We start from the raw sequence: 57,671 nt of genomic DNA, 5'->3' as shown, positions 1-57,671 counted from the left end.
AGACCGGCAGTGCCGCGACCGGCTCGCTCGGCACTGTCGGAGGGATAGCTTCCGCCGGCTGCAACGGCGAGAGAGCGACGCTCGACGCAGGCATACCCGGGTCGGCGAACGGGTCCCAGTCCATGGGAATCGCCGGCTGCTGGGAGGGTTCGGTGGAGATTGGGGGCTCAGGAAGCACGGGCTCCGGTGGCCGGAAATCATGACGGTCGGCCGGTACGTGATCGGGCCGGGGGGCCGGCGGTACCGGCGGCGCGGCGAGGAAATCGAACAGGTCAGGCTTGGTGTCGAGAGAGGAGCGCCCCTGGAAATGCGCGCTGGCCGGCACGTTAGGGGCCGCCGGCTGCGGCGCCGGGGCGATGTCAGGCGTGCCGGCCTGCCGGCTCATGAGGGCGTCGAAGCTGGTGAAGGGGTCGGCCGTCGCCATGCCCGGAGCCATGGCCTCGAACTGCACCAGGATCTCGTACTCGCCCAGGCGCAGCACTTCGCGGTCCTGCAGCGGCTCGCTGTTGCCGCGATGCATGCGCAGCCCGGAATTCACCAGCAGCACTCCATTGGTGCTGGTATCGGTCAGGTAGTAGGTCCCGTCGCGGAACTGGATGGTGCAGTGCTGGCTCGATACCAGACGCTCAGGATCGGGCAGCACCCAGTCGTTTTCCGTGCCCCGCCCAATCCTCAGCTCGCCTTGATCGAGCGTCATCTCCGCACACTGTCCCGGTGTGAGTTTGTGATAACTGGTAATAGTCAAACGCAGCGGCATTAAGGCTCCTTGCACTCCGCCAATGATGGCCATTAAATATCAAGCCAGCGCATCCAGTATAAACTTCGTAAAGGCATCGAGTGTCGTCCATTGAAGCATTGAGCGTTCTGCTTTTTTGGAATCGAACTTATAGCAAAACAAGATAAACACTTCTTTCCCATATGCCCTATCTTCTATCCCCTTGAACTTCTGGCGCCCCATCCGAGGCTTCTTGACAAGTTCGAATGGCGACCAAGAATTAGATCACTCTTACAAGCGGATTCACTGAAAGCGGCTTCGCCTGAACGCAATCCGAGGGACGCGGATTAATTCGTGCCCTTATTAAATTGGCACGCCGGTTTTATTCAGGTTGATATGGAGATCACCCGCTGTGGTGGACTTACCACTGTTGTTCACGGCTGTTAGCGCAGAATCCCCCTGTGGCGACGACCTGGAATACGATGCCTCCTTTCTCGAACTGGAGCGTGCCGCCCAGGGCCTGCCCGAGCGGCAGATGGGCGATGCCGTGCTGGCGGCCGAGCCACCCGAGTGGCGCAAGGTCCGCGACCTGGCCACGGGGTTGTTCGGGCGCAGCAAGGACCTGCGCATCGCCAACTACCTGGTGCAGAGCAGCGTCGCCCTGGATGGCCTGCCCGGCCTGAACCAAGGACTGACACTGATCCGCGAGCTGCTCGAACGCTACTGGGACGGGCTCTACCCCCGTCTGGACAGCGAAGACGACAACGACCCCACCTTCCGCCTCAACGCCCTGCGCGGCCTGATCGCCGATCGCCTGCTGCAATTGCTCCGCGATGCGCCGCTGGTGCGATCGCGCGCCTTCGGCACGGTCAGCCTCAGAGCCGCCCTGAATGCCGCCGGGCTGCAGCGTTTCGCCTCGGAAACCCTGAACCTGGAACAGGTCGCCGGCGCCTTCCAGAACAGCGAAGCCGAAGAACTGGCAAGCACCCGCGCGGCCCTCGCCGAAACCCAGGTTCAGCTGGTGTCCATCGAAAGCGCGGTGAGCGAGCGGGTCGGTGCGGCCGAGGGCATCGATCTCGCGCCGCTCAAGCAGCTGATCCGCCTGGCGTTGCAATTGATCGACGAACACGCACCGCAGGCGGACAGCGCGCCGGCCGGCATGCCCATTGGCGAGGCCGCCGCGAACGATCCGCCCACCCAGGGCGCCTCCAGTGCCGCCAGTCCGCCTGCCGCCCCCCGTGCTGCGGCGGACATCAGCAGCCGAGACGACGTGCTGAAAACCCTCGATCGCATCCTGGCCTATTACGCCCGCCACGAACCCTCCAGCCCGGTGCCCGTCCTGCTGACCCGCGCCAAGACGCTGGTGACCGCCGATTTCGCCGCCATCGTGCGCAACCTGATCCCGGACGGCATTTCGCAATTCGAAAACCTGCGAGGCCCCGGTTCCGAGTAGCGCAGGACGCTGCCGCCCCAGACCCGCTTTCCGACGCCAACCCAGCCGTAGAGGCTTTCAAGGAGGAGCAACATGGCTAGCACCAGCAGTCAGAAGTTCATCGCGCGCAACCGCGCACCCCGCGTCCAGATCGAGTACGACGTGGAACTCTACGGTGCGGAAAAGAAGGTCCAGCTGCCGTTCGTCATGGGGGTGATGGCGGACCTCGCCGGCAAACCGGCCGAACCGCTGCCGGCGGTCGCCGACCGCAAGTTCCTGGAAATCGACGTCGACAATTTCGACTCGCGCCTCAAGGCCATGAAGCCGCGCGTGGCCTTCAACGTACCGAACGCGCTGACCGGTGAAGGCAACCTGAGCCTGGATATCACCTTTGAGAGCATGGACGACTTCAGCCCGGCGGCCATCGCCCGCAAAGTCGATTCACTCAACCAGTTGCTGGAAGCCCGCACCCAGCTGGCCAACCTGCTGACCTACATGGACGGCAAGACCGGCGCCGAGGAAATGATCATGAAAGCGATCAAGGACCCGGCATTGCTGCAGGCGCTCGCCAGCGCGCCGAAGCCGACCGATCCCGAGCCGCAAGCCTGAGGAGCACCTGAATCATGGCCGAACCGATGAGCACCGAAGCGCTGCAGCCCGAAGCCGCAACCGAGCAGACCAGCGAGTTCGCATCCCTGCTGCTGCAGGAATTCAAACCCAAGACCGAACGTGCCCGCGAGGCGGTGGAAACCGCGGTACGCACCTTGGCCGAACAGGCGTTGTCGCGCACCGACCTGATCTCCAACGACGCGATCACCTCCATCGAGTCGATCATCGCCGCGATCGACGCCAAGCTGACCGCGCAGGTCAACCTGATCCTGCACCACGCGGACTTCCAGCAGCTGGAAAGCGCATGGCGCGGCCTGCACTACCTGGTGAACAACACCGAGACCGACGAGCAGCTGAAGATCCGCGTGATGAGCATCACCAAGGGCGAGCTGCACAAGACGCTGAAGAAATTCAAGGGGACCGCCTGGGACCAGAGCCCGGTCTTCAAGAAGATGTACGAGGAGGAGTACGGCCAGTTCGGCGGCGAGCCCTACGGCTGCCTGGTGGGCGACTACTACTTCGACCAGTCTCCGCCGGACGTGGAGCTGCTCGGCGAAATGTCGAAGGTCTGCGCGGCCATGCATGCGCCCTTCATCGCGGCGGCTTCGCCCACCGTGATGGGCATGGGTTCCTGGCAGGAACTGTCCAACCCGCGAGACCTGACCAAGATCTTCACCACCCCGGAATACGCGGCCTGGCGCTCCCTGCGCGAGTCGGAAGACTCCCGCTACATCGGCCTGACCATGCCGCGCTTCCTCGCCCGCCTGCCCTACGGTGCCAAGACCGACCCGGTGGACGCCTTCGCCTTCGAGGAAGAAACCACCGGCGCCGACAGCTCCAGGTACGCCTGGGCCAACTCGGCCTTCGCGATGGCGGTCAACATCAACCGCTCCTTCAAGCTCTATGGCTGGTGCTCGCGGATTCGCGGCGTGGAATCCGGCGGCGAAGTGCCTAACCTGCCGACCCACACCTTCCCCACCGACGACGGTGGCGTGGACATGAAGTGCCCCACCGAGATCGCCATTTCCGACCGCCGCGAAGCGGAGCTGGCGAAGAACGGCTTCATGCCGCTGCTGCACAAGAAGAACACCGACCTTGCCGCCTTCATCGGCGCCCAGTCGCTGCAGAAGCCGGCCGAGTACGACGACCCGGACGCCACCGCCAACGCCAACCTGGCGGCGCGCCTGCCCTACCTGTTCGCCACCTGCCGCTTCGCCCATTACTTGAAGTGCATAGTCCGCGACAAGATCGGCTCCTTCAAGGAGAAGGACGACATGCAGCGCTGGCTGCAGGACTGGATCCTCAACTACGTGGACGGCGACCCGGCGCACTCCACCGAGACCACCAAGGCCCAGCACCCGCTGGCCGCGGCCGAGGTAGTGGTGGAAGAAGTCGAGGGCAACCCCGGCTACTACAACTCGAAGTTCTTCCTGCGCCCGCACTACCAGCTGGAAGGGCTGACGGTGTCGCTGCGCCTGGTATCCAAGCTGCCGTCGGCCAAGGCGGCCTGACGGTTCACGACAAGCGTCCGCCACGGAGGCGGCCGACAGGGAAAGCAGTGGCGCGAGCCACTAAGGAGGCATGATGGCTGTTGATATGTTCATCAAGATCGGGGACGTCAAGGGCGAGGCCAGGGACAAGGCGCACGTCGACGAAATCGATGTCCTGGCCTGGAGCTGGGGCATGGCACAGTCCGGCTCGATGCACATGGGCGGGGGCGGCGGCGCCGGCAAGGTCAACATCAACGATCTGTCCTTCACCAAGTACGTCGACAAGGCGTCGCCCAACCTGATGATGGCCTGCTCCGGCGGCAAGCATTATCCCGAGGCGAAGCTGACGGTTCGCAAGGCAGGCGGCGACAGCCAGGTCGAGTACCTGGTGATCACCCTGAAGGAAGTCCTGGTGTCCTCGCTGAACACCGGCGGCAGTGGCGGCGAGGACCGCCTGACGGAGAACGTCAGCCTCAACTTCGCCCAGGTGCTGGTCGACTACCAACCGCAGAAGGCAGACGGCGCGAAGGACGGCGGGCCGATCAAGTACGGCTGGAACATCCGCGAAAACGTCAAGGTCTGAACCCGCCCTCCCCTGCGGCGACCGCCGCAGGGGACGCGGAACCTTGCCTGCCACGAACGGGAGCTTCGAAATGGCAACGCCGGCATTCATCAACCTCTGGAACAACTACCCGAGCGAGAACCACCCCTGCGACGGAGGCTGGGACAACCAGTGCGCGATCCGCATGAGCATCACCCTGAATGCCGAGCGCACCATTCACGTGGACCGCAACACCTACTCAGAACCCAAGTGCGGCCATGGCCATGCCCGTGGCGCCGAATCCCTCGCCAACTGGCTCTGGCGGCGCCACCTCGGGCGGCCGGCCATCTACACCGACGGTGCCGCGGCCAAGCGCACCCTCAGCGGCAAGACCGGGATCATCTTTTTCAAGGACTGCTTCACCCGCCAGGGCGAGAGCCGCGCAGTGGGCGACCACATCGACCTGTGGAACCGCGGCTTCACCAAGACCTACGACGACCCGGCGAACCTGTCCGCCCAGGTCTGGTTCTGGGAGCTGTCATGAAGCGCCCGCTCAACCTCCTGCTCTGCACCGCCCTGTGCATCGCCCTGCCCGCCTGCGCGCAATCCGGCGCCCCATCCGGCACAGATACCGCTACCCAGGCCAGGATCGGTGAACGGCAATTGGCACTGAAGGAACACGACGGCCGCTGCGCGCTGCTGGAGCCCGGCCAGGCCGGCCTGGACCTGCAACTCAAATGGCCCTGTCAGTTCCACCTCGACCGCGAGGGCGGGCTGCGCACGCGGCAGGTGGGCGAGAACCGCGTGCTGCTGGTGGAGAGCAGCGAAAAAGTGCCCGACAGCCAGGACTGCCGCACCGAAATCCAGGCGGTCCGGACCCACGGCAACGGCCTCGAAGCCTCGAAGGCGGTCAGCCGGGTGGCTGCCTGCCCGCCGTTCCAGTGGGACGAAAAAGTCTTCATCGGGCTATTCGAAACCCGCCCCTGATCTGCCTGGACCCTGCCTGAGCGGTGGCGACACCGACCGGGCGGACAACGAAAGGAAGCTGCGATGAATGCCGATGAACTGCTACGGGCCGGACGCATGGACGAAGCCCTCAACGCGCTCCAGGAGCAGGTGCGCAGCCAGCCGGGCAACGCCGACCTGCGGGTCTTCCTGTTCCAGTTGCTGGCCGTCATGGGGCAATGGTCGCGGGCGCAGAAACAGCTCACGGTGGCCGGCGAACTGGAGGCCAAGGCCCTGGCGATGGTGCAGATCTACCGCGCCGCGCTGGAATGCGAGGCGCTGCGTGCCGAGGTGTTCGTCGGCCGGCTGACCCCGGTGCTGCTCGGCGAGCCGGCGGATTGGGTCGCGCTGCTGGTCCAGGCCCTGCACCTCGACGGCGAAGGCAAGGACGAGGCCGCCGCCCGCCTGCGTGAACAGGCCTTCGAGGCGGCGCCCAGCGTGAGCGGACTGGCGAACGGCGAACCCTTCGCCTGGTTCGCCGATGCTGACCCGCGCCTCGGCCCGGTGCTGGAAGTGATAGTCAACGGCCGCTACGCCTGGCTGCCGATGCAGAACCTGCGCAGCCTCAAGACCGAAACGCCGGAAGACCTGCGCGACCTCGTCTGGCTGCCGGCCGAGCTGACCCTGGTCAACGGCGGCAACACGGTCGCGCTGATCCCCAGCCGCTACCCGGAAACTCCGACGCGGGGCGACGCCGCCGCGTGTCTCGCGCGCAAGACCGACTGGGCCGACGGCGAACGCCCGCTCGGGCAGCGCCTGTTCGCCACCGATAACGGCGACTACCCGTTGTTCGAGCTGCGCAGCCTGCAGTTCGACCCGGTGAGCGATTGAGATGGCCGAACTGACTCCGCAGGAACGCCTGCAGCCGTCCTTGCTGGACCGCCTGACCGACGACGAACCGGGCAATCCGAAGGAAAGCGCCGACCGCCGGATCATGTCGCTGAACCAGCTCAAGGCATCGGTTCTGCGGGACTTGGCCTGGCTGTTCAACACCACCGCCCTGTTCGACCCAGACAGCGGCGCGCAGATCGCGGCCGGCAGCTCGGTGCTCAACTACGGCCTGCCGGCGCTGGCCGGACATACCGCGTCGAGCGTTGACGTGCAGGCGGTGGAAGCGCTTCTCGCCGACACCATCGCCGCCTATGAGCCGCGCATCCTGCGCGGCTCGCTGAAAGTGCGCGCTCAACTGCGCCCCGAGGAAATGGACCACAACGCCCTGAGCTTCGAGATCGAGGGAGATCTCTGGGCCGAGCCGGTGCCCCTGCGCATGCTGCTCACCACCAACCTCGACCTCGAGACCGGCCATGTGCGCGTGGTGCCGGCCGAGCAGCAGCGGAGGCCGCGATGAACCCGCGCCTGCTGGACTACTACAACCAGGAACTGCTGCACATCCGCGAAAGCGCGGCGGAGTTCGCCAGCGAGTACCCGAAGATCGCCGGCCGCCTGAGCCTGGCCGGCATCGACTGCGCCGACCCCTATGTCGAACGCCTGCTGGAAGGCTTCGCTTACCTGACCGCGCGGGTGCAATTGAAGCTGGACGCTGAATACCCGACCTTCACCCATAACCTGCTGGAAATCGCCTACCCGCATTACCTGGCGCCCACCCCGTCCATGGTGGTGGTGCAGCTCCAGGCCGATCCCAACGAGGGCTCGCTGACCGGCGGCTTCACGGTCAAGCGCGACTCGGCGCTGCGCGGGCTGCTCGGCGTTGAGGAGCAGACCGCCTGCGAGTACCGCACCGCCCACCCGGTCACCCTCTGGCCCCTGGAAGTCGCCCGCGCCGAGTATTTCGGCAACCCGGCGGCAACCCTCGGACGCCTGGCCGCCAGCGAGCCGCGCGCCAAGGCGGGCTTGCGCCTGCGGTTGCGTACCGGGGCCGGGCTGCCTTTCAACAGACTTGGCCTGGACAGCCTGCCGTTCTACCTGCATGGCGCCGACGAGCAGCCCTTCCGCCTCTATGAGCAATTGTTCGGCAAGGCCTGCGCGCTGTTCGTGAAGAGTCCGCAGGAGGACTGGGTGGAACGCCTGCCGCTGAACGCCCTGCGGCCCCGCGGACTGGACGACGAGGATGCGCTGCTGCCCGTGGTGCCACGGGCCTTCCAGGGCTACCGGCTACTGCAGGAGTATTTCGCCCTGCCCCAGCGCTACCTGTTCGCGGAAATCTCCGGGCTGGGCCCGGCAGTGCACCGCTGCACCGGCCAGGAACTGGAGCTGATCGTTCTGTTCGAACAGCTGGACCCGACCCTGGAAGGCACGGTGGGCGTCGAGCAGTTCGTGCTCTTCTGCACCCCTGCGGTCAACCTGTTTCCCCGGCGCGCAGACCGCATCCACCTGTCCGAACGGGTGCACGAGCACCATGTGATCGCCGACCGGACCCGACCCCTGGACTTCGAGATCCACTCGCTGCAACAGCTCACCGGCTACGGCAGCGGCCCGGAGCAGCCGTTCCAGCCTTTCTATGCGGTGCGCGACCCGGCCCGCTACGGCCGCGAACAGGCCTACTACATCGTCCGCCGCGAACCGCGCCGGCTGTCCAGCCAGCGTCGGCGCAGCGGGCCGCGCGCCAGCTACGTCGGTAGCGAAACCTTCGTGTCCCTGGTGGACGCCAACCAGGCGCCCTATCGCCATGACCTGCGCCAACTGGGCGTCAAGGCCCTGTGCACCAACCGCGACCTGCCGCTGCTGATGCCGGTGGGCACGGCGAAGAGCGACTTCACCCTGGAAGACAGTGCACCCGTGCTGGCCGTGCGCTGCCTGGCCGGGCCGAGCCGGCCACGCGCCAGCCGCGCCCACGATGCCAGCGCCTGGCGCCTGATCAGCCAGCTGTCGTTGAACTACCTGTCGCTGACCGAGCAGGGCCAGGGCGCGGCGGCCCTGCGCGAACTGCTGCGCCTGTACGGTGACCCTGGCGACCCGGCGGTGCAATTGCAAATCGAGGGCCTGTGCGAGGTGCGCAGCCGGCCCTGCACCCGGCGCCTGCCGATGCCGGGGCCGATCGTTTTCGGCCGCGGCCTGGAAATCAGCCTGGAGTTCGACGAGAACGCCTTTCGCGGCACCGGGGTATTCCTCCTCGGCAGCGTGTTCGAGCGTTTCCTGACCCGCTATGTGTCGATCAACAGTTTTACCGAAACGGTGCTGCGCACCACGGAACGAGGCGAGGTGATGCGATGGCCGGGGAACCCCGGACGCCGTCCGACCCTGTGAATACCCTTGCCGCGATGGCGGCCGAGCCCTGGGACTACGACTTCTTCCAGGCGCTGCGACGCGTCGAGTGCGAGTTGCCGAAGCGCCCGCGCATCGGCCGTTCGCTGCGCCTGGGCGAAGACCCGCTGCGCCTCGGCCAGCGGCCAGACTGCGGCTTCGCTCCCTCGACCCTGGCCGCCGTCCAGGCCGGCGAGGAAGGCCACCCGCCACGCCTCGACCAGTTCTTTTTCGGCCTGACCGGGCCGAACGGGCCGTTGCCCCTGCACCTGACCGAATATGCCCGCGAGCGTCTGCGCCACCACAATGACGGCACCTTCAAGCGCTTCCTCGATGTGTTCAACCATCGCCTGCTCACCCTGTTCTACCGCGCCTGGGCCGAATCGCGGCCGACGGTCAGCCACGACCGGCCGGATGACGACTACTGGGCCGCGCGCCTGGGCGCGCTCTCCGGCCGCGGCATGCAAAGCCTGCTCGGCCAGGGACCGATCGCCGACAGCGCGCGCTACCACTACACCGGCCACCTGGCGGCGCAGACACGCTACCCGGACGGCCTGCGCACTATCCTCGCCAGCTACTTCGAACTGCCGGTAAGCATCGAGGAATACGTCGGCCAGTGGCTGGAACTGCCCGAATGCAGCCGCCTCGGCCACAGCGCCAGCACCCTCGGCGCAGACCTCTGCCTGGGCAGCCACGTCTGGGATCGCCAGCACAAGTTCCTGATCCGCCTGGGTCCGCTGGACCTGTCGCAATACCAGCGCCTGCTGCCCGGCGGCGAACTGTTCGGCGAGCTCGCCGCCTGGGTCGCGGAATACCAGGGCGAGGAACTGGACTGGGACGTGAACCTGGTGCTGCGCCAGGCGGACGTGCCGCGAATGAACCTGGATGGCGGCGACCGGCTCGGCTTCAACACCTGGCTGGGCACACCGGACAAGGACCCCGCGGACCTGCTGCTGGCCCGCCACTACGCGATGGAAAGCCCCTCCACCCCAAGGACCGAGGAGACAGGAAGATGAGCGAAATCAGTCGCGCCGCACTATTCGGCAAGTTGAACGGCCTCGCCTACAGGGCCATCGAATCCGCCACGGTGTTCTGCAAGCTGCGCGGCAATCCCTATGTCGAGTTGGTGCACTGGCTGCACCAGATACTCCAATTGCCGGACTCGGACCTGCATCAACTGATCCGCCAGTTCGATGTGGAGCCGGCCCGCCTGGCCAAGGACATGAGCGATGCGCTCGACCGCCTGCCGCGCGGTTCGACCTCCATCACCGACCTGTCCTCCCATGTCGAGGAAGCGGTCGAGCGCGCCTGGGTCTACGGCAGCCTGATGTTCGGCGAGAGCCAGGTGCGCACCGGCTACCTGATCGTCGGCCTCCTCAAGACACCCAGCCTGCGCCATGCCCTGCTGGCGATCTCCCGTGAGTTCGACAAGGTCAAGGTGGAGACCCTGACCGAGCGTTTCGACGAGTACGTCGGCAACTCGCCGGAAAACGGCCTTGCCCCCACCGATGGTTTCAATACCGCCGCCGCGCCCGGCGAGGCCAGCGGCGCCCTGGCCCCCAGCGCGCTGGGCAAGCAGGAAGCGCTCAAGCGCTTCACCGTCGACCTCACCGAGCAGGCCCGCGGCGGCAAGCTCGACCCCATAGTCGGCCGCGACGAGGAGATCCGCCAACTGGTGGATATCCTCATGCGCCGCCGGCAGAACAACCCCATCCTCACCGGCGAGGCCGGGGTCGGCAAAACGGCGGTGGTGGAAGGCTTCGCCCTGCGCATCGTCGCCGGCGATGTGCCGCCGGCCCTCAAGGACGTCGAGCTGCGCAGCCTGGACGTCGGCCTGCTGCAGGCCGGCGCGAGCATGAAAGGCGAGTTCGAGCAGCGCCTTCGCCAAGTCATCGAAGACGTCCAGAGCTCACCCAGGCCGATCATCCTGTTCATCGACGAAGCCCACACCCTGGTCGGCGCGGGCGGTGCGGCGGGCACCGGGGACGCCGCCAACCTGCTGAAACCGGCGCTGGCCCGCGGCACCCTGCGCACAGTAGCCGCCACCACCTGGGCGGAATACAAGAAGCACATCGAGAAGGACCCGGCGCTGACCCGGCGCTTCCAGGTCGTCCAGGTGGACGAACCCTCCGAGCAGAAGGCCATGCTGATGATGCGCGGCGTCGCCTCGACCATGGAGCAGCACCACAAGGTGCAGATCCTCGACGAGGCGCTGGAGGCGGCGGTCAAGCTGTCCCACCGCTACATCCCGGCGCGCCAGTTGCCGGACAAGTCGGTCAGCCTGCTCGACACCGCCTGCGCGCGGGTCGCCATCAGCCTGCACGCGGTGCCCGCCGAAGTGGACGACAGCCGCCGGCGCATCGAAGCCCTGACCACTGAGTTGGCGATCATCGAGCGCGAACACGCCATCGGTATCGACACCGGCAAACGCCGGGCGGATGCCGAAGCGGCGCGTGCCGCCGAACGCGAACGCCTGGCTGCCCTGGAAGCCCGCTGGAGCGAAGAGAAAACCCTGGTCGACGAACTACTCACCGTGCGCGCCAGACTGCGCGGCGCGGCAGAAAGCCTGGACGACACGGGCCAGGTCAACCCGCAAGCGCCTTCCGACCGTCTCGATGACTCCGAGCGACAGGCCCTGCGCGAACGTCTCGGCCAATTGCAGGGGCAGCTGGGCGCCCTGCAGGGCGAGTCACCGCTGATCCTGCCGAGCGTGGACTACCAGGCCGTGGCCTCGGTGGTGGCGGACTGGACCGGCATTCCCGTCGGGCGCATGGCGCGCAACGAGATCGAGACCGTGCTGAACCTCGGCCAGCAGCTGAAGAAGCGCATCATCGGCCAGGATCACGCCCTGGAGATGATCGCCCGGCGCATCCAGACTTCCCGCGCCGGCCTCGACAACCCGAGCAAGCCGATCGGCGTGTTCCTCCTCGCCGGCACCTCCGGCGTCGGCAAGACGGAAACCGCCCTGGCCCTGGCCGAAGCCTTGTACGGCGGCGACCAGAACGTCATCACCATCAACATGAGCGAGTTCCAGGAAGCGCACACCGTGTCCACCCTCAAGGGCGCGCCGCCCGGCTATGTCGGCTACGGCGAAGGCGGCGTGCTGACCGAGGCGGTTCGGCGCAAGCCCTACAGCGTGGTGCTGCTGGACGAGGTGGAGAAGGCGCACCCGGATGTCCATGAACTCTTCTTCCAGGTATTCGACAAGGGCCTGATGGAAGACGGCGAAGGCCGCCTGATCGACTTCAAGAACACCCTCATCCTGCTCACCACCAACGCCGGCACCGACCTGATTTCCAGCCTGTGCAGCGACCCGGAGCTGATGCCCGATCCCGAGGGCATCGCCAAGGCTCTGCGCGAACCGCTGCTCAAGGTGTTCCCAGCGGCGCTGCTCGGCCGCCTGGTGACCATCCCGTATTACCCGCTCAGCGACGCGATGCTGAAAAGCATCACGGCCCTGCAACTGGAGCGGATCAAGCGCCGCGTCGAGGCCAGCCACAAGGTGCCGTTCGCCTACGACCCGGACGTGGTGGACCTGATCGTCTCGCGCTGCACCGAGACCGAAAGCGGCGGCCGGGTGATCGACGCCATCCTCACCAACACACTGCTGCCCGACCTCAGCCGGGAATTCCTCAGCCGCATGCTGGAGGGCCGGCCGCTGGCCGGGGTGCATATCGGCTGTCGCGACAACGCGCTGCACTATGATTTCGTGCGTGGGGACTTCGAACGTGGGGCTTCGAGGGTGGAGACTCCGAGCCAGGGAATTTCGAACACGGCGCTTTGAGCGAGGCCTGAGTATCGATGGCGATCACACAGAACACGCGCCTGGTACAGGTCAGCAGCCCGCTCGGGGAGAACGTGCTGGTCCTGCAAGGCCTGGGAGGCAGCGAGGAGCTCGGACGGATCTTCCAGTACGAACTGGAGCTGATATCCGAGGACCCGTCGGTCAAGTTCGACCAACTGCTGGGCAAGCCCATGAGCCTGGCGCTGGAGCTGCACGACGGCGGCACGCGCTACTTCCACGGCATCGTCAGCCGCTGCAGCCAGGGCGCCGGCAACGGCCAGTTCGCCGGTTATCAGGTCAGCCTGCGGCCCTGGCTGTGGCTGCTCAGCCGCACCTCCGACTGCCGGATTTTCCAGAACCGCAATGTGCCGGACATCATCAAGCAGGTGTTCCGCGACCTCGGCTTCTCCGACTTCGAAGACTCCCTGAGCCAGACCTACCGCGAGTGGGAATACTGCGTGCAGTACCGCGAGACCAGCTTCGATTTCGTCAGCCGGCTGATGGAGCAGGAAGGCATCTACTACTACTTCCGCCACGAGAAAAACCGTCATGTCCTGGTGCTGGCCGACGCCTACGGCGCGCACTCGACGGTGGGCGACTACGCCAGCGTGCCCTACTACCCGCCCACGGACGAGCAGCGCGAACGCGACCATTTCTTCGACTGGAACCTGGCCCGGGAAGTCCAGCCCGGTTCCCTGGCCCTCAACGACTATGACTTCCAGCGGCCCGGCGCGCGCCTGGAAGTCCGCTCCAGCGTGTCGCGCAGCCATGCCCAGGGCGACTATCCGCTCTACGACTACCCGGGCGAGTACGTGCAGAGCAAGGACGGCGAGCACTACGCCCGCACCCGCATCGAGGCCATCCAGGCCCGGTTCGAACGCGTGCAACTAAGGGGCAAGGCGCGCGGCCTGGGGTCCGGCCACCTGTTCAAGCTGACCAACTACCCGCGCGACGACCAGAATCGCGAATACCTGGTGGTGGGCGCGCGCTACCGCATCACCCAGGAAGGCTACGAGTCGGGCCGCATGGAAGGCATGCTGCAGTACGAGAGCGACCTCGACTGCCTGGACACCGGCCAGACCTTCCGACCGCTGCCGCTGACCCCGCAGCCCATCGTCCAGGGCCCGCAGACCGCCCTGGTGGTCGGCCCCGGCGGCGAAGAAATCTGGACCGACCAGTACGGCCGAGTGAAGGTGCATTTCTACTGGGACCGCCACGACCAGTCCAACGAGAACAGCTCCTGCTGGATGCGCGTGTCCCAGGCCTGGGCCGGCAAGAACTGGGGCTCGGTGCAGATCCCGCGCATCGGCCAGGAAGTCATCGTCAGCTTCCTCGAAGGCGACCCGGACCGGCCGATCATCACCGGCCGGGTCTACAACGCCGAGCAGACCGTGCCCTACGAGCTGCCCGCCAATGCCACCCAGAGCGGCGTGAAGAGCCGTTCCAGCAAGGGCGGCAGCCCGGCCAACTTCAACGAAATCCGCATGGAAGACAAGAAAGGCGCGGAGCAACTGTTCATCCACGCGGAGAAGAACCAGGACATCGAAGTCGAGAACGACGAGACCCACTGGGTCGGCCACGACCGCACCAAGACCATCGACAACGACGAGACCGTCCACGTCAAGCACGACCGCACCGAGACGGTCGACAACAACGAGACCATCACCATAGGCGTGGACCGCACCGAGAAGGTCGGCAACAACGAGACCATCACCATCGGCGTGAACCGCACCGAGAAGGTCGGCAGCGACGAAAAGATCACCATAGGCGCCAACCGCACCGAGGATGTCGGCAGCAACGAGACCATCACCATCGGCGCCGACCGCACGGAAAAGGTCGGCAGCAACGAAACCATCAACATCGGCAGCAATCGCACCGAAGAGGTGGGCAGCAACGAATCCATCACCATCGGCGCCAACCGCACCGAAAAGGTCGGCGACAACGAAAGCGTCAGCATCGGCGGCAACCAGACTACCGAAATCGGCAAGAACGAAACCCACAGCGTGGGCCAGAACCGCGACACCTCGATCAGCCAGAACGACAGCCTGGACGTGGGCAAGAACTTCTCCCTCAGCGCCGCCGACTCCATCACCCTGACCACGGGCTCGGCCAGCATCACCATGAAGAAGGACGGCACCATCGTCATCAGCGGCAAGAACATCACCATCGACGGTTCCGGCGCCATCGATATCAAGGCCAACCGCAACGTCGTCATCAAGGGTCAGAAGATCCTGCAGAACTGAAGCCAAGGAGCGAGCGCCATGACCGTCGAATACCACCTCCCCGCCGCCTCCATCCCGGTACGCCTGGATGGCGTCGTGATCGGCGTGCTGCTCGACGTGCCGAAGATGGACGCCCCGGTGGTGGCTTTCCCCGGTTGCCCCGGCGAAACCGGCATGGCTGCGCGCACCACCACCGCCCTCGGCCGCGAGGACATCGGCGCCCAGGTCGCCCTGATGTTCGAAGCCGGCAACCCGGCCCGCCCGCTGGTGATCGGCCGCATCCAGCGCCTGCCGGAAACCGCTCCGCCAGCCGTCGCGCACCTGGATGGCGAGCGCCTGGAGCTCACCGCCGAACGCGAGATCGTGCTGCGTTGCGGCAAGGCCAGCATCACCCTGACCCGCGAAGGCAAGGTGCTGATCCGTGGCGCCTACCTGTCGAGCCGATCGTCCGGCGCCAACCGCATCAAGGGTGGTTCGGTGCAAATCAACTGAGGCCAGGCGCAGATGGAATTGCTCAACGCCACAGCCCTCGTCGCCGCCTACACCCAGGGACTCGCCCCGGACGGGCGCGAATCCCTGGTGGTGGTCGCCAAGGGAACCTTCGACCTGCCGCTGGACGGCAGCGAGGCGCAGCTCGCCGAACAGCAGCGCCCCTTGCTGATGGCCGACACCTTTTACGGCGAACCCGGCCTCTCGGCCCCGCGCCAGGAAATGGACTTCGCCCCGGTCAAACCCTGCTGCGACGTGCTCGTGCTGGGCAAGGCCCACGCCCCCGGCGGACGGCCGGCCACGCGCATCACCGCCGGCATCCGCGTCGGCCGGGTGAGCAAGGCCTTCGCGGTGGTCGGCCCGCGCCAGTGGCAGCATGCGCTGCTCGGCCTGGGCGCCAGCGCTCCGCAGCCCTTCACCGAACAGGAGATTTCCTACGCCCAGGCCTTCGGCGGCAACCACCCCATGGAAAACGAAGTGGAGATGCGCCACTGCTACCTGGATAACCCCGCCGGATGCGGCTGGTACCCGCGCGCCATCGCCGCCGCCGACATCGTCGGCATGCCGTTGCCCGCCACCGAAGAACTGAGCCAGCCGGTCGAAAGCCCCAGCGGCGACTACCGCCCCATGGCCCTCGGCCCCATCGGCCGCAGCTGGCCGCAACGCGCCGGCTTCGCCGGCACCTACGACGAGGCCTGGCTGGCCGACTGCTTCCCCTTCCTGCCCGCGGACTTCGACAACCGCTACTTCCAGGCCGCCCCCGCCGACCAGCAGACCGAGCCTCTCAAGGGCGGCGAAGACGTGCTGCTGCTCAACCTCACCCCGCAGGAACGCGCCGGCTTCAAGGTGCCGACCCTGCAGGTGCCGGTGACTTTCTTCCTGAAGAAAGGTGGCCACGAAACAGTGCAGGCGCTGATCGACACCCTGGTTATCGACACCGACAACCGAACGGTGGAAGTCACCTGGCGCACCAGCCGCCCGCTCAGGCGCAACCTGTTCGAGATTTCCCAGGTGCTGGTGGGCACCATGTCAACCGCCTGGTGGCGCGCCCGCGCGCTGGGCAAGGACTACTACCCGTCCCTGTCGGCGCTGGTGAAGTCCAGGCGCGAACCGGAGGCAAGCGAATGATGTCCGCCGTCTGCATCCTCGGCTCCGGCATGGTCAGCGCCGTCGGGCTCGACGCGCCGTCGAGTTGCGCCGCCATCCGCTGCGCCCTCGACAACTTCCAGGAAACCCGCTTCCTCGACCGGGGCGGCGAATGGCAGATCGCGGCCACGGTGCCCCTAGAACAACCCTGGCGGGGCCGCAGCAAACTGGTCAGGATGGCCGCCCGCGCCATCGCCGAAGCCCTGCACAGCGTACCGGGCTGCGATCCGGGGAAGACGCCCCTGCTGCTGGGCCTGGCCGAAGCCGAGCGCCCCGGCCGGCTCGAGGGGCTGGACATCGGCCTGCTGCACGACATCGAGCGGGAGCTGGGCCTGCGCTTTCACGACAGCTCCAATGTCATTCCGCGTGGCCGGGTCAGCGGCGCGGTCGCCCTGCTCAATGCGCGGAAATTGATATACGGACAGGGCCATCGCCATGTGCTGATCGCCGGCGTCGACTCCTTCCTCACCGGTCCGACCCTGGCCGCCTACGAAGGACGCGAACGCCTGCTCACCAGCCAGAACTCCAACGGCTTCATCCCCGGAGAAGGCGCCGCCGGCGTGGTGATCGGCGCGCCGGTGGTCAGCGAGGAACCGCAACTGGCCTGCATCGGCCTCGGCTTCGGCATGGAAAAGGCCACCGTGGAAGCCGAAGACCTCCCCCTGCGTGCCGACGGCCTGACCCAGGCCGTCCGCGCCGCCCTGGCCGAAGCCCGCTGCGGGCTGGAGAAGATGGATTATCGGCTGACCGATATCTCCGGCGAGCAGTACTACTTTCGCGAAGCGGCGCTGGCGCTTTCCCGGGTACTTCGTCTCGGCGCTGGGCCGCAGGAAATGTGCAGCCCAGCTGACTGCATCGGCGAGATTGGAGCCGCCATCGGTTGTTCGTTATTGGTACTGGCACTCAATGGGCACGTGCTTATGCCCACACCGATGCCCAGCTTTCTTCTACACACCGGGAACGATGGAGGAGAACGCACAGCCATCGTTCTGAGCTTTCAAACCGTGAGGGCCGCGTCATGAGCAATACCGTCTACGCCAATGGCCGCGAGATTTCCTGCAAAGCCTCTGATGGCCGATCCATCGCGGCATTCCCCGATGTTTGTTTCACCCCTCCCTTGACGCCCGCGACCCCTCCTGGCGTTCCAGTCCCCTATCCCAATACCGCCATGGCCTCAGACACGTCCAGTGGCTCGAAGAGTGTGAAGATCTCCCGAAAGGAAATCATGCTGAAGGACAAGTCATTCTTTAAAACCAGCATGGGTGACGAAGCCGGAAATGCGCCAAAGAAGGGAGTCATCACCAGCAAAATAAAAGGCAAGGCCTACTTCATTAGCTGGTCGATGAACGTAAAAGTCGAAGGAGAGAACGTCGTGCGTCACATGGACCTGACCACGCACAATCATGCGGGAAAAATCCCAGGAAACACCCCTCCATGATTCATACGAGCAGTGTTTCCCCCGGACGGAAAGTCAATTGCACCGAGGTACTCAAACGATATCCGGTGGAGCGTTATGGTGATCAGAAGAGTAAGTCCACCGGCGTATACAAGGGAAAACAGTCTCACCACGTCATACAGAACTCTCACTTTCAAAGCCCTCGTGGCACGACGGTTCCCGGTATCTGCAAGAACTACACTGAAGATGACGCTCCCTGCATCCCATTGTTGGATGGGACCAACACCAAGACGGAGCATGGTCGCGTTTCGAAAATGCAGAAGGCCGATGGAAAACGCTACAGGGCACGTAACAGCAATCCGACCTATGCCGAGGCACGCCAGGATGCGAAGAATCAACTTACTGCCAAGCCTAAGCCTGGACTCAGCGAGCCCGAAGCCGAATGTATCCTCAAGAAGGTGGATGCATCGTTCAGGAAAATGTGCGGCCGACAAATAGCCAAGCAGCAGATTCGTGCACCCGGTAGCAGGAAGGCTTGGAAACCGACACGTACTCGACCGACCCGACGTTCCGCATGAGATCTCACAATGAACGACACTCAGAGCCAATCAACGACCATCATCGGTATTGCAAGTGACACGCCAGATAAATTCTATTATTTGGCCAATCTCTCTCCCGGTGACCATGACCCGGAGGCGATATGGTCCGTAATCGTGGAAGTGCGCGACTGGGCGAACGATGACCAGGATGATAGCTTCGAAGAGGAAACCTGGTTGTGTGCAATAGATGGTGACACACGACGCGGTGTCTACGCCGTCTCAGTGGACGGTGAAATCCTCCACCTCTCAAAAAGAAAATGGATATCTATAGACTTTCCTAACGATACTGCTCTCAATACTCTTCATGTCGCCGACGTCAACAAGGTTTTCCTGGGAGGAGACAATGGCCTTCTGGGGTTGCTGGAGCATGGAAAAGTAAGAACCTTCAACACGCCGCAGCAAGAGTCCATCAATGCAATCCACTGTGCGTCACATACAAAAAGAACTCTTGCCGTTGGAAATACAGGCACTGCGTTCGAATATATAGGGCCGCATTGGCAGGACCTGCTCCCCCCCACCAATGCATGCCTGATGTCGGTGTGCGCCAGCCCCGAGGGGGTATTTTATATCGGCGCGGAGAAAGGATTGATTTTCTGCGTTGAGGACGGGAAATGGCGAGAGATAGATCTCAACGATGACGCCATTGTTTACGGCCTGGCCTATCTCGATGGTGTTCTTTATTGCGCTCTCGGAGAGAAAGGCCTTATCAGTTGCACCATCACCCCTGATGATGTCCACATCAAACCTATCAAAGACTGGGCCGCCTACGAACTTTCACGACAAGGAAATTGCATATTCGGCACCGGCGAGGACTATCTGTTCCGTTATTCCGCCGGTGTCTGGGAGCGCTGGCAAATTGATCTATAAGTTTTTGCCAACATGAACTCAGTCATTCCCACCATCCTGGAACAACACGCTGAAGAGGCCAGTTTTCTCTTCACATTACGCAACTTGGCAACCGCAGAACCTCATCACTCCCTCGACAGTTTGCTGAGACTGGATCTGCGCCTGCGAGGCAACCTTGATGGTCTACGGATAGCGAATGAGGCCGGGCTCGAGGCGCTGTTCAGGCAGTTGCACGCGCATGCCGAAGGCGAAGTGTTCGCCGCGACGGTGCTGGCCTTCGAGATGAACGCGAGCGCGGCGCTGGCCAGGCTGGCCGAGCATGTACGCGGGCAGCCACATGCCGAGCGCTTCATGGCCGCCGCCCTGGGCTGGCTCGATTGGCCACAGGTGGCGCCCCGGATCGACAAGCTGCTCGGCTCACCCGAACCGCTGTTCCATCGCCTTGGCCTGGCCGCCTGTGGCATGCACCGGCGCGATCCGGGTCCCGCCCTGATCGCCGGGCTTTCCCATGCTGACAAGGGCGTGCTGGCACGGACGGCGCGTACCGCCGGCGAGCTGCGGCGGCGCGACCTGATGCCGGCGATTCGTGCGCATCGCCTGCATGCCGACGACAACCTGCGCTTCTGGGCCAACTGGGCGACCGCGCAGATGGGCGATGAGGAAGCATTGGAACCCCTCCGGCAATTCGCCGAGCAACCGGGCGAGCACCGGGGCCGTGCACTCAACGTGCTGCTCTGCTGGCAGAAGCGCGACGCGTCCATGGCCTGGCTGCGCGGCCATGCGCAGGCTGCCGGGCAGCGCCGCCTGGTGATCCAGGGCGCCGGGGTGCTCGGCGACCCGGTGAGCATTCCCTGGCTGATCCAGCAGATGGGCGACCTGCCCCACGCACGAGTGGCCGGCGAGGCGTTCAGCCTGATCACCGGCGCCGACCTGGCCCTGTTGGACCTCGAGTTGGTCGCCATCCCCGACTACGACGCCGGCCCCACGGACGACCCCAGCGACCCCAATGTGGCCATGGACCCGGACCAGGACCTGCCCTGGCCCGATCCACAGTTGGTGCAGGCCTGGTGGCAAGCGAACCAGACGGACTTTAAGGCGGGAGCTGCATACCTCCTCGGCGCGGAGCTGAGCGAACGACGCTGCCTGGAGGTGCTGACCAGTGGGCAGCAGCGGCAACGCATCGCAGCGGCCTGCGCCCTGGCGCGATTTCGCCCAACCGAAGCGCTGTTCCCTACCAGCGCCCCCGCCAACCGCCAACGCGCCCTGCTCGCCGCCAGCCGCTGAGCCCCGGTCATGCCGACACTGTCTGGTGAGCCGAATAGCCCGCCCAATCGGCTCACGCAATGAGCCGAATAAAAGTGCCGGGATTACTCCGCGCCCATCAGTCGCGCCGGTTGGGCCATTTCCACCAGGCGCCGCCGATGAAGACCAGCGGTAGAAACAGGAGAAACAGGCGTTCGGAAAATGCCTGGGCGGCCAGGAAGACCACCAGGGCAACGATCAGCGCCAGCAGGAGCGCCTTGGCATTCGGGCTGCGAATCACGCTCTTCACCTCTTCCGCCTATTCTCCCTGGTCACTCTCACTCCCACCCAGGCGGTCTGCAAGTGGTGGCCGTGCGCGCCACGCGACCAGGGCCGCTGGTGCGGGTGAACCAGGGACCAGGGGTGACGCGCTTGAACTTACGAAAGCTCGTCGAAGCACTCGCCGATGATGGAGAGGCCGCGCTCCAGGTCGGCATCGCTGACGGTCAGCGGTACCAGGATGCGCAGGACGTTGTAGTAGGTGCCACAGGACAGCAGGATCAGGCCCTTCTCGCGCGCCTTGGCAACGATCTTGCCGGTGAGTTCGGCGGCCGGCTTGTTCAGGTCGCCGCCCTCGAACAGTTCCACGGCGACCATGGCGCCGAGGTTGCGCACGTCTACCAGGCTGTTGTGACGCTCGCCGATCTTGCGCAAGCCGGCGGTGAGGATTTCACCCACGGACTTGGCACGATCCAGCAGCTTCTCGCTCTCGAAGACCTCGATCACCGCCAGGGCGGCGGCGCAGGAGATGGGGCTGCCAGCGTAGGTGCCGCCCAGACCACCCGGGGCCACGGCGTCCATGACTTCAGCACGGCCGGAAACGCCCGCCAGCGGGAAGCCACCCGCGATGGACTTCGCGAAGGTGGTGAGGTCGGCAGCGACGCCCATTTGCTCCATGGCGAAGAACGTGCCGGTACGGCCGGCGCCGGTCTGCACTTCGTCAGCGATCAGCAGGATGCCGTGCTGGTCGCAGAGGGCGCGCAGGCGGGCCATGAAATCCTTCGGCGCGACATTGAAGCCGCCCTCGCCCTGGACCGGCTCGAGGATGATCGCGGCGATGTCGCTGGGGGCGGCGTCGTTCTTGAAGATGCGCTCGATGCTGGCCAGGGACTCATCCACCGAAACGCCGTGGATGGCGTTCGGGTACTGGGCGCGGTACACACCGCCCGGCATCAGGCCCATGCCAGCGGAGTACGGCACCACCTTGCCGGTCAGGCTCAGGGTGTACTGGGTGCGGCCGTGGTAGGCACCGGTGAAGGCGATCACGCCGTTACGGCCGGTGGCGGCGCGGGCGATTTTGATGGCGTTTTCCACAGCCTCTGCACCGGTGGTGACCAGCAGGGTCTTCTTCTCGAAGCTGCCCGGTACCAGCTGGTTGATCTTCTCGGCCAGGGTCACGTAGGGCTCGTAACCGAACACGTGGAAGCAGGTATGGGTCAGCTTGGCCAGCTGCTCCTGCACGGCGGCCATCACCTTCGGGTGCAGGTGGCCGGTGTTCAGCACGGCGATGCCACCGGCGAAATCCAGGTACTCACGGCCTTCGACGTCCCACACGGTGGCGTTCTCGGCGCGCTCGGCGAAGACCTGGTGGATCTGGCCGACACCACGGGGAATGGCGGCCATGCGCCGTTGTTGCAGGCTCTGGTTGGTGTTCATACTTACTCCAGTATTGCGATCGCCCACTCGAGAAGCCGCCACAGCGGCGACTTCCCGAGGAGGAAAGGTTGTTGGTCCGCCGTGTTTACACGCCGATGCAGAGGTATTTGATTTCCAGGTAGTCATCGATGCCGTACTTGGAGCCTTCGCGGCCCAGGCCCGATGCCTTGACGCCGCCGAAGGGCGCCACTTCGTTGGAGATGATCCCGGTGTTGATGCCGACGATGCCGTACTCCAGGGCCTCGCCGACGCGGAACACGCGGCCCAGGTCGCGGGCGTAGAAGTAGGCGGCCAGGCCGTATTCGGTGTCGTTGGAGAAGGCGATCACTTCGTCTTCATCCTTGAAGCGGAACAGCGGAGCCAGCGGGCCGAAGGTTTCTTCCTTGGCTACGGCAGCGCTCGATGGGACATCGACCAGGATGGTCGGCTCGAAGAAGGTGCCGCCCAGGCTGTGCGGCTTGCCGCCGGCAACGACACGGGCGCCCTTGGATACGGCGTCCTCGATGTGCTCCTGCACCTTGGCCACGGCCTTGGCGTCGATCAGCGGGCCGGTGGTGATGCCGGCTTCCAGGCCGTTGCCGATCTTCAGGCGGGCCACGGCGGCCTTCAGCTTGTCGACGAAAGCGTCGTACACGCCGTCCTGCACGTAGAGGCGGTTGGCGCAGACGCAGGTCTGGCCATTGTTGCGGTACTTGGAAACCAGCGCGCCTTCCACGGCGGCGTCCAGGTCCGCGTCGTCGAAGACGATGAAGGGCGCGTTGCCGCCCAGCTCCAGGGACACCTTCTTGATGTCCTTGGCGCACTCGGCCATCAGTTGGCGGCCGATCTCGGTGGAGCCGGTGAAGGTCAGCTTGCGCACGATCGGGTTGCTGGTCAGCTCGCCGCCGACTTCGCCGGCGCTGCCGGTGACCACGCTGAGCACGCCTTTCGGGATGCCGGCGCGCTCGGCCAGTTCCGCCAGGGCCAGGGCGGAATACGGGGTCTGCGAGGCGGGCTTGAGTACCATGGTGCAGCCGGCGGCGAGCGCCGGGCCGGCCTTGCGGGTGATCATCGCCGAGGGGAAGTTCCACGGGGTGATGGCGGCGGTGACGCCGATGGGCTGCTTGATCACCATCAGGCGCTTGTCCGGCTGGTGGCCGGGGATCATGTCGCCGTAGACGCGCTTGGCCTCCTCGCCGAACCACTCGAGGAAGGAGGCCGCGTAGGCGATCTCGCCACGGGACTCCACCAGCGGCTTGCCCTGCTCCAGGGTCATCAGGCGGGCCAGGTCTTCCTGGTTCCGCATCATCAGCTCGAACCAGCGGCGCAGCCGGTTGGCACGATCCTTGGCGGTCAGCGCCCGCCAGGCAGGCAGCGCCCGTTCGGCGGCCTCGATGGCACGGCGGGTTTCGGCTGCGCCCATCTTCGGCACGCTGCCGATGATTTCGCCGGTGGCCGGGTTGTTCACCTTGAGGGTCTGGCCGCTGTCGGCATCGACCCAGGCGCCATCGATGTAGGCCTGCTGGCGGAACAGGGTGGAATCGTTGAGTTGCACGCTTGTCATCCTCTGGGGTCTTGGCGGTGACGACGGCTCAGCCGGCGGCCCGCTGGTTGTTATGGGTGGCTGGCTTCAGAAAACTGGTGCCGGATGCGGCCATCTGTTCGCGGACCTTGTCGACGATATGGGCGCCGATGGGGATGGCCGAGGTGGCGGCCGGCGACGGCGCATTGCACACATTCACGCTGCGCGGGGTGTTGACGAAGAGGAAGTCGTCGATGAGCTTGCCTTCGCGAGAAACCGCCTGGGCGCGCACGCCGGCCGGGTATTCGGTGAGGTCGGTCTTGGTGATGCTCGGGCAGTACTTCTGCACTTCCTTGAGGTAGCCGCCCTTGAACAGCGAGTTCTTCATCTCGATCAGGCCCGGGCGCAAGTTCTTCGCCAGCACCTTGAGGATGCCGGGGGACGTCAGGGTCTCGAACAGATCGGAAACGGAGATGTCGGACTTGCGATAACCTTCGCGCTTCATTGCCAGCACAGCGTTGGGGCCGACGGTGACGGTGCCGTCGATCATCCGCGTCAGGTGCACGCCGAGGAAGGGCATGGACGGGTCCGGAATCGGGTAGATCAGGTGGTTGACGATCTGGTTGTGCTGCTTGGGCAGCAAGTAGTACTCGCCACGGAACGGGCAGATGATGAAGTTCGGCTCGATGCCCAGCATGCGCACCACGCGGTCAGCCATCAGGCCCGAACAGGTGATGAGATAGCGGCTGCGGAACTCGTCGGTGCGGGTGCGTACCACCACTTCGTCGGCGCGCTCGTCGAGGCCGGTGACTTCGGCGCTGAAGCGGATCTCGCCACCGGCGGCCTGGAACTCGCGGCCCATGGCGGCGGTGACTTCGGCATAGCTGACGATGCCGCTGGAGGGCACGAAGATGCCGCCCATGCCGGCGATGTTCGGCTCACGCTCGCGCAGCTCGGCAGCGGACAGCCAATGGCGCTCCAGGCCGTTGGCGGCGGTGCGCTCCCAGAGCGCCTTCATGCGCTCCATTTCCAGCTCGTTGGTGGCCACCAGCAGCTTGCCGCACTCGTCATAGCGGATGCCGTGCTTGTTGCAGAAGGCCTTGGTGGCCTTGTTGCCTTCCAGGCAGAAGCGCGCCTTGAGGCTGCCGGGCGTGTAGTAGACGCCGGCGTGGATCACGCCGCTGTTGTGTCCGGTCTGGTGCCGGGCCGGGCCGGATTCCTTCTCCAGGAGGAGAACCTTGGCATCCGGGTAAACCTGCATCAGCTGCATGGCCGTGGACATACCCACGATACCGCCGCCGATGATGATGAAATCGTACACAGCCATTACCTCGCGCGTTCGCGCAGCAACCTTCATGGCGTTGGGCCTCGCTGCGCTCGGCGCCAACCTACGGTCGAACATTTGCATCGGGCGCGACGAAGGGCCGCCCGGGGCAGCCCTCCATCGTGATCCATTGATTATTGACCACGCAGGTAGCGGGGTTTCTCGTAGCTGATGTAGCCGCGCTGGCGCATCAGTTCGCGACGCAGGCCCTCGTGGGGAATGAAGCGGTCGCGGCCGTGCAACCAGAACAGGTTGTTGATCAGCAGGAAGCTGCCTACCGGCACCGGTACCGACAGTTTCTGCGCGCTGCCTTCCAGGGATTCGGACAGGGCGTTCAGCCAAATGCCTTCCTCGAAGTTCTCCGGCTGCACGAACTGGTCGATGTAGCGCATGGTCGGGCGGCCTTCGGCGTCGGTATCGAACACCGGGTGGAACACGTCCTCGCTGACCTTCTTGCTCGGCGGCGCCGTCCAGCGCATGTCGCGACGGGCCAGCGGGTGGCGGAAGAACTCGTCGCACTGCTCCCAGTCGTCCAGGTGCAGGATCAGGGAGTTGCCGCCTTCCATGTTCTTCTCGTCGATTTTCAGCATCAGCACGTAGTCGGTGATCTGGTTCACGAAGGTGCCGTCGTTGTGCAGCTCCATGACACGGTGCGGCTGGCGCAGGTAGCTGTCGGAGTTGTCGGTGTTGACCACCACGAAGCGGGCATAGAACTGGCCGCTCATGGCGTCGTAGTTGGAACGACCGATCAGGTGGGCGCAGGCGGTGGTGAACTTCACCATGTCTTCGGCCTGGCTCACGTCATCCAGACCGATGGGCTTGATCAGCATGCCGCCGGTGGCACGGCTGAGGATGGTGTTCAGCAGTACAGGGCGCAGGCTGCCTTCGCACAGTTCGTCGAGAATCTGGCCCAGGCGGAAGCGCAGGAAGGACTTGTACTCCAGCGCCTGCACCGGCCATTCACCCACCGCCTCGACGAAAGCCTGGACCGTTTCGCGGGCGAACGTCAGTTCGAGCAGGCGCGGCGACTGTTCGGAGGGTGCGACGGTGAACCCCCGGGTCTCCAGCGGCATCGGCATTACAAGGTCCTCGATCTTCGTAAAGGCGTTCATGGCGGTTTCCTGGCAAAGAGGTGGTGAGCAGCGCCTGGACCAGGCGGGTGATCAAAAAATATCGCCACAATCGCAAAATGTCTACATTTTTGAAAAACAAAAATAAAACATTCGTTTGTCTATTGTTTTTCGTCCATCAGACGTTTCGGTATGATCCGTGAAACCCTTTGAGGAACAGCACTTTGGAAGCACTCGCCCCTCGTCAGAACTCGGCTTTCAGCGGGTATGAGTGGCTCAAGCAGGACATCATCCGTGGCGTGTTCAAGCCCGGGGAAAAGCTGCTGATGAGCGCCCTGAAGGAACGCTACGACCTGGGTGTGGGGCCGCTGCGCGAGGCCCTGTCGCAACTGGTCGCGGAAAAGCTGGTGGTGGCCATCAGCCAGAAGGGCTATCGCGTGGCGCCCATGTCCCTGGAAGAGATGAAGGACATCTACGACGCCCGCGCCAACCTGGAGGCGATGATCGTCGGCCTGGCCATCGAGCGCGGCGACGATGCCTGGGAAGCCTCGGTGCTGGCCCAGTCCCACACCTTGGCCAAGGTGATGGAGGTGAAGACCCGCGAGCAGCGCCTGGATGTCTGGGACGAACGCCACAAGGCCTTCCACACCGCCATCGCCGCCGGCTGCGGGTCCAAGCACCTGCTGCAGGCGCGCACTTACCTCTTCGATCAGGCCGAGCGCTACCGCCATCTCTGGCTGACCCAGACGGTGTTCTCCGAGGAAGCCCTCGAACTCAAACGCCAGGAACACGCGGCGCTGGTGGAGGCCATCCTCGCCCGCGATGCGGCGCGGGCCAGCGAGATGATGCGCACCCACCTGATGACCCCGGTGCCGATCATCGCCGAGATCATGCGCGCCGGAGGGATGGGCAGCCCGGCCCGCTGACCGCGACGCCGTGATCTTCCTGTAGGATCGCCCCAGCTTCGGCTCCGCTTTTTCTTGTGGGAGCGATTTCAATTGCGAAGCAGCCCGCAGGGCTGTCCCGATGGACCCAACCGCGCGTTGCAAACGCGAAATCACCTGCGATGCAAAGCCACGGCCCGCCCCTCCAATACACCCAACCGCAAAAACTCATACGCCAAACGCAAATCCAGACCGGCCGGTTTTCCTTACCGTCTTGGAGCCTCTCACTCCAACAACAAGAAGGGTCAAGGTCATGGCTGGTGCACTTTCCAACAAACAATCATCCCCTGAGCAACCGGTACCGGACTCGCAGCGGCTCGGCCGCGGCTCCCTGACCATGGCCTGGTGGGGCATCTGCAGCGCGATGTTCTACCTGGTGGTGGCCGCCGCCCTGGCCATGGGCTACGGCACCCTGAACGCCATCGTCGGCCTGGTGCTGTCGGTGCTCAGCTACGGCGCCATCAACGCCGTCATCGCCCGTCACGCCATCGCCAGCGGGCTCTCGGTGGCGCAGTTCTCCCAGGTACTGTTCGGCAGGACGGGCGCGGCCCTGGCCACGCTGATCTTCAGCGCCACGGCAATCTACTACAGCGTCTTCGAGGGCTCGGTGATGGCGGTGGCGTTGCATCACTACCTGCCGGGCTTCGAGCTGCACGTCGCATTCCTCGTGGTGGTGGCCTACAGCGTGCTGCTGATCTTCGGCAATGCCATGCGCTGGCTCGACAAGCTCAACGGCGTTCTGCTCCCCTTCTACCTGCTCGGCCTGGTGGCGGCGGTGGCGATGGCCATCGGCGAGTACGGCTATTCCTCCGCCTGGCTGGCCATGGCGCCTGAAAGCGGGCCGGTGCCGAACGGCTGGTGGAACTGCTTCACCTACTTCATGGGGGTCTGGGTGCTGATGATGTACACCTGGGACTACGCCCGCTTCGGCCGCCAGGAAGACAGCCGTTACCACGCCCGCTTCAACTTCGGCATGCCCTTTTACGTCGTGGCCTTCCTGCTCAACGGCCTGGTGGGCATCTTCCTGGCCGCCACCATCCCCACCGAGGGCGGTCTCTCCGAGGTCTCGGTGGTACTGGCGATCATCAAGCTGATGGGCCTGGCCGGCCTGCTCTTCGTCTGGATCAGCCAGACCCGCATCAACACCGGCAACTTCTTCCTCGCCGCCACCAACCTGCAGGCGTTCTGCACCCTGCTTGGCCTGTCCCGGGTGCCCTACGCGGCCTGGGCGCTGCTGACCGGCGCGCTGGTCTACCTGCTGATGCTGTTCGACGTGTTCAGCTACATCCTCCAGGCGCTGGCCTATCAGAGCCTGTTCATCGTCGGCTGGGTCGCCATCGCCCTGGCCCACCTGCTCGGCACCCGCACCGACCGCTACCGGCTCGACAAGCTGCCCGCCCTGCGCGCCCGCGGCCTGCTGGCCTGGGCTCTGTCGGCGGCGGTGGGCATCGGCCTGCACCTGTCGGGTGACGCAGCCCTGGCCACCGCCTCGGCGCCGGCCGCCTTCATCACGGCATTCCTCGGTTACCTGGCGGCGCCCCTGCTGCTACGCCGCGCCCAGCCCCAGGGCGACCCGAGCTGATACCCGGCCGCCCGGCCGGGCGGCCCCTCCCCCCGCAACCACAAGAACAAATCCGGAGCGGACCATGTTCCTGCAACACACTCGGCTTACCTCGTTTTTTGCACTCTTGCTCGCCATCGGCCTGGCCCAGCCCGCCGCCGCCGTGGAGATCACCGACGACCTCGACCTCGGCGGCGCCATTCGCGGGCGTCTGGACTACGACCCCGACCGGGACATTTCCAAGTTCAGCTTCGATACCTTCTTCCTAACCGCCGACTACCACTCGGACAGCTGGATCGCCGCCGCCAAGTACCGCTTCTACGGCGATGCCTACCCCTTCGAATACACCGACAAGGTGGGCGACATCGCCTTCGCCGAGTACGCCTGGATCGGCTACCGCTTCACCCCCGAACAGCAATTGCAGATAGGCCAGACAGCCATTCCCTTCGGCCTGCTGCCGTGCTTCGGCAGCACCTTCTTCGAGACCCTGGGCAGCGTGATCGGTCTGGAAGACACCCAGGACATCGGTTTCAAGTACCTGGCCAGGCACGGCGACTGGGACCTGCGGGCCGCGTACTACCCGATTCCCGCCGAACAGGGCCGCGGCACCAGCCGGGGCGGGCGAACCTACGGCACCAGTGTCGCCACTGCCGACAACTACGTGGTGGACGGCAGCGACAACCACGAGCGCGACATCCTCGTCGGCCGCGTGGCGCGGACTTACCAGGCCGACGGCTGGAGTGGCGAGCTGGGCGCATCCTTGCTGACTTCCACCCTGGAGAACCAGGACACCGACCGCGACGGCCATCGCCACGCCGCCGCCCTGCACGCCACTGCGCAGCATGGACCCTGGGGCTTCCAGGTCCAGGCCGCGCGCCAGCGCATGAGCCCGGAGAACCCCGGTGACGATCGCCTGGTGAGCTTCGGCAGTTTCGACGGCACCTTCAACGTCGCCGCCAAGGGCAACCTCTACGTGGCGGACGTGAGCTACAGCGTGCCGCGACAGTACGGTTGGCTGTCTGGCATCAAGCTGTATGCGAACTACAGCCTGTTCGACAAGGACGAACGGGACTTCCAGGACTCCCAGCGCTTCATCGCCGGCACCTCCTTCACCCTCGGCCCGCTGTGGATCGCCCTGGAATGGCTGCACGGCAGGAACGACCCGTACATCGGCGGCAGCAGCTACACCCAGAGCCTGGGCGCGGGCGGTACGGACCAGTGGGAGAACCAGCTGTACAGCAATGTCGGGTACTACTTCTGAGGCAGGCGGGGGCAGCGGTGCTGCCCTTCGCGAATGAATTCGCCCCTACAAGGGGCTCACTCCGGGCTCGGCGCCGCTTTTCCCTGTAGGGGCGATTTCAATCGCCAAGCGGACCGCAGGTTCGCCCCATCCCCGATCGAGTGCGCCCAGACGCAACAAGGGGTACACCCAGTGACAAGCCAGCCACCCCGCCCCGGCCGTAGCCTTTCCACCACGGACCGCCGCCGGCGGCCCTCACCCGAAGCACAAGAAGAAACGTTGGTGCCCTATGAAAACAGTTGATCCGATCACCCTGGCGGTCGTTCGAGGCGCGCTGGAAACAGCGCAACGCGAAATGACCCTGACCCTTGAAAAGACCGGCCGCTCCAGTGTGTTCAACCTGGCCCATGACTATTCCAACTCCCTGTTCGACCACCTTCCGGAAATGATTCTGCAAGGCCAGGACATTCCGATCCACCTGGGTTCGCTGATCCCCGCCATGAAATGCGTGGCCGAATTCTTCGGCGACGACATCGCCGAAGGCGACGTGATCTATCACAACGACCCCGCCTACAAGGGCAGTCACATCCTCGACTGCTGCATGTACAAACCGGTGTTCCACAAGGGCGAACTGGTGTTCTGGACCGTCTGCAAGGGCCACCTCACCGATATCGGCGGCCCGGTGCCGGCCGGCTACAACCCCGACGCCAAGGAGATCTACGCCGAGGGCTTGCGCATCCCGCCGGTAAAGCTCTGGGAGAAGGGCAAGCGCCGTGAGGACGTGATCAACCTGTTGCTCACCAACATGCGCGCCCGCCCCTACCAGGAAGGTGACCTCAACGCCCAGTTCGGCGCCTGCAAGGTCGGCGAGCGCCACCTGCTGGAACTACTGGACAAGTACGGCGTGGAACAGGTGCGCGCCTGCATCGCCGAGTTGAAGAGCATGGCCGACCGACACATGCGCGCGCTGCTACGCGATGTGCCGGACGGCCACTACAGCGGCACCGCCGTGCTCGAGGACTCCGGCCACGGCCTGGGCGAGCTGGCCATCACCGCCCATGTGGAAATCCGTGGCGACGAGGCGCATATCCGCATCGAAAGCCCGCCCCAGGTGCCCTACTTCATCAACTCCTACGAGGGCAACTCGGTATCCGGCGTGTACCTCGGCCTGATGATGTTCGCCCAGGTCGCCCCGCCCTATAACGAAGGCCTCTACCGTTGCGTGACCGTCGACGTCGGGCCCAGGGGCACCCTGTGCAACGCCGAAGAACCGGCGCCCCACGTCAACTGCACCACCACGCCCATGGAAACCCTGGCCGATGCCGTGCGCCTGGCCCTGGAGCAGGCCTCGCCGCAGCGCGTCACCGCCTCCTGGGGCCACGCCAGTGGCATCAACATCGCCGGCCACGACCCGCGCAACGAGAACAGCGAGTACGTCACCATGGTGCTGGCCTCGATCATCGCCGGGGCCGGCGCCAACAAGGTGATGGACGGCTGGCACGCCTGCGGCCCGCTGTGCTGCTTCGGCGCGCTGATGAGCGGCGACATCGAGCTGCTGGAACACGCCTATCCGGTGCTGATCCACCGCTACAGCCTGATGGCCGACAGCGGCGGCGCCGGTGAATTCCGCGGCGGCTCCGGAACCCGCCTGGAGATCGAGCCGCTGGAACATGCCATGACCGTGGTCGGCTTCGGCGAAGGCCGCCAGCTGCCGACCGCCGGCGCCGCCGGGGCGCGCAATGCCCTGGCGGAGCCCAAGCTCGGCCGCCTGACCCATCGAATGGCCGATGGCGAGGAAGTCCACTACGTCCAGAACCCCATGCTCACCATTCAGCCGGGTGAGCGGATCATCAACATCAACCCCGGTGGTGGCGGCTACGGCGACCCGCGGCGCCGCCCGGTGGCAGCCGTCCTGCAGGACGTGCGCAACGGCCTGGTCTCGCCCCAGGGCGCGGCCCTGGAGTACGGCGTGATCCTCGACGCCGACGGCCACCTCGACGAAACCGCCACCCGCGCCGCCCGCGGCCAGTTCTGACCGGAGATCCGACATGCGCAACCAATATCGCCTGGGCATCGACGCCGGCGGCACCTTCACCGACTTCATCCTGGCCGACCGCGACGGCAGCGTGCAGCTGTTCAAGGCCCCCTCCACCCCGCAGGACGGCACCCTGGCCATCCGCGCGGGCCTCGCGCAAATCGCCGACGCCACCGGCCGCACGCCGGCCGACGTGATCGCCAACTGCGACCTGTGCATCAATGGCACCACCGTCGCCCTCAACGCGCTGATCGAGCGCACCGGGGTCAAGGTCGGCCTGCTCTGCACCGCCGGCCACGAAGACAGCCTGGAAATCCGCCTTGGCCACAAGGAGGAAGGCCATCGCTACGACGCCCATTACCCGCCGGCGCATATGCTGGTGCCGCGCCATCTGCGCCGCCCCATCGGCGGCCGCATCCTCGGTGACGGCCGCGAGCACAGCCCGCTGGACGAGCGCGCCGTGCGCGACGCCATCGAGTACTTCCGCGCCGAGGGCGTGGAGGCGGTCGCCATCTCCTTCGTCTGGTCGGTGCGCAACCCCAGCCACGAGAAACGCGCCGCCGAACTGGTGCGCTCCGCGCTGCCGGGCGTGTTCGTCTGCACCGGCGTCGAGGTCTTCCCGCAGATCCGCGAATACACCCGCACCTCCACCACCGTGGTCAACGCCTACCTGAGCCCGGTGATGGCGCGCTACGTGGAGCGCATCGATGCCCTGTTCGAGGAACTCGGCGCCCAGCAGCCGGTGCGCTATTTCCAGTCCAATGGCGGGCTGGCACCGGGCAATGTGATGCGCGACCGCGCGGTCAACGCCATCAACTCCGGCCCGGCCTCTGCGCCACAGGCCGGACTCTCGGTGGCGCGCCCCTTCGGCATCGATAACGTCATTACCGTGGACATGGGCGGCACGTCCTTCGACATCACCCTGACCAACGCCGGCCGCACCAACTTCAGCAAGGACGTGGACTTCCTCCGCCAGCGCATCGGCGTGCCGATGATCCAGGTGGAAACCCTCGGCGCCGGGGGCGGCTCCATCGCCCACCTCGACGAGTTCGGCATGCTCCAGGTCGGCCCGCGTAGCGCCGGTGCCAAGCCGGGGCCGGTGTGCTACGGCAAGGGCGGTAGCGAACCGACCGTGACCGACGCCAACCTGGCCCTGGGCTATTTGCCCGACGGCGCGCTGCTCGGCGGCAGCATCCGCCTCAACCGCCAGGCGGCGCTGGATGCCATACGGCAGAAGATCGCCGACCCGCTGGGCATCAGCGTCGAACGTGCGGCCTTCGGCATCACCACCCTGGTCAACCTGAACATGGTCAACGGCATCCGCCGCGTGTCCATCGAGCGCGGTCACGACCCGCGCGACTTCGCCCTGATCGGCGCCGGCGGTGCGGCCGGCATGCACGTGGTGCGCCTGGCCGAGGAGATCGGCATCCACACCGTGCTGATTCCCAAGGTCGCATCGGGCCTGTGCGCCTTCGGCCAGATCCTCTCGGACGTGCGCTACGATCAGCTGACCACACTGCCCATGCGCCTGGATGCCGGGCATGTCGACCTGGACCGGCTCAACCGGGCGCTGGCCGACCTGCGCCGGCAGGGCCTGGTCAACCTGCGCGACGACGGCTTCGGCGACGAGGCCAGCAGCTGCCATTACACCCTGGAGATGCGCTACCTCGGGCAGATCCACGAATGCAGCGTGGAGCTGGAAGCCCACCAGCTCGACGAAGTCGGCCTGGCCACGCTCTGCGAGGCCTTCCACGCGCGCCACCAGACCCTCTACTCCTACAGCGAGCGCAGCAGCCCGGTGGAGCTGGTCAACCTGGAGTGCTCGGTGATCGGCCAACTGCCGCGCCCGCCGCACCGCGAATTGCAAGGCCCGGCCAATCCGCCATCGCCAGTGCCGGACAGCCTGCGGCCCATGCTGTTCAGCGCCGAGGGTGAATGGCAGTCCACTGCCGTGTTCAACGGCAACCGCCTGCTGCCCGGCCAGACGGTGCAAGGTCCCTGCGTGATCGAGGAAGACACCACCAATATCGTGGTGCCCCCGGGCTGGCAGGCCACCCTGGAGCCCTCCGCTACCTACCGGGTGACGTGCGGCGCTTGATGTCGGCCGCCGTCACACCGATCATCTGGCTGTTCCCAGCCCGGCAGTCCTCGACTGCCGGGCTGCCTGACAATAACAAGAGCTGCTTGAGTAGCTTGCTTGCAGTTCCTTTTTTCAATGCTGCCCTCTTTGAAAAAGGTCGAACCATGCCCACAGAACTATCGACCCACGGCTGGTCGCTGCCCGAACGGCAAGCGCGCTGGGTCGAGGCCATCAGCGATACCTACTTCGCCTTGAGCCTGGAGTTCGCCGCCGACAAGCCTTTCGATGGCCACCTGCAACGCTGGAGCACGCCCAGCACCCCGCTCAGCCTCTCGCGCCTGCGCTCCAGCGAGCTGGGCTATTCGCGCAGCAAGGCGCAGATCGGCCAGGACCACGATGCCTTCTACCTGGTCACCGTACCGCGTCGCGCCGACGTGCACTTCGAGCAGGACGGCCGCGAACTGAGCTGCAGCCCCGGCGGTTTCATCGTCGAGCGGGGCGACGCGCCCTACCGCTTCCACTACGGCGCCGACAACGACCTCTGGGTACTCAAACTGCCGGAACGCGCACTCAAGGGCCACTTGCGCGGCCCCGAACGCTATACCCGCTATTGCTTCGATGCCACCCGGGGCCTGGGACGCGTCTTCGTCGAGCAGCTCGACCTCTGCGCGCGGCACTTCGATGACTGCCCGACAGCGGCCCGCCACCTCCTGCTGGAGCAGGCCATGTCGACGCTGCTGCTGGCGCTGCAACAGGACGAAAGGGTGCTCGGCAGCGAAGGGAGCAACCTCAGCACCCTGCACCTGTCGCGAGTCGAGCGCTTCGTCGCGCAGAACCTCGGCGACCCGGATCTTTCGCCGCAATCCATCGCCAGCGCCTGCGGCCTTTCGCTGCGCTACCTGCACAAGCTGTTCGCCAGCACGCCCTACACCCTCGGCGAATGGGTACGCCAGCAGCGCCTCGAAGCGGTGCACCGTCAGCTGCGCGACCCGCAATGCCACCTGTCCATCGGTGAACTGGCTTTCCGCTGGGGCTTCAGCGACCAGGCCCAGTTCACTCGTGCCTTCCGCCAGCAATTTGGCTGTACCGCCCGCGAAGTCCGCGGCGCCCGCGCGCACTGAGCGGCTCTCCAGGACGAATTCGCGCAGCGCTTTTTCGTAGGGGCGAATTCATTCGCCAAGCGGGCCGAAGGCTCGCCCCCGGAGCGCTTCAGGGGCTGCTGCGCAGCCCTTGGCGAATGAATTCGCCCCTACAAGCACGTGCACGCCCAATACCCTGCCCTGGCTCCGATCCGCTCCTCTATGGAGCGATTTCAATCGCTATGCAACCCGCAGGGCAGTCTTGCCCGATGGCGCCCACATATGTAGCGTAAGCCGACAGATCCAGATTGTGGATGTGTACAGGCAAGCATTGGGCACGGACGGGGGCAGACCATGAAACGCAAGCAATCGATCGAACATGTGCGCTGGGACCTGGCCCTGCGCTACCGCCTGATCGAGACGGTGGTGTGGTGGGAAGGGCGCCTGACCACCAACCACCTGATGCAGAGCTTCGGCATCAGCCGGCAGCAGGCGTCCAAGGACATCAACACCTACATCGGCGACCATGCGCCCAAAAACCTGACCTATGACAAGCACCTGAAGGGCTACGTCCCGAGCAAACAGTTTCGCCCGCTGTTCATCGACGACAGCGCCGACGCCTACCTCCACCTGCTCAACCAGAACCATGAGCGCGCGCCGCATATCGAAGGCCTGGCCCTGGCCTACGCCCATACCGAGGTGCTCAAGGTACCGGACCGCTCGGTGCGCCCCGAGGTGCTGCGACCGCTGCTCAAGGCCTGCCGCGAAGGCCTGCGACTGGAGACCGAGTACGTCTCCCTGGCCAACCCGACTCCGGAAATCCGCCTGATCGCCCCGCATACCCTGGTCTACACCGGCATGCGCTGGCATGTGCGCGCCTACTGCGAGAAGAACCGCGCCTACCGCGACTTCGTCCTCAGCCGCCTGCGCGGCGAGCCCGAGCTGCTGGACGCGTCGGACAATGGTCGCGACCAGGACGAAGGCTGGAACACCCAGGTACAAGTGATCATCGAGCCCGATCCGCGCCTCAAGCCGGCACAGAAGACACTGATCGAAGTCGACTTCGGCATGCAGGACGGCCAGCTGCTGCTGGACACTCGCGGCGCCCTGGTGCAGTACGTGCTGCAGCGCTACCAGATCGACCCGAACAAGGTGCAGGCCAAGGCCGTGGCGCAACAGATAGTGGCGGCCAACCTGGAGGAGCTGGAGCGTTGGCTCTACACCTGAGCTCCCAGCCAAACCATTGTGGGGGCGAATTCATTCGCCAAGGGCAGCGAAGCTGCCCCCCATTAACGTGTCAGGGCAGGCTTCCACCGCAGGTTGGGCAGAGCGCAGCGAACAGGCCATGCTGCCAAATGCGTTGCTGGCAAGTGTTGCTCAAGAAAAAATCCTACGCCCAGGAATAAACAGGTTCGTTGGTCGTCTCTTGCTTGGTGGATGCGATCTGCCATTGCCCCAAGCACAGAAACCCGAACAGCGAATTTCCTGATCGTTTACACGACACGAGAGCCCCTATGCCGAAGAACATACTGCTACCTGCTGCCGCGCTGACCTTCTACGGCCTGTCCTCCGTAGCCATGGCCGCAGCCCCGGCAAAAACAGTCGACACCGCCTTGGGCAAGACCCTGGTCGATAGCCAAGGGATGACCCTCTACACATTTGCCAAAGACACCGAAGGCAAATCCGCCTGCATAGGCCAATGCGCCCAAAACTGGCCGCCACACATGGCCCCTGCCAATGCGGTGCCGGGTGATGGCTACACGGTCATTACTCGCAAAGATGGAAGTCGGCAATGGGCCTATCAAGGCAAGCCGCTGTACACCTGGGTCAAGGATTCCAAGCCCGGAGATACGACCGGCGATGGAGTGAATCAGGTTTGGCACGTGGCCAAACCCTGAACCTCGGTTGGCATCGGAAAAAGATCCCCTTCTTCCCCGAGGAAGGACAATGCCGCGCCTGGTGCGTGGCTTTTCATTTGAATTGCAACGTGGATGCGGACGGCAGGGAACGGCCGCACCCTTTTCCCTCGTCAGCCGAAGGACGCACAGCGCACGCTTTCGCGTATCGCGAGAGTCCGATCTTGATGCCGACCAGCATGGGGGCGGCGATTACAAATAGCAGGGAAACTGCGATGAACGCGGTGTCGAAGGCAATCACTGTGGACTGACCTGTTACGACCCGGCCGAGAAGGCTCGTCGCTCCCTGGCTGGCGGCCGCCGCATCCATTCCTTTCACCGCCAGCATGGCTGTCGTGGTCGTCAGCCGTTCGATGACCGCGGCCCCTCCTCCGGTGACGCTAGCGCCAAGGACCACGGCATTGGCGGCGACGTTGTGCTCGATCAGTGTCTGGAGCGCTGCGACCCCCATGAGACCACCAAGCTGGCGGCCTGTATTGAAGAGGCCTATCCCGGAGGCGAGGTTTCGGCGGTTGAGGTCGCTGAATGCGATCAAGGTGATCGACAGAAACAGGAAGCCCAGGCCCAGGCCGCGCAACAGGATGGCTGCCATCATGTCGTCTGTGCCGCTCTCGCTGGTCGAACCGGACAGCATCCACATCGCAACCATGATCATCAGGATGCCAAAGGGCACTGTGGCGACCGGCGGAACGCGGCGAGCCTGCATGAGATAGGCAGCAATGAGGAGCGCGCCGATGAACAACGCGCCACTCGGCAACAGGAGCTGGCCGGCATCGGTAGGCGTGAACGCGAGGACGGACAAGGCGAACGCCGGAATCAGGAACGCGCTGCCGAACAATGCGGCGCCGGCGACAAAACTGACGATGAAGGCAAAGGTAAAATCGCTCGAATTGAACAGGGTGAAGTCGAGCAGACCTTGGCCTTTGGCCAATACCTGTTGGCCGAGAAACGCCAGCAGAGCGGCTGCGCCTATCACTGTCAGCCACAGGATGCGGGGTTCCTCGAACCAGTCCCAGCGGCTGCCCTGGCTGAAGACGTAGGTGAAACAGAATAGGGTGGCAGAAATCAGTGAGAAGCCGATCCAATCAAACGGACGGTGCCGGATCCTGGTCGGCAACGGGCAGTCTGCGATGAGCAGAAGTCCGGTTGCCGCCAGGGCAAGCGGCACAATGCTGAAGAAGATCCATGTCCAGGACTGGCTATCGATCAACCAACCTTGAAGGGCCGGGGCGATGGTCGCGGGCGCGACAACCGAGCCCATGGCGAACAGGGCTTGAAGGATCGGCTGATGGGCTCGCGGATAGGCGAGAAATATGAGCGTCTGGCCCCCGATGAGCAGAGTGCCGCCGGCGAAGCCCTGAATGAATCGAAGAGCGACCAGCAGGTCCAGCCGAGCTGTGATGGCGGCAATGCCGCACGCCAGGCCCATGACCAGGGTGGCGCCGATGATCACGTCCCGCGGATGGAAGCGGTTCAGCAGCGAGGGCGCGATCATGAATCCGATGAGCTTGAGCGCGGTGTAGCCGATATCCAGCCAGGCAAACTCATCAGGCGTCGCATAGGTGTCGCCGATGATGTCGCCTCGCCCGAGCGACAGAACGGTGCTGGCGATCGCTTCTGTCAGCGTGGCAAGCACTATGCCCGCAACAAGAAGGAGCCCGGCCGTAGATCTGCCGTGGCTCCGCGTGGCGGTGGCAAGCGTTGTCATGAGCCGCTCCCTTCATCGATCTCGACGCGCGCGGACAGGCCAGGCACGATGCGGCCCGGCAACGGATTGTTGGCAAACCGGATCTTTACCGGAACGCGCTGCACGACACGAACGAAGTTCCCGGTTGCGTTATCCGTGGGGAGCAGGCTGAACGCCGACCCACTACCCGGTGCAAAGCTGTCGACCACGCCTTCAAGTGCCCCGTCGGGGTAGCCGTCGACCGTGATACGCACGCTCTGGCCGGGCCGGATGTTCTCGAGTTGGGTTTCCTTGAAATTCGCCACGACCCACACATCATTGACCGGAACGATATCGAGCAAGGACACGCCGGGCGTAACGAACCGGCCGATGCGGACCTGGCGGTTGCCGATGACCCCACTCACAGGCGCGCGCACCACGGTGCTGTCGAGATCGATCTGGGCGAGATCGCGCGCGGCCTGTGCCTGTGCCACGGCAGCAACGGCAGCTTCTCGCTGGGCCACCAGGACGACGATGCGTTGCTGTTGAGCCTCTACCGTTGCGGAAGCGGCCGACACCTTCGCCTCGGTATCCAATCGTGCCGCGTCGCTTTCATCGACGAGGGCTTGGCTGACCGAGTTGCTGCGGATCAGTTTGCGGCTGCGATCGTGGGTCTTGGTCGCCAGGTTCATCTCGGCCACGGCCGAACGTCTCTGGGCTTCGGCCTGTCGAATGAGCGCACGCTGAAGCTGGGTCTCCGCATCGACATTGGTCAGGCGAGCCTCGGCTGCTTTGACATTGGCCACTGCTTGCGCAAGCCGTGCGTGGTAGTCCCGATCGTCGATCCGGAACAGGACGTCACCCGCCCGGACGGCCTGGTTGTCCTCGACCTCTACGGCAGTGACATAACCGGCAATCTTTGCGGCGAGCGAGGTGACGTCTCCGCGGATATAGGCGTTGTCGGTCGAGGTCTCGCCGAACGTACGAGCCATGGCCCATCCGGCGGCCGCAATGACCACGGCGCCGACGCACAGCAGTATGCCGATCAGCTTTCTCCTGCTTTGCCGCGCCACTACGACACCGATCTCGGAGCCTTCGCCGGTGGCAATGGCGACTTTGTCCTCGAGCGATTTCATTGTCTCGTTTCCTGTTGAATGCCGATGACCTGCAGAAGCCTCGGGGCGGCAGAAGCCTGCCGCCGGGCTGCCCTGCGTCGATGAGCACGTTGATCGGAACACTCCGTAGGGCTGATTCGTACCAGGGAGTCTCAGCGCCCCGCCTGGGCGGTCGACTGGCCGAGCCAGTCCTCGAAGTGGATCGCGCCGAGGCGCGGGTTGGTGCCGGGGGTCAGCGATTGATCGTCGAGAACGGCGCCGAAGTAGCGCGCACGCACGTCCGGCACGACCTTACGGGTGTCCTGCGTTATCCGCAGGAAGCGCCTGATCAGTTCGTCCAGCGGCATGGCCTCGGGGCCGGCGACTTCGACCGTGCCATTGACCGGTGATTCGAGCGTGACATCGGCGAGCGCCGACACCACGTCGTCGGACGCCATCGGCTGGATCAGCGCCGGCGACAGGTGAATCTCCTCGCCGACGGTGGCTGACTGCGCAATGCCGCCGACGAACTCGAAGAACTGCGTGGCACGCAGGATGGTGTAAGGAATTCCGGACGCCTTGATGAGGTTTTCCTGCGCGACCTTCGCCCGGAAATAGCCGCTGTCGGGAAGCCGTTCGCTACCGACGATCGAGAGGGCAACGTGATGGCGAACGCCAGCGGCAGCTTCGGCAGCCAGCAGGTTACGGCTCGATGTTTCGAAGAACTCCAGGACAGCCTTGTCCTCCCACGATGGCGCGTTCGCCACATCGACGACGATGTCAGCCCCATCCATCGCCTGGGCCAGGCCCTCGCGAGTGATGCTGTTCACGCCCGTGTTGGGGGCGGCTGCGAGCACGTCATGGCCGCGCTCGCGGAGGTTCTTCACAAGTTTCGTTCCGATGAGGCCAGTGCCTCCGATGACAACGATCTTCATGGCTTCTCTCCGCTTCCTCGACTGCAACCATTGCCGTCGATGTGGATGGAGAGTGCCTGCGTGCGTCCGGGAAGTCCTTGCGCCAGCCTTGAATTACCCTTCGGGGGAGCTTGGTTTATCGTCCAAAGCAGCAGTGCGCGACTGGCGTCCCGTGTTGGACGGTGCAGCGGGATACTCGCTGCCGTATTATCGATACCACGTACTAATCGCCTGCTCGGACACGGAGTCGAGTGCGCTCGACCAGGGGATACTCACCTTGCGATTCGTGTTTGAAGACTACGTGCTCGATCAGCAGCGCCGGGAATTGACCTTGCGCGGGCAAGTCGTGACAGTCGGGCCACAGGTCTTCGATCTACTGCTGCAGCTCGTCAGCAACCGCGATCGCGTCGTCAGCAAGGACGACCTGCTCAAGTCGGTGTGGAGCGGCCGGGTCGTCTCGGAGTCGACGATCACCAGCCACATCAATGCGGTTCGCAAGGCCATCGGCGATACCGGCGAGGAGCAGCGTCTTGTGCGGACAGTCCCCCGTAAGGGCTACCGCTTCGTCGGCGAGATCAAGGTCGGCGAGAACGGGGAAGCGCGACAGACGGACTGGCCAGGCATCCTCGAAACCGCGCCCATTGCCCCGAAGGAAACACCTCCACCCGCGCTCGTCCTTCCGGACAAGCCCTCCATTACCGTCTTGCCCTTCCAGAACCTGAGCGGCGATCCGGAGCAGGACTATTTCGCCGACGGCGTGGTGGAAGACATCATCGCCGCCCTGTCGCGTATCCGCTGGCTGTTCGTTATCGCGCGCAATTCGAGCTTCACCTACAAAGGCCGGGCGGTGGACGTCAAGGAAGTCGGCCAGGCGCTCGGCGTGCGCTACGTGCTGGAGGGTAGCGTGCGCAAGTCCGGAAACAGATTGCGCATCACCGGGCAGCTGATCGACGCGACGACCGGAACGCATATCTGGGCGGAACGCTTCGAAGGAATGCTCCACGACATCTTCGAACTACAGGATCAAATCGCTGAAAGCGTCGTTGGCGCAATCGCGCCACAGCTCGAACGGGCAGAAATCGAGCGCGCCAAGCGCAAGCCGACGGAAAGCCTGGACGCCTACGAATACTACCTGCGCGGAACGGCGAAACTGCACAGCGGCACCCGGGAAGCCATCGAGGAGGCGCTGCCGTTGTTCTACAAGGCCATCGAACTCGATCCGGAGTTTGCCTCGGCCTATGGCATGGCGGCCTGGTGCCACTTCTGGCGCAAGCTGAATGGCTGGATGACCGATCGGACTCGAGAGATCGCCGAGGGCGCGCGGCTCGCGCGCCTGGCGGTGGCGCTCGGCCGCGATGATGCGGTGGCGCTGACCCGCGGTGGACATGCATTGGGCCATCTTGCTGGCGATATCGATGGCGGCATAGCGCTGCTCGACAGGGCACGCCTGCTTAACCCTAACCTCGCCCAGGCCTGGTACCTGGGCGGCATCCTGCGCGCCCTGCGCGGTGAAACAGACGCCGCGATCGAAGACTTGACCCATGCCATGCGCTTGAGTCCGCTGGATCCGGAAATGTTCAGGATGCAGGTGGGGATGGCGCTCGCGCACTTCTTCGCCGGGCGCTTTGATTGCGCTGCGGACTGGGCGGAAAAGGCGTTGGGGAACCTGCCCAGTTTTCTGCCTCCGGTAGTGCTGCTGGCGGCCAGTCATGCACTCACCGGGCGAATGGACAAAGCGAAGCAGGCAATGCAGCGCCTGCACGAGCTTGATCCATCCTTGCGCATCTCCACCCTGAAGGATTGGTTGCCAATCCAACGGCCGGAGGATCTCGCTCGATTCGCGGATGGACTGCGGCTGGCCGGGTTGCCCGAGTGACCGCGGCCCGACTGGCCCTCGCCGATGCCTCTCAGTCGCTTGTCCGCTAGGGCGCGAGGCAGTGCGCTGTTCATTTGGATGCTGGCTGACGGAAGTGCCACCCACTGATAGCCAGGTTACGGATTTGCGTGGTCCTCTTCTGACGCTCGGGAGACTGTGCTCATCGACTACTTGGCGCGAGCACGGGACATGCGCGACATCAAGGCATGCGTCTCGGTCACCTCGTAACGGCGCCTTCGCACCGCTCTTGCCACCTACTCCTCAAAGCGACCCGAGGCGTCGCGATCGCGCTCGTATCGTCTCGTGAGCGGAAACGGCGGCAACCAGGACTCGCGACGGATGGTCCAGCTTTCATAGGTTGGCATCAGTTGGTCAGGGGCATCCAGGGATCCCAGGCTCACTTCGATTTCGTCTGCGGTGCGTGCGAAAACGGACGAGCCGCAGCTGGGACAGAAAAACCGCCCGGCGTAGTCGCGTGTTTCGCCATCGATCGTCACCGCATCCTGAGGGAATATCGCGGAAGCGTGAAAAAGGGCCCCATGATGCTTGCGGCAGTCGAGACAGTGACAAAGGCCGACCCGGTATGGGCGTCCCGACGCCACAATTCGGACGTTGCCGCAAAGGCAACCGCCTGTGAATCGGTCCATGCTGCGTCTCCTCTGCAAGCAAGCGCTCGGAATGTTTTCAACGGCCCCCGTCGGGTGTCCAAGATGCTCCACCCACTGGGCCACGACGGAGCCATTGCGCATCACTGCGGCGCTTGAGCATTTCGGTGATGGCTAGCGCAACTCCGGTCTTCCCGAGTGACGCGCCGGCATGACCTCGCGGACGGTCATTATCGGTGGTTGTGAAAATAGCAGCTATACAACTGCAAAGGGCTGGATGCTACCGACCGTTGGCGCCCGCTTCTGGCCCAGAATGGACTCGCGAAACAAATCAGCCGGGGCAATTCAAATTCCAGAATCAGGTGGCGGCTCTAACATCCAAACGGCTGGGAATTCCGCTCTTTCCCGGGATGCCAACCATGTTCCTCATCAAGCTACGGTTTGACTTTCCGTAGCCAGACGCAAGCCCATCGCCACCAGCACACCGCCACATGTCCGATTCAGCCAAACCTGAACTGCCAGGCGTGATTGGATCTTTCCGGATAACGTCCCCGCAAAATAGCCAATCGGCATCTTCACCACGAGAGTCAGCAGCGCGAAGGTAGCCCCCAATGCGAATAAGGTCTCGGTCGGATGTGCGTTATCCGCCTTCACGAACTGTGGCAGGTAAGCGAAGTAGAAGATCGCAATCTTGGGGTTGCTTATATTGGATAAAGCGCCCCTCAAGAAGAGCGAGTGCAGATTTCCCTTCGCCTTGGTCGTACTGGCAAGGTCAATTGGCGGCGCCCGAAATGCCTTGATGCCCAAATACAGCATGTAGGCTGCACCGGCATATTTCATGAAGCTGAATGCCAGCTCAGATGCCTGCAACAAGGCGCCGAGGCCCAAGGCCGCCAGAACCGTATGCCCCAGCAAACCGGTACCGACGCCAGCAGCGGTAATCACGCCCGCCCTGGAGCCGCGGGCAATTGAGTGGGAAAGCACCAGGACCATGTCCTGGCCGGGTGAAAGGATGATCAGTATTGAGGTCGCGACGAACACGACCATCGATGAATCCAGCATTTTCAGGGGCTCCGGCTGTATCTGGCACCCCTTCAACGTACCGCGCAACGAGCATTCCGAGTTTGCCGAAAAGCCGATTCTGTGTGGCTAAAAGCCGTTATTGCTACTGTTTGAAGCGCAGCTTTCTGGGCGGATAACCAAAGTGGCTGGCGAAGCGACGGCTGAAGGCAGATAGATCCTGGTAGCCCACCTGGCTGGCAATCAGGCTGACCGGGTAGTCGGTATGGACCAGCAAAGCCCTTGCCTTGTTCATGCGGAGTGTCAGCAAGTACTCGCCAGTGGTCTTGCCGGTCTCCTTCTTAAACAGCGCTTTCAGTTGACTGACACTGAGGAAGGCCACAGAAGCCAGTTCGGCTAGCGAGGGAGATACGCTGAGATCCTTTTCCAAAGACTCCACGACCCTTGCAATTCGCGGATCCATCGTCGGCAGGAATGTCTGCTCGCTCATGAGCTGCACAAACCATTCGCCCATACTCCGTTCCAGAACGGGGCTTACACACTGTTCAAGTTGTTTCTGGGCAAAGAAACAAAATGCCTGCATCGATTCAGACACCCTGACAAAGGAGTCCTGCAAAGACTGCATGCTGGATGGCAGCTCATCCAGATCGGCAACAAGAAAACAGGAGCCTTTGCCAGGAGCGAAACGGTGCTCGTCTCCTGCAAGCGTGATAATGCACTGTCCGGGTGCGGCTCGCCCCTCGTGTCGGCCAGTATGAATATCGACGGTTCCCACCAGAGGTAGAACCAGTTGATGGTGGTCATGCGAGTGGGTATGAGAAACGAACGTATAAGAGCGAATCGAAAGTCTGGCCGCCATGATTGTCTCTACCGTCCATTGAGCTCTGCCTTATACATAGCCCACGAAGACCAAAGCAATTTGGTGGCGTAGGACCTCGTTGTGAAGTCCGGTCATAAGTGGAACTTGAAGTATGCCCAACCGGCATAGGCCTAACCGGAGGGACCACTTCTGGCTATGGACTCAATCGATGGACGCAACACACTAGATCCGGTGTAACCAGGAGGAGGGTTGCAGATGCAGCAAAGACCACAATCCATAGCAAGCCGAAGCTCCGACTGGTTTGTCTTGTGGGGGCGAATTCATTCGCTATGGGCAGCGCAGCTGCCCCTCTGGAATCTTCCTAGGCAGGCCTACGGCCTGCTTAGCGAATGAATTCGCCGCCACGGATTCACACATTCTCCAGACTGCTCACCCCGCCGCCGAAACCGCCGCGCTGCGTGTCTTGCGCGTCATCGCCGTGAAGGCGCTGATGGCGGCCAGGGCGAACAGGGCTTGCACGCCGAGCATCGGCCAGGCGGTGCCGTCCTGCAGGGCGCCGAGCAGCAGGCCGCTGCAAGTGGCACCGAGCATCTGGGCGAAGCCCATCAGGCCGGCGGCCAGGCCCGCGCGGTGGGCGTTGGGCATGACCACACCGGCCACCGAGGCCGGGATCAACATGCCGCCGCCCAGGGTCACCAGCACCTGCGGCAGCGAAAGGCCGAGCACCGACAGGCCGAGCGTGGCGTGCACCAGCAAGGTGAGTACGGCACCGGTGGCCACCAGGCTGACGCCGATGCCGACGATACGCTGCGGCCCCAACTGCATGATGCGCCGCTGGGTGAACAGGGCGCCGCCGATCAACCCGGAAATGGTCGCGCCGAAGGCCAGGCCGTATTCCGCCGAACTCAGGCCCAGCAAGCCGATATAGACGGCGGATGAGCCCGCCACCACCGCGAACATCGCTCCGTAAGTGCCCGCGAGGGTCAGCGCCAGGGCGCGGCTGGGACGCTGCTTCAGCAGGTCGAAGTAGTCCCGCGCCAGGGTCGCCGGGTGGCCGGCCTTGGGGTCGAGGCTGGAGTTCGATTCGCGGTAGAAGGCCAATACCGCCAGCAGGGCGAGGCTGCCCACCACCAGGGAGGCGAAGATGGGCGCGTGCCAGCCGCCCCAGTGGGTCAGCAGGCCGCCGGCCATGGGCGCCAGAGCGATGGCGCTGAGCATGCCGATCACGGTCATCGCGAGGGCCGGCGCGGCCTGCGCCTTCCACACATCGCGCACGATGGCGCGCGCCAGCACCAGCGCGGCGCAGGCGCCCAGGCCCTGGGCGACACGTCCGAGGATGAAGCCGGTCATGCTGTCGGCCAGCAGCATCCAGGCGGTGGCGGCGAGGTAGAGGCTGAGCCCGCCGATCAGTACCGGGCGGCGGCCCACCCGGTCGGACAGCGGCCCCAGCAGCAGCTGCCCGATGCCGAAGGCAGCGACGAAAGCGGACAGCGCGGCGAGGCTGGCGCCACGGTCCGCCCCCAGGCCCTGCTCGATACCGCCCAAGGCGGGAATGATCAACTGGGTGGAGATTTCCCCCAGGGCGGTCAGCACCATGAGGATTACCAGCAGCAGGCGGGACGGGCTCATGAGCGTGCTCCTTCTTCGTCGGCATCCAGCATCAGGGCCATCAGCTGCCACTCCAGTGCCTGCCAATCGTCGCTGCTGACGCCGGACGGCGCAGCGCAGCTCGCGTCGTGGTCCACAGTCTCTTGTTCCTGGTTCATCGCACTTACCTCCGTTGGTCGCATCGCCCTTGAGTCGACGCATCAGATGACGAGTGACATATATACACGAAATTAAATTATGCCTATCATATTTTCGACCCGCGGTATTTCCGCCTCGTCGCCGCCGAACCAGAGGATCGCTCCATGAATCGTCCGCACGCCGCCCTTCTCGCCCTGATCCCTGTCGCCCTGCTGGCCTTGAGTGGCTGCCACAGCCAGGCCGACAGCACAGTGACAGCTCCCCTGCCCCGCGCCGTTCTGGTGACCGAGGTGCAGGCCGCCGCCCAACAGGACGCGCTCTATACCGGCGTGGTGGCGCCCCGCACGGCCAGCGACCTGGGCTTTCGCGTCGGCGGCAAGGTGATCGCGCGCAAGGTCGACCCAGGCACCCGAGTGGCCAAGGGAGACGTGCTGCTGGTGCTGGACAACACCGATTTCGAACTGGCCCTGCGCGCCGCGCGTAATCGCGTCACCGCCGCCGAGGCCGAGCTGCGCCAGGCCCGCGACGACGAAGCCCGCTACCGTCGCCTGTCCGGTACCGGCGCCGTGTCCCGGCAGATCTACGACCAGGCCAACACACGCCTGCGGGTGGCCCAGGCCGAACAGGCCGCCGCCACCTCGGAAGCGGCCCAGGTGGAAAACCGCCGCGCCTACTCCACCCTCAAGGCCGATGCCGATGGCGTGATCACCGACGTGCGGGTGGACCGCGGCCAGGTGGTCGCCGAAGGCCAGGTGGTGGCCAGCCTGGCCCACGACGGCGCCCGCGAGGCGGTGATCGACATCCCGGAAACCCAGCGCGCCTTGGCTAACCACCCGGCGCGTGCCTATCCCTACGGCGCCACGGCCGACGCGGTGCCCGCCACCCTGCGCGAACTCTCAGCGGCGGCGGACGCCACCACCCGCACCTTCCGCGCCCGCTACACCCTGGGCGGCGATTCGGCGGCCCTCGCCATCGGCTCCACCATCACCCTGCGCCTGGACGGCGCAGCCAAGGCGCAGCAGGTGCGCGTGCCCATCGGCGCCCTGCACGACAAGGGCCAGGGCAGCGGTGTCTGGGTCATAGGCGCGGACAACAAGGTGGAATTGCGGCCGGTGCACGTGGTGCGCCTGGAGCAGGAAGAGGCGGTGCTGGAAGGCAGCCTGCAGCCCGGCGAGCGCATCGTCGCCCTCGGCGCCCACCTGCTGAACACGGGCGACAGCATTCGCGAACTGCCGGCGCCCTCGCTGGCCATGGAGCGCTGAGATGAACGGCTTCAACCTCTCCGCCTTCGCGGTCCGCAACCGGGCGATCACCCTGTTCCTGATCCTCGCCACGCTGATCGCCGGGGCCATCGCCTTCACCAAGCTGGGCCGCGCCGAGGACCCGTCCTTCTCGGTGAAGACCATGACCATCACCGCCGCCTGGCCGGGCGCTACCGCGCGGGAAATGCAGGAGCAGGTGGCCGACCGCCTGGAAAAGCGCCTGCAGGAACTGGACCTCTACGACCGGGTGGAAACCATCGCCCAGCCCGGCTTCGTTTCGATGAAGCTGCAGTACCTCGACTCGACCCGACCGGCTGACCTCCAGGAGCTCTTCTACCAGACCCGCAAGAAACTCTCCGACGAAGCCAAGCGCCTGCCCCAGGGCGTGGTCGGGCCCTTCTTCAACGACGAGTATTCCGATGTCTACTTCGCCCTCTATGCGCTGGAAGGCGGGCAAATGCCGCACCGCCAACTGGTCCAGATGGCCGAAGACCTGCGCCAGGGCCTGCTGCGCCTGCCCGGCGTGAAGAAAGTGAACATCCTCGGTGAACAGGCCCAGCGCATCTTCGTCGAGTTCTCCTACGAACGCCTGGCCACCCTCGGTCTCAAGCCCGAGCAGATCTTCGAGGCCCTGGGCAAACAGAACGGCGTGGCCCCGGCCGGCTTCGTCGAAACCAGCGGGCCGCGTGCCTACATTCGGCTGGACGGTGCCTTCGACAGCCTCAGGCTGATCGAAAACGTGCCGATCAACGCCAATGGCAAGCTGCTACGCATCGCCGACGTCGCCACCGTGCGGCGCGGCTACGAAGACCCGGCGAGTTACCGCATCCGCCACCAGGGCGAACCGGCGCTGATGCTCGGCGTGATCATGAAACCGCGTTTCAACGGCCTGGAGCTGGACAAGTCGCTGCAGGTCGAGGAAGAGCGTATCCACGCCGAACTGCCCCTGGGCGTGAAGTTCGACAAGGTCTCCGACCAGGCCGAGAAGATCCGCCTTTCGGTGAACGAGTTCATGATCAAATTCTTCGTTGCCCTGGGCGTGGTGATGCTGATCAGCCTGCTGGCCCTGGGTTTCCGCGTCGGCCTGGTGGTGGCTGCCGCCGTGCCGCTGACCCTGTCCGTCGTCTTCGTGATCATGCTGATGACCGGCCGCGAGTTCGACCGCATTACCCTCGGCGCGCTGATCCTCTCCCTGGGCCTGCTGGTGGACGACGCCATCATCGCCATCGAGATGATGGTGGTGAAACTGGAGGAAGGCCTCGACCGCATCCAGGCCGCCACCTTCGCCTGGACCTCCACCGCCGCGCCCATGCTCACCGGCACCCTGGTGACCGTGATCGGCTTCCTCCCGGTGGGCTTCGCCAAGTCCAGCGCCGGAGAATACGCCGGCAACATCTTCTGGATCGTCGGTTTCGCCCTGCTCGCCTCCTGGGTGGTGGCGGTGTTCTTCACGCCCTACCTGGGGGTGAAGATGCTGCCGAACATCAAACCGGTGCCTGGCGGCCACGAAGCGCTCTACGCCACCCGCCTCTACCAGCGCCTGCGCGCCTTGGTCACCTGGTGCGTGAACCGCCGCAAGACGGTCACCGCCCTGGTGGTGGCGGCCTTCATCGCCAGCGGCCTCGGTATGGGCGTGGTGAAGAAGCAGTTCTTCCCCAACTCCGACCGCTCCGAGCTGCTGCTGGAGGTCTACATGCCGCCGGGCAGCGCCTTCAAGGCCACCGAAGCCGTGGTGGCGCAGGTGGAGAAGGCCCTACTGGAAGAACCCCAGACGAAACTGGTGGACGCCTATGTGGGCGGCGGCGCGCCGCGCTTCTTCCTCTCCCTGAACCCCGAGCTGCCGGACCCGGCCTTCGCCAAGATCATCGTGCAGACCGCCGACTCCAAGGCCCGCGACGCCCTCCGCGAACGCATGGAGGCGCGCATCGCCGCCGGCGAGTTCCCCTCGGCGCGGGTGCGCGTCACCCAATTGGTGTTCGGCCCACCGGTGCCCTTCCCGGTGGTGTTCCGCGTCTCCGGCCCGAACCTGGAGCAACTGCGGCAGATCAGCGAAGAAGTGCGCCAGGTGGTAGCCGCCAACCCCATGACCCGCGACGCCTTCGTCGACTGGGGCGAGCGCGCCAGCGCCTACCGCCTGGTGCTGGACCAGGACCGCCTGCGCCTGCTCGGCTTCACCCCCAATGAGGTGAAGAGCCAGCTCAACGCCCTGCTCACCGGCAACCCGGTGACCGAGGTGCGCGAAGGCACCCGCACCGTGGCGGTCATGGTGCGGGCGCAGAACGCCCAGCGGGAGAACCTCGGCGGCATCGAGGGCCTGACCATCACCAACGCCGCCGGTGTCTCGGTGCCGCTGGAACAGGTGGGCCGCTTTCAGCCGGTGATGGAGGAGCCCATCCTCAAGCGCCGCGACCGCGAGCTGACCTTCGAAGTGCGCGCCGACATCATCCAGGGTACGCAGCCGCCGGATGTGGAAATAGCCGTGTACGCGGACCTTCAACCGCTGATCGCCAAGCTGCCAGCAGGCTACAAGGTGATCATCGGCGGCCCGGTGGAGGAAAGCGCCAAGGCCAACAAGGCGCTGGCCGTCCTGTTCCCGGTGATGATCCTGCTGACCCTGGTGGTGATCATGTTCCAGGTGCGCTCCTTCGCCCTGATGTTCATGGTCTTCGCCACCGCGCCGCTGGGCCTGATCGGCGCGGTGCCGGCCCTGCTGCTGTTCGGCCAGCCCTTCGGCTTCAACGCGATCCTGGCGCTGATCGGCATCGGCGGCATCCTGATGCGCAACACGCTGATCTTCACTGACCAGATCGAACAGGAACAGGCCCACGGCCGCCCCCTTCGCGAGGCCATCATCGAAGCCACGGTACGCCGCGCCCGCCCGGTGCTGCTCACGGCCCTGGCCGCTGCCCTGGCCTTCATCCCGCTGACCTTCTCGGTGTTCTGGTCATCCCTGGCCTATGTGCTGATCGGTGGGGTACTGGTGGGCACCGTGCTGACCCTGTTGTTCTTGCCGGCGCTCTGTGCGTTGGTCCTGCGGCCCCGGGAAAAGCCGGCCGAGGCCGATCTGGCCCTGAACTGACGACGGGCACGCCCGGGGCCACGCGGCGGCCCCGGGCGCCTCGCTCAGCCACCAGCGGCACCTCCACCCCGACCAACGGTCCCACCGCTCGCCCTTTTAGGTTGCCGGCTCTAGGGCGCCCGGCCGATCCTCACCCCCGATCCAGGCCTCCAACAAGAACAAGGCGAGTGCAGTTCCATCCACCACTGCCGATCGAACCGGGGGTCAGCCCCGGGGGAGGAGCCATGCGTATTCGTTGCTTTCTGCTCGGTTGTCACTGGACCGAGGGTTTCCGCACCGAGGTGGGCGCCGTGCCCATGATCTGCCAGCGCTGCCTGCGCTGCGGCGCCCACCGCTACCTGAGCCTGCCGGAGGAGGAAGCAGAAACGACCGGATGAATGGCGAAGGAAGCTGGCAGATAGCCATTTGACAGCACGCCACGACCCTCTAGTTTTAACCAGCGTTGCCGATGGCCTCTACAGGCACCGTCGTTCGGTCAAACAACCTGGCAAGGGAGCGCAGCATGTCGCATCCGTCGTCCGTCGACGCCTACAAGGGCCTGGCACTGCATTCCCTGGTCTGGCTGGCCTGCGCCGGCCTGCTCGCCCTCCACCTGCCGGCCTGGCTGGCCCTGGGCGGGGGATGGCTGGCCAGCCTGCTGCTGGTCTGGCTGCAACGGGAGACAGCTTCCGTGGCGACCGCCGCCAGCCAGCAGCAACCCACCGCAGCGCCTGACTGGCGGCAGGCCCAGGATGCCCTGGACGACCAGCTCGGCACCCTCCAGTCCCATGCGCGGCAGATAGATGGCCTGCTGCAGGACGCCATCCAGCGCCTCGGCGACAGTTTCCACGGACTGGCCGCGCGCATCGATCAGCAGCGCGCCCACTCCCATTCCCTGATCGAACGCTACGGCAACCAGCCGGCGGACAACGACGGCATGAATTTCCAGGAGTTCATCGCCACCACCCGCCACACCCTGGGCCTGTTCGTCGAAGCCACCCTGGAAACCAGCCAGACCTCCCAGGAGCTGGTGAAACGCATGGACCGGGTGACGCAGAAGATCGCCGATATCCTGAAATCCACCCACGATATGGACGCCATCGCCAAGCAGACCAACCTGCTGGCGCTGAACGCCGCCATCGAGGCGGCTCGCGCCGGCGAGAGCGGCCGTGGCTTCGCCGTAGTGGCGGACGAGGTACGCGCCCTGTCCACCCGCTCCACCGGCTTCTCGGAACAGATCCGCCAGCACGTCGACGTGGTCTATCGGGAACTCCAGGACGCCGACGCCGCCATCGCCCAACTGGCCGACAAGGACATGGGCTTCGCCCTGGACTCCAAGCAGCAGGTCCACCACATGCTGGAAGACCTGGAAGGCATGAACCGCCACACCCTGAAGGTGATCGAGGAGCTGGACCGTCTCTCCCTGGAAGTGGGCACGGGCGTCGACCAGGCCATCACCGCCCTGCAGTTCCAGGACATGAGCAGCCAGCTGCTCGGGCAGATGCGCAAGCATTTCGCCAAGCTCGGCGGATTCGCCGCCGGCCTCGGCGGCCTGCACGCACTGGCCTCGGAACAATGGCCGGAGCGGATGGAAAACGAGACCGCCGAACTGCGCAAATCCGTCGCCAATCCGGTGAGCCAGAGCAACGTCAACGCGGGTGAGGTGGAGCTTTTCTGATCGGATCGGCATCAGCCCTTCGCCGCCCATCAGATCGACGAATGACTGACGCCAGAAGCTGGACGCCACGCAGTCGCCCATCTACACATAAGCATGGCCAGTAGCCATCAACCCTGAAGGCAAGGGTTCCGTAGGTTGGCGCAGAGCGAAGCCAAACGAGAGCAGCTGAAAGCCCGCATGTTGGGCTTCGCAGGCTCAGCACCAACCTACAAAAGCTTCACCCCAGAAAAAGCGGCACGGAGAGCGGCACCTGATGAGCAAGCAGATCCTGATAGTCGACGACTCGGCATCGATAAGGCAGATGCTGAGCTTCACCCTCAAGGCCGCAGGCTACCTGGTGGACGAGGCGGTGGATGGCAAGGACGGCCTGGGCAAGGCCCAGAGCAAGGCCTACAACCTGGTCTTCACCGACCAGAACATGCCGAACATGGATGGCATCAGCCTGATCCGCAGTCTGCGTGGGCTGCCCGGCTACCGCGCCACGCCGATCCTGATGCTGACCACCGAATCCAGCGACGCCATGAAGCAGCAAGGCAAGTCGGCCGGGGCCACCGGTTGGCTGGTCAAGCCCTTCGATCCGCCGAAGCTGCTGGAAGTCACCCGCAAGGTCCTCCCCTGACCCCGGCACAAGGCGCTTCCCATGAGCGACGGGATGAACCAGTTCCTCCAGGTGTTCTTCGAGGAAACCGAGGAACACCTGGCCAGTCTCGAACTGCTGCTGCTCGGCCTCGACCTGCAGCGGCCCGACGCGGAAGAGCTCAACGGCATCTTTCGCGCCGCCCATTCCATCAAGGGCTCGGCCGGCATGTTCGGCTTCGACGACCTGACCGCCGTGACCCACGAGCTGGAAACCCTGCTCGACCGCATCCGCAGTGGCCAGCTGGCCCTGCGCGCGGATATGGTCGACCTGTTCCTGCAGGCCCGCGATGTACTGATGCGTCTGCTCGACGCCCACCGTCAGCAGCGGCCGGATCCGAGCGTGCCGGTGACGGATACCGTCGCGCGCCTGCGCGCATTGCTGCAGGACGCCCCGGTTGCCGCCGAGGACGACGGCTTCGGTTTCTTCGCCAACGCCCCGGGCACCCCCGAAGCGGCGGCGGATGATGACTTCGGTTTCTTCGACCAGGCACCCGGCACCCCGACCGCAGCGGTGACGCCCCTCGAGCCGGCAAAACCGGCCCCTGCCCCGCCATTACCAGTGGGCAAGCCGGGCGAATGCGAATCCAGCTCGATCCGCGTCAGCGTGGAAAAGATCGACAGCCTGATCAACCTTGTGGGCGAGTTGGTCATCACCCAGGCCATGCTCGGCCAGCTCGGCGGCGCCCTGGACCCGAGCGTCCACGAGCGCATCCACCAGGCCCTGGCGCAGCTGGAGCACAACACCCGCGACCTGCAGGAATCGGTGATGTCGATCCGTATGTTGCCCATCAGCTTCATCTTCAGCCGCTTCCCGCGCCTGGTGCGCGACACCTCCGCGCGCCTGGGCAAGCAGGTCGAGCTGCTGCTGCAGGGCGAGCACACAGAGCTCGACAAGGGCGTGATCGAGCGCCTGAGCGACCCGCTCACCCATATCGTGCGCAATAGTATCGACCACGGCATCGAACTGCCCGAGGCACGACTGGCCGCCGGCAAGCCGGCCAGCGGCACGGTGCGCCTGGGCGCCTTCCACCAGGGCGGCAGCATAGTGGTGGAGATCAGCGACGACGGCCGCGGGCTGGACCGCGAGCGCATCCTCGCCAAGGCCCGCGAGAAGAACCTGGCGGTGCACGACGCCATGAGCGACGCGGAAGTCTGGCAGCTAATCTTCATGCCCGGCTTCTCCACCGCCGAAGTGGTCACCGACCTCTCCGGGCGCGGCGTCGGCATGGACGTGGTCAAGCGCAATATCCAGGCCATGGGCGGGCGCATCGACATCGATTCGGCCGCGGGACTCGGCACCCGCATCAGCATCCGCCTGCCGCTGACCATGGCGATCCTCGACGGCCTGATAGTCGCCGTGGCGCGCACCCACTACGTGATCCCGCTGACCTACATAGTCGAATCCCTGCAACCCAAGGCCGCCGACATCCGCAGCCTGGGCGGCGAGGAAGGCGCGGTGATCCGCGTGCGCGGCGAATACCTGCCACTGATCTCGCTGCACGACCTGCTCGGCGAGACCACCCCGCCATTGCCGGCCGAGCAGTCCATCGTGGTCATCCTCGAAGCCGACGGCCGCCACTTCGCCCTGCAGGTGGACGACTTGGTGGGCCAGCAGCAGGTGGTGATCAAGAGCCTGGAACAGAACTTCCGCCGGATCGATGGCATCGCCGGCGCCACCATCATGGGCGACGGCAGCGTCGCCCTGATCCTCGACGTCGACGCCCTGCCGGGCCTGGCACAACAACAAGGAGCAGCGCTGCATGAACTCCCCTAGTGCGGAACAGGCCGGGCAAACGGCCCAGGAGTACCTGACCTTCACCCTCGGCCGCGAGGAGTACGCCATCGACATACTCCGGGTGCAGGAAATTCGCGGCTATGACCAGGTCACCTCCATCGCCAACAGCCCGCCCTTCATCAAGGGCGTGATCAACCTGCGCGGCGCCATAGTTCCCATCGTCGACCTGCGCATCAAGTTCAACCTGGCCGACGTCGGTTACGACCAGTTCACCGTGGTCATCATCCTCAACGTCGGCCGGCGCATCGTCGGCGCGGTGGTCGACTCGGTGTCCGACGTGATCGCCCTCGGCCGCGAAGAGATCAAGCCGCCGCCGGAGTTCGGCGCCAGCTTCGATACCGAATACCTGCTGGGCCTTGCCACCGTGGCCGAGCGGATGCTGATCCTGGTGGATATCGAGAAGCTGATGACCAGCCGCGAAATGGCCCTGGTCGAAGCAGCCGCAGCCTGACACGCAAGGGGAAAATCCATGGGTCTGTTCAATGGAAAAGCACAAGCACAGCTTCGCGCGCAGCACCTGGCCGGCCTGATCCGGGCCCTGGCCGACGGCAACCTCGATCAACCCATAGGCCAGGGCGACGACCCCATCTGGACGCAGGTCTATGACGGCCTCACGCGCCTGCAGAAGGGGCTGCGTCAGCAACAGGCGGAAGCCGCGCAGATCGAGGCGCTGGACCAGGCCCTGGTGGAAATGACCCGCCAGCACAGTGACGGCTGGATCGACGAGATCATCCCCGTGGAGCGCCTTTCCGGCACCCAGGCACGCATCGCCACCGGCATCAACGAGCTGGTGGCCGCGCACATCGCGGTGAAGATGCAGGTGGTGCGGGTGGTCACCGCCTACGGCAACAGCGACTTCAGCCGCGACATGGACCGCCTGCCGGGCAAGAAGGCACAGATCACCGAAGCCATCGACGGCGTTCGCGACCGCCTCCAGGCCGCCGCGCGGGCCGCCTCCGAGAACACCCGGATCAAGAGCGCCCTGGACAATTGCAGCACCAACGTGATGATCGCCGACGGCGATCGCAACATCATCTACATGAACAAGACCGTCACCAGCATGCTGCAGAACGCCGAGGCGGACCTGCGCAAGGCACTGCCCAGCTTCTCGGTCAGCAAGTTGCTCGGCGGCTCGATCGACCAGTTCCACAAGAACCCCGAGCACCAGAAGCGCCTGCTCGCCACCTTCACCAGCACCTTCAAGACGCAGATCGACGTCGGCGGGCGGACCTTCGGCCTGGTGGCCAACCCGGTCATCAGCGACAGCGGCGAGCGTCTGGGCTCGGTGGTGGAATGGGCCGACCGCACGACGGAGGTCCAGGTCGAGCGCGAAGTGGCCGCGCTGGTCGGCGCCGCGGCGGCCGGCGACTTCTCCAAGCGCATCAGCGAAGAAGGCAAGAGCGGCTTCATCCTCAACCTCGCCAGCGGCCTGAACAGCCTGGTGGACACCGCCGACAAGGGCCTCAAGGACGTCTCGCGGATGCTCGGCGCCCTCGCCCAGGGCGACCTCTCGCAAAGCATAAGCGCCGACTACCAGGGCACCTTCGGTGAACTCAAGGATTACTCCAACGAAACCGCGCAGAGCCTGTCGCGCATGCTCGGGCAGATCCGCGAGGCCGCCGACACCATCAACACCGCCGCCGGCGAAATCTCCAGCGGCAACGCCGAACTCTCCACCCGCACCGAGCAGCAGGCCTCCAGCCTGGAGGAAACCGCTTCGAGCATGGAGGAGCTGACCAGCACGGTGAAACTCAACGCCGAGAACGCGCGACAGGCCAACTCCCTGGCGGTGAACGCCTCGGAAGTGGCCACCGAGGGCGGCAACGTGGTGCAGAAGGTGGTCAGTACCATGACCGCCATCAACGAGTCGGCCCGGAAAATCGCCGACATCATCGGCGTCATCGACGGCATCGCCTTCCAGACCAACATCCTCGCCCTCAACGCCGCAGTGGAAGCCGCCCGCGCCGGCGAGCAGGGTCGCGGCTTCGCCGTGGTGGCGGCCGAGGTGCGCACCCTGGCGCAGCGCTCGGCGGCGGCGGCCAAGGAGATCAAGACACTGATCTCCGACTCGGTGAGCAAGGTGGAGAACGGCAACACCCTGGTGGCCCAGGCCGGCCAGACCATGAGCGACATCGTCATCGCCATCAAGCGGGTCACCGACATCATGGCCGAGATCGCCGCCGCCTCCACCGAACAGAGCCGCGGCATCGAGGAGGTCAACGGCGCGGTCAACCAGATGGACGAGATGACCCAGCAGAACGCCGCCCTGGTGGAACAGGCCGCCGCGGCCGCCGAAGCCCTGCAGGAACAGGCCG

General features: G+C 64.9%; 50 protein-coding genes and 1 pseudogene (1 of these 51 running past the window's edge). 36 read left to right on the top strand and 15 right to left on the bottom strand.

Annotation, left to right across the window (positions count from 1 at the left end; all coding sequences use genetic code 11):
* Positions 1–757 carry the 5' portion of a type VI secretion system-associated FHA domain protein TagH gene (gene tagH, locus E8F12_RS03400; RefSeq protein ID WP_280323905.1) on the bottom strand. Its footprint begins 659 nt before the window's first position, so the window shows 757 of its 1,416 coding nt (coding positions 1–757); its start codon is at positions 755–757; its stop codon lies off the left edge, out of view.
* A gap of 39 nt (positions 758–796) precedes the next feature.
* On the bottom strand, positions 797–958 hold the full coding sequence (locus tag E8F12_RS03395; RefSeq protein ID WP_280323891.1) for a hypothetical protein: 162 nt from the start codon (positions 956–958) through the stop codon (positions 797–799).
* Between the two features lie 169 nt (positions 959–1,127).
* Between E8F12_RS03395 and tssA the strand changes: the two genes are divergently transcribed.
* The 19 genes and pseudogenes from tssA to E8F12_RS03300 all read left to right on the top strand — a co-directional run bounded on the left by tssA (position 1,128) and on the right by E8F12_RS03300 (position 20,759).
* Positions 1,128–2,168: a type VI secretion system protein TssA gene (gene tssA, locus E8F12_RS03390; RefSeq protein ID WP_280323890.1), complete on the top strand. Its 1,041-nt coding sequence runs from the start codon at positions 1,128–1,130 to the stop codon at positions 2,166–2,168.
* Between the two features lie 72 nt (positions 2,169–2,240).
* Complete coding sequence (gene tssB / locus E8F12_RS03385) at positions 2,241–2,756, top strand: type VI secretion system contractile sheath small subunit (protein WP_280323889.1); 516 nt, start codon at positions 2,241–2,243, stop codon at positions 2,754–2,756.
* Between the two features lie 14 nt (positions 2,757–2,770).
* Positions 2,771–4,267 carry a type VI secretion system contractile sheath large subunit gene (gene tssC, locus E8F12_RS03380; RefSeq protein WP_280323888.1) on the top strand — a complete coding sequence of 499 codons (1,497 nt, stop codon included), beginning with the start codon at positions 2,771–2,773 and terminating at the stop codon, positions 4,265–4,267.
* A gap of 73 nt (positions 4,268–4,340) precedes the next feature.
* On the top strand, positions 4,341–4,829 hold the full coding sequence (locus E8F12_RS03375) for a type VI secretion system tube protein Hcp (RefSeq protein ID WP_280323887.1): 489 nt from the start codon (positions 4,341–4,343) through the stop codon (positions 4,827–4,829).
* A gap of 70 nt (positions 4,830–4,899) precedes the next feature.
* Entirely contained in the window at positions 4,900–5,331 is a 432-nt protein-coding gene (locus tag E8F12_RS03370; protein WP_280323886.1) for a type VI secretion system amidase effector protein Tae4, read from the top strand.
* The gene (locus tag E8F12_RS03365; RefSeq protein ID WP_280323885.1) at positions 5,328–5,774 is read left to right on the top strand and encodes a hypothetical protein; all 447 of its coding nucleotides are present in this window, start codon (positions 5,328–5,330) and stop codon (positions 5,772–5,774) included. Before E8F12_RS03370 ends, E8F12_RS03365 begins: the two co-directional genes overlap by 4 nt.
* Before the next feature lie 63 nt (positions 5,775–5,837).
* Positions 5,838–6,623 carry a type VI secretion system accessory protein TagJ gene (locus tag E8F12_RS03360; RefSeq protein WP_280323884.1) on the top strand — a complete coding sequence of 262 codons (786 nt, stop codon included), beginning with the start codon at positions 5,838–5,840 and terminating at the stop codon, positions 6,621–6,623.
* A gap of 1 nt (position 6,624) precedes the next feature.
* Complete coding sequence (gene tssE / locus E8F12_RS03355; RefSeq protein ID WP_280323883.1) at positions 6,625–7,140, top strand: type VI secretion system baseplate subunit TssE; 516 nt, start codon at positions 6,625–6,627, stop codon at positions 7,138–7,140.
* Positions 7,137–8,996, top strand: coding sequence for a type VI secretion system baseplate subunit TssF (gene tssF / locus E8F12_RS03350; RefSeq protein WP_280323882.1), 1,860 nt, complete (start codon positions 7,137–7,139; stop codon positions 8,994–8,996). Before tssE ends, tssF begins: the two co-directional genes overlap by 4 nt.
* Positions 8,960–10,009, top strand: a complete 1,050-nt coding sequence (tssG, locus tag E8F12_RS03345; RefSeq protein ID WP_280323881.1) for a type VI secretion system baseplate subunit TssG — start codon at positions 8,960–8,962, stop codon at positions 10,007–10,009. Before tssF ends, tssG begins: the two co-directional genes overlap by 37 nt.
* Positions 10,006–12,777 carry a type VI secretion system ATPase TssH gene (gene tssH / locus E8F12_RS03340; RefSeq protein ID WP_280323880.1) on the top strand — a complete coding sequence of 924 codons (2,772 nt, stop codon included), beginning with the start codon at positions 10,006–10,008 and terminating at the stop codon, positions 12,775–12,777. The genes tssG and tssH overlap by 4 nt, the downstream gene beginning before the upstream one ends.
* Positions 12,778–12,794: 17 nt before the next feature.
* Complete coding sequence (tssI, locus tag E8F12_RS03335) at positions 12,795–15,020, top strand: type VI secretion system tip protein TssI/VgrG (protein WP_280323879.1); 2,226 nt, start codon at positions 12,795–12,797, stop codon at positions 15,018–15,020.
* Between the two features lie 18 nt (positions 15,021–15,038).
* Positions 15,039–15,491: a DUF6484 domain-containing protein gene (locus E8F12_RS03330; RefSeq protein ID WP_280323878.1), complete on the top strand. Its 453-nt coding sequence runs from the start codon at positions 15,039–15,041 to the stop codon at positions 15,489–15,491.
* A 12-nt stretch (positions 15,492–15,503) separates the two neighbouring features.
* Positions 15,504–16,616 (top strand): DUF2169 domain-containing protein, encoded by a 1,113-nt coding sequence (locus tag E8F12_RS03325; protein WP_280323877.1) that lies wholly within the window; start codon positions 15,504–15,506, stop codon positions 16,614–16,616.
* A complete protein-coding gene (locus tag E8F12_RS03320) occupies positions 16,616–17,656 on the top strand; it encodes a hypothetical protein (RefSeq protein ID WP_280323904.1) in 1,041 nt (346 codons plus the stop codon). Before E8F12_RS03325 ends, E8F12_RS03320 begins: the two co-directional genes overlap by 1 nt.
* Positions 17,653–18,066, top strand: a pseudogene (locus tag E8F12_RS03315) (DUF4150 domain-containing protein); the annotation flags it as partial. The gene E8F12_RS03320 and the pseudogene E8F12_RS03315, both read left to right, overlap by 4 nt.
* A gap of 2 nt (positions 18,067–18,068) precedes the next feature.
* Complete coding sequence (locus tag E8F12_RS03310) at positions 18,069–18,608, top strand: hypothetical protein (RefSeq protein WP_280323876.1); 540 nt, start codon at positions 18,069–18,071, stop codon at positions 18,606–18,608.
* A gap of 9 nt (positions 18,609–18,617) precedes the next feature.
* Positions 18,618–19,496 carry a hypothetical protein gene (locus E8F12_RS03305; RefSeq protein ID WP_280323875.1) on the top strand — a complete coding sequence of 293 codons (879 nt, stop codon included), beginning with the start codon at positions 18,618–18,620 and terminating at the stop codon, positions 19,494–19,496.
* Between the two features lie 12 nt (positions 19,497–19,508).
* Complete coding sequence (locus tag E8F12_RS03300; RefSeq protein ID WP_280323874.1) at positions 19,509–20,759, top strand: TIGR02270 family protein; 1,251 nt, start codon at positions 19,509–19,511, stop codon at positions 20,757–20,759.
* 97 nt (positions 20,760–20,856) lie between these two features.
* On the opposite strand, the gene E8F12_RS03295 is transcribed toward E8F12_RS03300, so the two are convergent.
* The 5 genes from E8F12_RS03295 to glaH form a co-directional block, all read right to left on the bottom strand.
* Positions 20,857–21,018 carry a hypothetical protein gene (locus E8F12_RS03295; protein WP_280323873.1) on the bottom strand — a complete coding sequence of 54 codons (162 nt, stop codon included), beginning with the start codon at positions 21,016–21,018 and terminating at the stop codon, positions 20,857–20,859.
* A 137-nt stretch (positions 21,019–21,155) separates the two neighbouring features.
* A complete protein-coding gene (gene gabT / locus E8F12_RS03290) occupies positions 21,156–22,433 on the bottom strand; it encodes a 4-aminobutyrate--2-oxoglutarate transaminase (protein ID WP_280323871.1) in 1,278 nt (425 codons plus the stop codon).
* Between the two features lie 85 nt (positions 22,434–22,518).
* Positions 22,519–23,967, bottom strand: a complete 1,449-nt coding sequence (gene gabD, locus E8F12_RS03285; protein WP_280323869.1) for an NADP-dependent succinate-semialdehyde dehydrogenase — start codon at positions 23,965–23,967, stop codon at positions 22,519–22,521.
* A 37-nt stretch (positions 23,968–24,004) separates the two neighbouring features.
* Complete coding sequence (lhgO, locus tag E8F12_RS03280) at positions 24,005–25,255, bottom strand: L-2-hydroxyglutarate oxidase (RefSeq protein ID WP_280323903.1); 1,251 nt, start codon at positions 25,253–25,255, stop codon at positions 24,005–24,007.
* A 137-nt stretch (positions 25,256–25,392) separates the two neighbouring features.
* A complete protein-coding gene (gene glaH / locus E8F12_RS03275) occupies positions 25,393–26,370 on the bottom strand; it encodes a glutarate dioxygenase GlaH (RefSeq protein WP_280323868.1) in 978 nt (325 codons plus the stop codon).
* A gap of 182 nt (positions 26,371–26,552) precedes the next feature.
* Between glaH and csiR the strand changes: the two genes are divergently transcribed.
* The 8 genes from csiR (at position 26,553) to E8F12_RS03235 (ending at position 37,165) form a co-directional block, all read left to right on the top strand.
* Positions 26,553–27,254 (top strand): DNA-binding transcriptional regulator CsiR, encoded by a 702-nt coding sequence (csiR, locus tag E8F12_RS03270; RefSeq protein WP_280323867.1) that lies wholly within the window; start codon positions 26,553–26,555, stop codon positions 27,252–27,254.
* A 271-nt stretch (positions 27,255–27,525) separates the two neighbouring features.
* Entirely contained in the window at positions 27,526–28,854 is a 1,329-nt protein-coding gene (locus tag E8F12_RS03265) for an allantoin permease (protein WP_280323866.1), read from the top strand.
* A gap of 64 nt (positions 28,855–28,918) precedes the next feature.
* Complete coding sequence (locus E8F12_RS03260) at positions 28,919–30,094, top strand: hypothetical protein (protein ID WP_280323865.1); 1,176 nt, start codon at positions 28,919–28,921, stop codon at positions 30,092–30,094.
* Positions 30,095–30,362: 268 nt separating this feature from the next.
* On the top strand, positions 30,363–32,108 hold the full coding sequence (locus E8F12_RS03255; protein ID WP_280323864.1) for a hydantoinase B/oxoprolinase family protein: 1,746 nt from the start codon (positions 30,363–30,365) through the stop codon (positions 32,106–32,108).
* Between the two features lie 13 nt (positions 32,109–32,121).
* Positions 32,122–34,206, top strand: a complete 2,085-nt coding sequence (locus E8F12_RS03250; protein WP_280323863.1) for a hydantoinase/oxoprolinase family protein — start codon at positions 32,122–32,124, stop codon at positions 34,204–34,206.
* A 146-nt stretch (positions 34,207–34,352) separates the two neighbouring features.
* Positions 34,353–35,309, top strand: a complete 957-nt coding sequence (locus tag E8F12_RS03245) for a helix-turn-helix domain-containing protein (protein ID WP_280323862.1) — start codon at positions 34,353–34,355, stop codon at positions 35,307–35,309.
* 312 nt (positions 35,310–35,621) lie between these two features.
* Complete coding sequence (locus tag E8F12_RS03240; RefSeq protein WP_280323861.1) at positions 35,622–36,494, top strand: WYL domain-containing protein; 873 nt, start codon at positions 35,622–35,624, stop codon at positions 36,492–36,494.
* Between the two features lie 287 nt (positions 36,495–36,781).
* Positions 36,782–37,165, top strand: a complete 384-nt coding sequence (locus E8F12_RS03235; RefSeq protein ID WP_280323860.1) for a hypothetical protein — start codon at positions 36,782–36,784, stop codon at positions 37,163–37,165.
* 73 nt (positions 37,166–37,238) lie between these two features.
* Here E8F12_RS03235 and E8F12_RS03230 read toward each other — a convergent pair whose 3' ends face one another.
* From E8F12_RS03230 to E8F12_RS03220, 3 genes are all read right to left on the bottom strand, one after another.
* Positions 37,239–38,891: an MFS transporter gene (locus E8F12_RS03230; protein WP_280323859.1), complete on the bottom strand. Its 1,653-nt coding sequence runs from the start codon at positions 38,889–38,891 to the stop codon at positions 37,239–37,241.
* On the bottom strand, positions 38,888–39,985 hold the full coding sequence (locus tag E8F12_RS03225) for an HlyD family secretion protein (protein WP_280323858.1): 1,098 nt from the start codon (positions 39,983–39,985) through the stop codon (positions 38,888–38,890). The genes E8F12_RS03230 and E8F12_RS03225 overlap by 4 nt, the downstream gene beginning before the upstream one ends.
* A gap of 131 nt (positions 39,986–40,116) precedes the next feature.
* Complete coding sequence (locus E8F12_RS03220) at positions 40,117–40,878, bottom strand: SDR family oxidoreductase (protein WP_280323857.1); 762 nt, start codon at positions 40,876–40,878, stop codon at positions 40,117–40,119.
* A gap of 256 nt (positions 40,879–41,134) precedes the next feature.
* On the opposite strand from E8F12_RS03220, the gene E8F12_RS03215 reads away from it, so the two are divergent.
* Positions 41,135–42,733 carry a winged helix-turn-helix domain-containing protein gene (locus E8F12_RS03215; RefSeq protein WP_280323856.1) on the top strand — a complete coding sequence of 533 codons (1,599 nt, stop codon included), beginning with the start codon at positions 41,135–41,137 and terminating at the stop codon, positions 42,731–42,733.
* Positions 42,734–42,987: 254 nt separating this feature from the next.
* On the opposite strand, the gene E8F12_RS03210 is transcribed toward E8F12_RS03215, so the two are convergent.
* From E8F12_RS03210 to E8F12_RS03190, 5 genes are all read right to left on the bottom strand, one after another.
* The gene (locus E8F12_RS03210) at positions 42,988–43,380 is read right to left on the bottom strand and encodes a GFA family protein (RefSeq protein WP_280323855.1); all 393 of its coding nucleotides are present in this window, start codon (positions 43,378–43,380) and stop codon (positions 42,988–42,990) included.
* 387 nt (positions 43,381–43,767) lie between these two features.
* Positions 43,768–44,385: a LysE family translocator gene (locus tag E8F12_RS03205; RefSeq protein ID WP_280323854.1), complete on the bottom strand. Its 618-nt coding sequence runs from the start codon at positions 44,383–44,385 to the stop codon at positions 43,768–43,770.
* 118 nt (positions 44,386–44,503) lie between these two features.
* Positions 44,504–45,217 carry an AraC family transcriptional regulator gene (locus E8F12_RS03200; protein ID WP_280323853.1) on the bottom strand — a complete coding sequence of 238 codons (714 nt, stop codon included), beginning with the start codon at positions 45,215–45,217 and terminating at the stop codon, positions 44,504–44,506.
* A 390-nt stretch (positions 45,218–45,607) separates the two neighbouring features.
* The gene (locus E8F12_RS03195) at positions 45,608–46,807 is read right to left on the bottom strand and encodes a multidrug effflux MFS transporter (protein WP_280323852.1); all 1,200 of its coding nucleotides are present in this window, start codon (positions 46,805–46,807) and stop codon (positions 45,608–45,610) included.
* Positions 46,804–46,944, bottom strand: a complete 141-nt coding sequence (locus tag E8F12_RS03190; RefSeq protein WP_280323851.1) for a hypothetical protein — start codon at positions 46,942–46,944, stop codon at positions 46,804–46,806. Before E8F12_RS03190 ends, E8F12_RS03195 begins: the two co-directional genes overlap by 4 nt.
* 144 nt (positions 46,945–47,088) lie before the next feature.
* Between E8F12_RS03190 and E8F12_RS03185 the strand changes: the two genes are divergently transcribed.
* The 8 genes from E8F12_RS03185 to E8F12_RS03150 all read left to right on the top strand — a co-directional run.
* The gene (locus E8F12_RS03185) at positions 47,089–48,186 is read left to right on the top strand and encodes an efflux RND transporter periplasmic adaptor subunit (RefSeq protein WP_280323850.1); all 1,098 of its coding nucleotides are present in this window, start codon (positions 47,089–47,091) and stop codon (positions 48,184–48,186) included.
* A gap of 1 nt (position 48,187) precedes the next feature.
* Positions 48,188–51,265 (top strand): efflux RND transporter permease subunit, encoded by a 3,078-nt coding sequence (locus E8F12_RS03180; protein WP_280323849.1) that lies wholly within the window; start codon positions 48,188–48,190, stop codon positions 51,263–51,265.
* A gap of 224 nt (positions 51,266–51,489) precedes the next feature.
* Positions 51,490–51,642: a PSPA7_2676 family Cys-rich small protein gene (locus E8F12_RS03175; protein WP_280323848.1), complete on the top strand. Its 153-nt coding sequence runs from the start codon at positions 51,490–51,492 to the stop codon at positions 51,640–51,642.
* A gap of 125 nt (positions 51,643–51,767) precedes the next feature.
* Positions 51,768–52,922, top strand: a complete 1,155-nt coding sequence (locus tag E8F12_RS03170; RefSeq protein WP_280323847.1) for a methyl-accepting chemotaxis protein — start codon at positions 51,768–51,770, stop codon at positions 52,920–52,922.
* A 253-nt stretch (positions 52,923–53,175) separates the two neighbouring features.
* Positions 53,176–53,541 (top strand): response regulator, encoded by a 366-nt coding sequence (locus E8F12_RS03165; protein ID WP_280323846.1) that lies wholly within the window; start codon positions 53,176–53,178, stop codon positions 53,539–53,541.
* Positions 53,542–53,562: 21 nt separating this feature from the next.
* On the top strand, positions 53,563–55,335 hold the full coding sequence (locus E8F12_RS03160) for a chemotaxis protein CheW (RefSeq protein ID WP_280323845.1): 1,773 nt from the start codon (positions 53,563–53,565) through the stop codon (positions 55,333–55,335).
* Positions 55,322–55,807, top strand: coding sequence for a chemotaxis protein CheW (locus E8F12_RS03155; protein ID WP_280323844.1), 486 nt, complete (start codon positions 55,322–55,324; stop codon positions 55,805–55,807). Before E8F12_RS03160 ends, E8F12_RS03155 begins: the two co-directional genes overlap by 14 nt.
* Positions 55,808–55,825: 18 nt before the next feature.
* On the top strand, positions 55,826–57,671 hold a 1,846-nt coding region (locus tag E8F12_RS03150; protein WP_280323843.1), incomplete at its 3' end, for a methyl-accepting chemotaxis protein.

Origin of the sequence: Pseudomonas sp. BN102, assembly GCF_029871245.1 — a bacterium.
Classification (GTDB): domain Bacteria; phylum Pseudomonadota; class Gammaproteobacteria; order Pseudomonadales; family Pseudomonadaceae; genus Metapseudomonas.
Note: the sequence above shows the minus strand (reverse complement) of the source record. Positions and strands in the feature narration are given on the sequence as shown.

What these genes read in the sequence shown, in the direction of transcription:
- E8F12_RS03210 (WP_280323855.1), bottom strand. Translation starts at nt 43,380, where the DNA reads ATGGACCGATTCACAGGCGGTTGCCTTTGCGGCAACGTCCGAATTGTG.
- tssB (WP_280323889.1), top strand. Translation starts at nt 2,241, where the DNA reads ATGGCTAGCACCAGCAGTCAGAAGTTCATCGCGCGCAACCGCGCACCC.
- E8F12_RS03260 (WP_280323865.1), top strand. Translation starts at nt 28,919, where the DNA reads ATGTTCCTGCAACACACTCGGCTTACCTCGTTTTTTGCACTCTTGCTC.
- E8F12_RS03330 (WP_280323878.1), top strand. Translation starts at nt 15,039, where the DNA reads ATGACCGTCGAATACCACCTCCCCGCCGCCTCCATCCCGGTACGCCTG.
- E8F12_RS03300 (WP_280323874.1), top strand. Translation starts at nt 19,509, where the DNA reads ATGAACTCAGTCATTCCCACCATCCTGGAACAACACGCTGAAGAGGCC.
- E8F12_RS03205 (WP_280323854.1), bottom strand. Translation starts at nt 44,385, where the DNA reads ATGGTCGTGTTCGTCGCGACCTCAATACTGATCATCCTTTCACCCGGC.
- E8F12_RS03250 (WP_280323863.1), top strand. Translation starts at nt 32,122, where the DNA reads ATGCGCAACCAATATCGCCTGGGCATCGACGCCGGCGGCACCTTCACC.
- E8F12_RS03375 (WP_280323887.1), top strand. Translation starts at nt 4,341, where the DNA reads ATGGCTGTTGATATGTTCATCAAGATCGGGGACGTCAAGGGCGAGGCC.
- E8F12_RS03200 (WP_280323853.1), bottom strand. Translation starts at nt 45,217, where the DNA reads ATGGCGGCCAGACTTTCGATTCGCTCTTATACGTTCGTTTCTCATACC.
- tssE (WP_280323883.1), top strand. Translation starts at nt 6,625, where the DNA reads ATGGCCGAACTGACTCCGCAGGAACGCCTGCAGCCGTCCTTGCTGGAC.
- E8F12_RS03175 (WP_280323848.1), top strand. Translation starts at nt 51,490, where the DNA reads ATGCGTATTCGTTGCTTTCTGCTCGGTTGTCACTGGACCGAGGGTTTC.
- E8F12_RS03370 (WP_280323886.1), top strand. Translation starts at nt 4,900, where the DNA reads ATGGCAACGCCGGCATTCATCAACCTCTGGAACAACTACCCGAGCGAG.
- E8F12_RS03180 (WP_280323849.1), top strand. Translation starts at nt 48,188, where the DNA reads ATGAACGGCTTCAACCTCTCCGCCTTCGCGGTCCGCAACCGGGCGATC.
- E8F12_RS03395 (WP_280323891.1), bottom strand. Translation starts at nt 958, where the DNA reads ATGGGGCGCCAGAAGTTCAAGGGGATAGAAGATAGGGCATATGGGAAA.
- tssC (WP_280323888.1), top strand. Translation starts at nt 2,771, where the DNA reads ATGGCCGAACCGATGAGCACCGAAGCGCTGCAGCCCGAAGCCGCAACC.
- E8F12_RS03245 (WP_280323862.1), top strand. Translation starts at nt 34,353, where the DNA reads ATGCCCACAGAACTATCGACCCACGGCTGGTCGCTGCCCGAACGGCAA.
- E8F12_RS03155 (WP_280323844.1), top strand. Translation starts at nt 55,322, where the DNA reads ATGAACTCCCCTAGTGCGGAACAGGCCGGGCAAACGGCCCAGGAGTAC.
- E8F12_RS03265 (WP_280323866.1), top strand. Translation starts at nt 27,526, where the DNA reads ATGGCTGGTGCACTTTCCAACAAACAATCATCCCCTGAGCAACCGGTA.
- E8F12_RS03240 (WP_280323861.1), top strand. Translation starts at nt 35,622, where the DNA reads ATGAAACGCAAGCAATCGATCGAACATGTGCGCTGGGACCTGGCCCTG.
- tssF (WP_280323882.1), top strand. Translation starts at nt 7,137, where the DNA reads ATGAACCCGCGCCTGCTGGACTACTACAACCAGGAACTGCTGCACATC.
- E8F12_RS03230 (WP_280323859.1), bottom strand. Translation starts at nt 38,891, where the DNA reads ATGACAACGCTTGCCACCGCCACGCGGAGCCACGGCAGATCTACGGCC.
- E8F12_RS03310 (WP_280323876.1), top strand. Translation starts at nt 18,069, where the DNA reads ATGATTCATACGAGCAGTGTTTCCCCCGGACGGAAAGTCAATTGCACC.
- E8F12_RS03255 (WP_280323864.1), top strand. Translation starts at nt 30,363, where the DNA reads ATGAAAACAGTTGATCCGATCACCCTGGCGGTCGTTCGAGGCGCGCTG.
- E8F12_RS03195 (WP_280323852.1), bottom strand. Translation starts at nt 46,807, where the DNA reads ATGAGCCCGTCCCGCCTGCTGCTGGTAATCCTCATGGTGCTGACCGCC.
- E8F12_RS03225 (WP_280323858.1), bottom strand. Translation starts at nt 39,985, where the DNA reads ATGAAATCGCTCGAGGACAAAGTCGCCATTGCCACCGGCGAAGGCTCC.
- E8F12_RS03220 (WP_280323857.1), bottom strand. Translation starts at nt 40,878, where the DNA reads ATGAAGATCGTTGTCATCGGAGGCACTGGCCTCATCGGAACGAAACTT.
- tssG (WP_280323881.1), top strand. Translation starts at nt 8,960, where the DNA reads ATGGCCGGGGAACCCCGGACGCCGTCCGACCCTGTGAATACCCTTGCC.
- E8F12_RS03305 (WP_280323875.1), top strand. Translation starts at nt 18,618, where the DNA reads ATGAACGACACTCAGAGCCAATCAACGACCATCATCGGTATTGCAAGT.
- E8F12_RS03160 (WP_280323845.1), top strand. Translation starts at nt 53,563, where the DNA reads ATGAGCGACGGGATGAACCAGTTCCTCCAGGTGTTCTTCGAGGAAACC.
- tssI (WP_280323879.1), top strand. Translation starts at nt 12,795, where the DNA reads ATGGCGATCACACAGAACACGCGCCTGGTACAGGTCAGCAGCCCGCTC.
- E8F12_RS03325 (WP_280323877.1), top strand. Translation starts at nt 15,504, where the DNA reads ATGGAATTGCTCAACGCCACAGCCCTCGTCGCCGCCTACACCCAGGGA.
- E8F12_RS03365 (WP_280323885.1), top strand. Translation starts at nt 5,328, where the DNA reads ATGAAGCGCCCGCTCAACCTCCTGCTCTGCACCGCCCTGTGCATCGCC.
- tssH (WP_280323880.1), top strand. Translation starts at nt 10,006, where the DNA reads ATGAGCGAAATCAGTCGCGCCGCACTATTCGGCAAGTTGAACGGCCTC.
- E8F12_RS03165 (WP_280323846.1), top strand. Translation starts at nt 53,176, where the DNA reads ATGAGCAAGCAGATCCTGATAGTCGACGACTCGGCATCGATAAGGCAG.
- E8F12_RS03320 (WP_280323904.1), top strand. Translation starts at nt 16,616, where the DNA reads ATGTCCGCCGTCTGCATCCTCGGCTCCGGCATGGTCAGCGCCGTCGGG.
- E8F12_RS03185 (WP_280323850.1), top strand. Translation starts at nt 47,089, where the DNA reads ATGAATCGTCCGCACGCCGCCCTTCTCGCCCTGATCCCTGTCGCCCTG.
- E8F12_RS03190 (WP_280323851.1), bottom strand. Translation starts at nt 46,944, where the DNA reads ATGAACCAGGAACAAGAGACTGTGGACCACGACGCGAGCTGCGCTGCG.
- E8F12_RS03235 (WP_280323860.1), top strand. Translation starts at nt 36,782, where the DNA reads ATGCCGAAGAACATACTGCTACCTGCTGCCGCGCTGACCTTCTACGGC.
- E8F12_RS03360 (WP_280323884.1), top strand. Translation starts at nt 5,838, where the DNA reads ATGAATGCCGATGAACTGCTACGGGCCGGACGCATGGACGAAGCCCTC.
- gabT (WP_280323871.1), bottom strand. Translation starts at nt 22,433, where the DNA reads ATGAACACCAACCAGAGCCTGCAACAACGGCGCATGGCCGCCATTCCC.
- glaH (WP_280323868.1), bottom strand. Translation starts at nt 26,370, where the DNA reads ATGAACGCCTTTACGAAGATCGAGGACCTTGTAATGCCGATGCCGCTG.
- E8F12_RS03170 (WP_280323847.1), top strand. Translation starts at nt 51,768, where the DNA reads ATGTCGCATCCGTCGTCCGTCGACGCCTACAAGGGCCTGGCACTGCAT.